Origin of the sequence: Paracoccus denitrificans (genome assembly GCF_900100045.1) — a bacterium.
Classification (GTDB): Bacteria; Pseudomonadota; Alphaproteobacteria; order Rhodobacterales; family Rhodobacteraceae; genus Paracoccus; species Paracoccus denitrificans.
This window is the reverse complement of the sequence record NZ_FNEA01000034.1, coordinates 1-42,814: the sequence shown is the minus strand read 5'-3', so window position 1 is coordinate 42,814 and position 42,814 is coordinate 1. Positions and strand designations below refer to the sequence as shown.

Annotated in this window: 42 protein-coding genes and 3 pseudogenes; 27 read left to right on the top strand and 18 right to left on the bottom strand. The window is 64.6% G+C overall.

The window, feature by feature from the left end:
* Positions 1-1,389 (top strand): ISL3 family transposase (locus BLT64_RS21990; RefSeq protein ID WP_139171650.1); only part of this gene is annotated, 1,389 nt, incomplete at its 5' end.
* Positions 1,390-1,450: 61 nt separating this feature from the next.
* Here the strand turns inward: BLT64_RS21990 and BLT64_RS21985 are convergent.
* The 3 genes from BLT64_RS21985 to BLT64_RS21975 form a co-directional block, all read right to left on the bottom strand.
* Positions 1,451-1,801, bottom strand: coding sequence for a hypothetical protein (locus BLT64_RS21985; RefSeq protein ID WP_011749545.1), 351 nt, complete (start codon positions 1,799-1,801; stop codon positions 1,451-1,453).
* Between the two features lie 279 nt (positions 1,802-2,080).
* On the bottom strand, positions 2,081-3,451 hold the full coding sequence (locus tag BLT64_RS21980; RefSeq protein ID WP_011749546.1) for an ATP-binding protein: 1,371 nt from the start codon (positions 3,449-3,451) through the stop codon (positions 2,081-2,083).
* Positions 3,448-4,107 carry a response regulator transcription factor gene (locus BLT64_RS21975; RefSeq protein ID WP_011749547.1) on the bottom strand — a complete coding sequence of 220 codons (660 nt, stop codon included), beginning with the start codon at positions 4,105-4,107 and terminating at the stop codon, positions 3,448-3,450. Before BLT64_RS21975 ends, BLT64_RS21980 begins: the two co-directional genes overlap by 4 nt.
* Positions 4,108-4,248: 141 nt before the next feature.
* Here BLT64_RS21975 and BLT64_RS21970 point away from each other — a divergent pair, with 141 nt between their 5' ends.
* The 8 genes from BLT64_RS21970 (at position 4,249) to BLT64_RS21935 (ending at position 10,475) form a co-directional block, all read left to right on the top strand.
* The gene (locus BLT64_RS21970) at positions 4,249-4,563 is read left to right on the top strand and encodes a PepSY domain-containing protein (RefSeq protein ID WP_011749548.1); all 315 of its coding nucleotides are present in this window, start codon (positions 4,249-4,251) and stop codon (positions 4,561-4,563) included.
* Positions 4,556-5,188, top strand: a complete 633-nt coding sequence (locus tag BLT64_RS21965) for a cytochrome b/b6 domain-containing protein (protein ID WP_011749549.1) — start codon at positions 4,556-4,558, stop codon at positions 5,186-5,188. The genes BLT64_RS21970 and BLT64_RS21965 overlap by 8 nt, the downstream gene beginning before the upstream one ends.
* A gap of 189 nt (positions 5,189-5,377) precedes the next feature.
* Positions 5,378-5,680, top strand: coding sequence for a PepSY domain-containing protein (locus tag BLT64_RS21960; RefSeq protein WP_011749550.1), 303 nt, complete (start codon positions 5,378-5,380; stop codon positions 5,678-5,680).
* 111 nt (positions 5,681-5,791) lie between these two features.
* Entirely contained in the window at positions 5,792-6,172 is a 381-nt protein-coding gene (locus BLT64_RS21955; RefSeq protein ID WP_011749551.1) for a PepSY domain-containing protein, read from the top strand.
* A gap of 26 nt (positions 6,173-6,198) precedes the next feature.
* Positions 6,199-6,669: a DUF2271 domain-containing protein gene (locus tag BLT64_RS21950; RefSeq protein WP_011749552.1), complete on the top strand. Its 471-nt coding sequence runs from the start codon at positions 6,199-6,201 to the stop codon at positions 6,667-6,669.
* Positions 6,670-6,678: 9 nt separating this feature from the next.
* Positions 6,679-8,886, top strand: a complete 2,208-nt coding sequence (locus BLT64_RS21945; protein ID WP_011749553.1) for a PepSY domain-containing protein — start codon at positions 6,679-6,681, stop codon at positions 8,884-8,886.
* Positions 8,867-9,859, top strand: coding sequence for an FAD:protein FMN transferase (locus BLT64_RS21940; protein ID WP_011749554.1), 993 nt, complete (start codon positions 8,867-8,869; stop codon positions 9,857-9,859). Before BLT64_RS21945 ends, BLT64_RS21940 begins: the two co-directional genes overlap by 20 nt.
* A 142-nt stretch (positions 9,860-10,001) precedes the next feature.
* Complete coding sequence (locus tag BLT64_RS21935) at positions 10,002-10,475, top strand: hypothetical protein (protein ID WP_011749555.1); 474 nt, start codon at positions 10,002-10,004, stop codon at positions 10,473-10,475.
* 33 nt (positions 10,476-10,508) lie between these two features.
* Here BLT64_RS21935 and BLT64_RS21930 read toward each other — a convergent pair whose 3' ends face one another.
* Positions 10,509-11,414 carry a LysR family transcriptional regulator gene (locus tag BLT64_RS21930; RefSeq protein WP_011749556.1) on the bottom strand — a complete coding sequence of 302 codons (906 nt, stop codon included), beginning with the start codon at positions 11,412-11,414 and terminating at the stop codon, positions 10,509-10,511.
* Between the two features lie 108 nt (positions 11,415-11,522).
* On the opposite strand from BLT64_RS21930, the gene BLT64_RS21925 reads away from it, so the two are divergent.
* The 3 genes from BLT64_RS21925 (at position 11,523) to BLT64_RS21915 (ending at position 14,441) form a co-directional block, all read left to right on the top strand.
* Positions 11,523-11,741 (top strand): heavy-metal-associated domain-containing protein, encoded by a 219-nt coding sequence (locus BLT64_RS21925; RefSeq protein WP_011749557.1) that lies wholly within the window; start codon positions 11,523-11,525, stop codon positions 11,739-11,741.
* A gap of 61 nt (positions 11,742-11,802) precedes the next feature.
* Positions 11,803-13,722, top strand: coding sequence for a heavy metal translocating P-type ATPase (locus tag BLT64_RS21920; RefSeq protein WP_011749558.1), 1,920 nt, complete (start codon positions 11,803-11,805; stop codon positions 13,720-13,722).
* A gap of 68 nt (positions 13,723-13,790) precedes the next feature.
* Positions 13,791-14,441: a DUF924 family protein gene (locus tag BLT64_RS21915; RefSeq protein WP_128493043.1), complete on the top strand. Its 651-nt coding sequence runs from the start codon at positions 13,791-13,793 to the stop codon at positions 14,439-14,441.
* A gap of 15 nt (positions 14,442-14,456) precedes the next feature.
* Here BLT64_RS21915 and BLT64_RS21910 read toward each other — a convergent pair whose 3' ends face one another.
* From BLT64_RS21910 to BLT64_RS21880, 7 genes are all read right to left on the bottom strand, one after another.
* Entirely contained in the window at positions 14,457-16,397 is a 1,941-nt protein-coding gene (locus BLT64_RS21910) for a heavy metal translocating P-type ATPase (RefSeq protein WP_011749560.1), read from the bottom strand.
* Positions 16,398-16,458: 61 nt separating this feature from the next.
* The gene (locus tag BLT64_RS21905) at positions 16,459-16,839 is read right to left on the bottom strand and encodes a hypothetical protein (protein WP_011749561.1); all 381 of its coding nucleotides are present in this window, start codon (positions 16,837-16,839) and stop codon (positions 16,459-16,461) included.
* Between the two features lie 14 nt (positions 16,840-16,853).
* Positions 16,854-17,546: an ABC transporter ATP-binding protein gene (locus tag BLT64_RS21900; protein ID WP_011749562.1), complete on the bottom strand. Its 693-nt coding sequence runs from the start codon at positions 17,544-17,546 to the stop codon at positions 16,854-16,856.
* Between the two features lie 5 nt (positions 17,547-17,551).
* Positions 17,552-18,685: an ABC transporter permease gene (locus BLT64_RS21895; RefSeq protein ID WP_011749563.1), complete on the bottom strand. Its 1,134-nt coding sequence runs from the start codon at positions 18,683-18,685 to the stop codon at positions 17,552-17,554.
* Positions 18,682-19,827 carry an efflux RND transporter periplasmic adaptor subunit gene (locus BLT64_RS21890; RefSeq protein WP_011749564.1) on the bottom strand — a complete coding sequence of 382 codons (1,146 nt, stop codon included), beginning with the start codon at positions 19,825-19,827 and terminating at the stop codon, positions 18,682-18,684. The genes BLT64_RS21895 and BLT64_RS21890 overlap by 4 nt, the downstream gene beginning before the upstream one ends.
* 3 nt (positions 19,828-19,830) lie before the next feature.
* Positions 19,831-20,391, bottom strand: a complete 561-nt coding sequence (locus BLT64_RS21885; protein ID WP_231000332.1) for a TetR/AcrR family transcriptional regulator — start codon at positions 20,389-20,391, stop codon at positions 19,831-19,833.
* A gap of 388 nt (positions 20,392-20,779) precedes the next feature.
* On the bottom strand, positions 20,780-21,532 hold the full coding sequence (locus BLT64_RS21880) for a HesA/MoeB/ThiF family protein (RefSeq protein ID WP_049792394.1): 753 nt from the start codon (positions 21,530-21,532) through the stop codon (positions 20,780-20,782).
* A 49-nt stretch (positions 21,533-21,581) separates the two neighbouring features.
* On the opposite strand from BLT64_RS21880, the pseudogene BLT64_RS26095 reads away from it, so the two are divergent.
* Both BLT64_RS26095 and BLT64_RS21870 read left to right on the top strand, forming a co-directional pair.
* Positions 21,582-22,082, top strand: a pseudogene (locus BLT64_RS26095) (transposase); the annotation flags it as partial.
* 206 nt (positions 22,083-22,288) lie between these two features.
* A complete protein-coding gene (locus BLT64_RS21870) occupies positions 22,289-23,470 on the top strand; it encodes a Fic family protein (protein WP_011749566.1) in 1,182 nt (393 codons plus the stop codon).
* Between the two features lie 145 nt (positions 23,471-23,615).
* Here the strand turns inward: BLT64_RS21870 and tnpC are convergent.
* The 3 genes and pseudogenes from tnpC to tnpA all read right to left on the bottom strand — a co-directional run bounded on the left by tnpC (position 23,616) and on the right by tnpA (position 25,977).
* Positions 23,616-25,165 (bottom strand): annotated as a pseudogene (gene tnpC, locus BLT64_RS21865) (IS66 family transposase).
* Positions 25,166-25,219: 54 nt separating this feature from the next.
* Positions 25,220-25,567 carry an IS66 family insertion sequence element accessory protein TnpB gene (gene tnpB / locus BLT64_RS21860; protein ID WP_074810654.1) on the bottom strand — a complete coding sequence of 116 codons (348 nt, stop codon included), beginning with the start codon at positions 25,565-25,567 and terminating at the stop codon, positions 25,220-25,222.
* A complete protein-coding gene (gene tnpA / locus BLT64_RS21855; protein WP_041530340.1) occupies positions 25,567-25,977 on the bottom strand; it encodes an IS66-like element accessory protein TnpA in 411 nt (136 codons plus the stop codon). The genes tnpB and tnpA overlap by 1 nt, the downstream gene beginning before the upstream one ends.
* Before the next feature lie 93 nt (positions 25,978-26,070).
* Here tnpA and BLT64_RS21850 point away from each other — a divergent pair.
* Positions 26,071-26,331, top strand: a pseudogene (locus tag BLT64_RS21850) (transposase domain-containing protein); the annotation flags it as partial.
* Positions 26,332-26,475: 144 nt separating this feature from the next.
* Here the strand turns inward: BLT64_RS21850 and BLT64_RS21845 are convergent.
* From BLT64_RS21845 to BLT64_RS21835, 3 genes are read right to left on the bottom strand one after another with little or no spacing between them, the layout of a single operon-like run.
* On the bottom strand, positions 26,476-27,441 hold the full coding sequence (locus BLT64_RS21845; RefSeq protein WP_011749572.1) for a response regulator: 966 nt from the start codon (positions 27,439-27,441) through the stop codon (positions 26,476-26,478).
* Positions 27,438-28,775 carry a sensor histidine kinase gene (locus BLT64_RS21840; RefSeq protein ID WP_011749573.1) on the bottom strand — a complete coding sequence of 446 codons (1,338 nt, stop codon included), beginning with the start codon at positions 28,773-28,775 and terminating at the stop codon, positions 27,438-27,440. The genes BLT64_RS21845 and BLT64_RS21840 overlap by 4 nt, the downstream gene beginning before the upstream one ends.
* Positions 28,772-29,254: a putative pterin-binding protein gene (locus BLT64_RS21835; protein WP_011749574.1), complete on the bottom strand. Its 483-nt coding sequence runs from the start codon at positions 29,252-29,254 to the stop codon at positions 28,772-28,774. Before BLT64_RS21835 ends, BLT64_RS21840 begins: the two co-directional genes overlap by 4 nt.
* Before the next feature lie 136 nt (positions 29,255-29,390).
* Between BLT64_RS21835 and BLT64_RS21830 the strand changes: the two genes are divergently transcribed.
* The 12 genes from BLT64_RS21830 (at position 29,391) to BLT64_RS21775 (ending at position 40,380) form a co-directional block, all read left to right on the top strand.
* The gene (locus BLT64_RS21830) at positions 29,391-29,870 is read left to right on the top strand and encodes a hypothetical protein (protein WP_011749575.1); all 480 of its coding nucleotides are present in this window, start codon (positions 29,391-29,393) and stop codon (positions 29,868-29,870) included.
* A 1-nt stretch (position 29,871) separates the two neighbouring features.
* On the top strand, positions 29,872-30,444 hold the full coding sequence (locus BLT64_RS26610) for a hypothetical protein (RefSeq protein ID WP_011749576.1): 573 nt from the start codon (positions 29,872-29,874) through the stop codon (positions 30,442-30,444).
* 8 nt (positions 30,445-30,452) lie between these two features.
* Positions 30,453-30,932: a hypothetical protein gene (locus tag BLT64_RS21820; protein WP_011749577.1), complete on the top strand. Its 480-nt coding sequence runs from the start codon at positions 30,453-30,455 to the stop codon at positions 30,930-30,932.
* Positions 30,929-31,456, top strand: a complete 528-nt coding sequence (locus tag BLT64_RS21815) for a hypothetical protein (protein ID WP_011749578.1) — start codon at positions 30,929-30,931, stop codon at positions 31,454-31,456. The genes BLT64_RS21820 and BLT64_RS21815 overlap by 4 nt, the downstream gene beginning before the upstream one ends.
* On the top strand, positions 31,453-31,977 hold the full coding sequence (locus BLT64_RS21810; protein WP_011749579.1) for a TMEM70/TMEM186/TMEM223 family protein: 525 nt from the start codon (positions 31,453-31,455) through the stop codon (positions 31,975-31,977). The genes BLT64_RS21815 and BLT64_RS21810 overlap by 4 nt, the downstream gene beginning before the upstream one ends.
* 23 nt (positions 31,978-32,000) lie before the next feature.
* Complete coding sequence (locus tag BLT64_RS21805; RefSeq protein WP_011749580.1) at positions 32,001-32,972, top strand: hypothetical protein; 972 nt, start codon at positions 32,001-32,003, stop codon at positions 32,970-32,972.
* Complete coding sequence (locus BLT64_RS21800) at positions 32,969-35,536, top strand: vWA domain-containing protein (protein ID WP_011749581.1); 2,568 nt, start codon at positions 32,969-32,971, stop codon at positions 35,534-35,536. The genes BLT64_RS21805 and BLT64_RS21800 overlap by 4 nt, the downstream gene beginning before the upstream one ends.
* Positions 35,533-36,069 (top strand): hypothetical protein, encoded by a 537-nt coding sequence (locus BLT64_RS21795; protein WP_011749582.1) that lies wholly within the window; start codon positions 35,533-35,535, stop codon positions 36,067-36,069. The genes BLT64_RS21800 and BLT64_RS21795 overlap by 4 nt, the downstream gene beginning before the upstream one ends.
* 71 nt (positions 36,070-36,140) lie before the next feature.
* Positions 36,141-36,551, top strand: coding sequence for a hypothetical protein (locus BLT64_RS21790; protein ID WP_128493044.1), 411 nt, complete (start codon positions 36,141-36,143; stop codon positions 36,549-36,551).
* Between the two features lie 27 nt (positions 36,552-36,578).
* Positions 36,579-37,169, top strand: coding sequence for a hypothetical protein (locus BLT64_RS26605; RefSeq protein ID WP_011749584.1), 591 nt, complete (start codon positions 36,579-36,581; stop codon positions 37,167-37,169).
* 8 nt (positions 37,170-37,177) lie between these two features.
* Positions 37,178-37,996: a type III restriction enzyme, res subunit gene (locus BLT64_RS21780; protein WP_011749585.1), complete on the top strand. Its 819-nt coding sequence runs from the start codon at positions 37,178-37,180 to the stop codon at positions 37,994-37,996.
* Positions 37,997-38,088: 92 nt separating this feature from the next.
* Positions 38,089-40,380, top strand: a complete 2,292-nt coding sequence (locus BLT64_RS21775; protein WP_011749586.1) for an AAA family ATPase — start codon at positions 38,089-38,091, stop codon at positions 40,378-40,380.
* A gap of 184 nt (positions 40,381-40,564) precedes the next feature.
* On the opposite strand, the gene BLT64_RS21770 is transcribed toward BLT64_RS21775, so the two are convergent.
* Positions 40,565-42,370 (bottom strand): recombinase family protein, encoded by a 1,806-nt coding sequence (locus BLT64_RS21770; RefSeq protein WP_011749587.1) that lies wholly within the window; start codon positions 42,368-42,370, stop codon positions 40,565-40,567.
* Between the last annotated feature and the right edge of the window lie 444 nt (positions 42,371-42,814).

Genomic DNA, 42,814 nt, shown 5'->3' with positions numbered 1-42,814 from the left:
CGCCCGGCCGATGTTCCTGCGCATGGGCGAGCCGTGGAAATCGTCTTGCAGGTTCGTCGCTTTCGCTGCCGCGCGCCCGGCTGTCCGGCCCGGATTTTCGCCGAACGGTTTCCGTCCGGCGTCACCCGACCGCATATGCGACGCACCTCGCGCTTGCAGGATCTTGTGCGTCACCTCGGTCTTGCCCTCGGCGGACGACCTGCTCAGGCGCTCGCCCGGCGCCTTCTCGTGCCTGCAAGCGAAGACACGTTCTTGCGTGGGGCGCGGAGCCTGATGGGCCCCGTCTCCGAACCACCGCGTGTCATCGGCATCGATGACTGGGCATGGCGCAAGGGGCAGCGTTACGGCACGATGATCTGCGACCTGGAACGGCGGCAGGTGATCGACCTGCTGCCCGATCGCGAGCCTGCCACCGTGGAAGCGTGGCTCCGCGCACATCCCGGCATCCGGATCATCGCCCGCGACCGCAACGGCGGCTATGGCGGTGCCGCCACCCGTGCCTTGCCACAGGCGGTTCAGGTCGCCGATCGTTGGCATCTGCTTGAGAACGCGAGTGCCGCATTCCTGGCGGCCGTGCAGCGCAGCATGCCCGTCATCCGCAGGGCGATCGGGGCGAAGACGCTCGATCCCGCGCTGCTGACGGCAGCGGAAAGGCTGCAATACGAAGGCTTTCGGCGTCGCCAGCAAACCAATCGGATGGTGAGGACGATGGCCGATGAGGGCCTGCCCATCAAGCGTATCGTCCGCTCGACCGGCCTCAGCCGCAAGCTCGTTCGCCAGATCCTGCGTGGCGAGCGCGAAGATGTCTTCCGCATCCGCGAAAGCAGTCTGACACCCTGGCTGCCACGGCTGGAGCGGGAATGGAACGGTGGTTGCCGGAATGGCGCCGAGCTTTGGCGCCGCCTCAGGGAGGATGGTTTCCGCGGCAGTCTTCGGGTCGTCGGAGAATGGGCGACACGCCAGCGCCGCGCCGAGCAAGCTGTGCCGAACGGGATGGGGAAATCGCCACCTGCCCGCAGGATTGCGCGGCTCCTGACCATGGGGCGGGATCACCTGTCCAGAGCCGATGCGCTTCAGGTCGCGCAGATCGAAGCGGCATCGCCAGCCCTTGCGACCGCCCGGGCGCTCGCCGACAGGTTCACGGATATGGTTCGAAACGGGCGTGAGGATGTCTTGGCCAGCTGGCTCGATGAGGCGGCAGACAGCATGATCGCTTCCTTTGCCCGTGGCCTTCGCAGCGACTGCGCCGCCGTTGCCGCCGCCTTGCGCGAACCTTGGTCGAACGGGCAGACAGAGGGGCAGATCAATCGGCTGAAGACCCTCAAACGCCAGATGTATGGCCGCGCCAACATCGATCTGCTCAGGGCACGGCTCCTCGCCCCGGCGTAAACCAGAAAATGCACCAACTTTGAGTCAGACCCCCTTTTGGACGCCGATAAGGGGGCACTCTTCAACGCCGATTGACAGCGCCATCGACGGATGCAGCAGGGGCGGGGGCTCGTCGGACGTGGCGAGGAAGTCCTGCAGCTCCGCCTTGCGGGCGCAGCTTGTCGCCGCGCTCCTTCACCGCCTCGATCGAGATGGCGTCCCGCATGTAGAGATCCATCAGCTTCTCCTCCTCGCGGGAGATCCGCTTCAGTTCGGCTTCGGCCTTGTCGATGCCGGCGCCGCTCTCCATGCGCAGCCGGCTGGTCTCCCGCGTATATGCGTCGCAGAACTCGGCGAAGAGGTCGGGGTCGACCAGGCGGGTGCGCAGGGAGTTCAGCACCCGCGCCTCCAGCGCGTCGCGGCGGATGTTCATCCGGTTTGCCCTCGGTAAAATGTAGCTGCCTGATTTTTGCGTTCGCCACTGGGCTCGAACCAGTGGCGCCTCACTGGCTCACTCTCCACGATCAGCATCCCGCGCTCGGCCTCCGATAATCCTCGGAAGCACAATGGACCCAACCCCCGGTCGGTGGGGTCCCTTTTGGGGCTTTGTCCTTTCGAGATCAACATTCTGCGCCCCTTACATAAAGATGCATCCTGTTCCGGCGGACACAGCCAGCCCAATGGTTTTCAGATCCGTTGACCGGTTATCGGCTCAACGAAAGACTGCGCTCGCCTGGCGAGGCGGTGTTGGTTGCCGTGAAGCCGTGGGCAAAATCACCGCCGCTTCAAAGCCGGACGAGCTTCCCGGTCTCGGCGACTGCAAGGTGAGCTTTGACGAAATCCGGTCCGCAATGCTGGCGACGATGGCAAGGCCAAGCCCGCTGCCTTCCGTTCCGGCTGTCCCCCTCTCAAAACGGCGGGCCAGCCGGCCAAGTGCTTCTGTCGGCACGACGGGGCCTTCATTGGCGACGCGGTACGTGCCATCCTCACCGAGGCTTACCTCGATCGGCTCGTCAGATGCGCCGTGCCGCAGGGCGTTCTCGACCAGGTTGCGGCAGATGATGCCAAACGCATCGGGGTCGAGGTCGGACATTACCGGGTGCTCCGGCAGAGCGAGTGCGATCCGGTTCGGTGCGGTCCTCTCGATATCGTCCACAACCAGGCGGGCGGTGATGCGAAGATCGGATAGGTGATCGAGCCGCAACCGCCCGCCCTCCGCCCGAGCCAGTTGCAGCAGCCGCTCGGCGATCCGGGCCAGCCGCTTCAGCGAGGCCTCGATCTCGGCGGCCCTGTGGCCGGCGCCGGTATCTTTCGTTTCCACCTGTATCCGCTGGGCCTGCGCGATTGCGCCTGCCAGCGGTGTTCGCAATTCATGTGCGGCGTTGGCGGCGAAGGTGCGTTCGGCCTCGAATGTGGACTTGAGTTGCGCCAGCAGCACATTGACCGCCAGCCCTACCGGCGCGACCTCGACGGGGAGATCGTTGCAGGCGACGGGGGCAAGGTCGCGCGGTGAACGCGCGGCCAGCCGGTCGCGGTAGTGGCGCAGCGGGGCCAGGCCCGAGCGGACGGTCAATACGATCGCCAGCAGAGCGGCAGGGATGAACACCAGCAACGGCAGTCCCAGGCCCGCCCAGACATCGCGTGCCGTCGTCGCGCGATGGGCAAGCGGCTCGGCGACCGTGAGGCGGATCGTGCCTTGCAGGGCGTCCTCGCCATACAGGCGATGGGTTGCGGTCGTGTGAAAGCCCGGCCCATCCCATTCCGGGAAGATGGCGGGGTCGGCCTCATGCGATTGCAGAAGGATCCGCCCCTCGTCGTCGCGCACGATATAGGTGAGGAATTCGTCGTGGTCGCGCAGGTCGGCAAGGTGTTGCGTCACACCTTCCTCCTCACGTCCGACGATCTCGACAGCGGCCAGCGGCAATAGGCGCTGCGCCGCCTCCTGTAGTGACGAGTCGAAGATCCTGTCCATCTCGTGCCGCAGCATGACCGCCGTGGTGGCGGCGGCGGCGATCCACAGCAGCGTCAGAAGGATGCCCAGCGACACCCCCAACCGCATCTGAAGGCTGCGTGGCATCGTCATGGCGAACCCAGCCGGTAGCCCAATCCGCGCTCGGTCTCGATCACCGCGGCGCCCAGCTTCTTGCGCAGCCGGCTGACATGAACCTCGATGGTGTTGCTTTCCACCTCGGTATCGAAGGCATAAAGCTTTTCCTCAAGTTGTGCCTTGGACAGAAGCTGGCCGGGGCGGGTGAGGAACGCCTCGAACAGCGCCCATTCGCGCGCCGTCAGTTGCACCGGCCGGCCGTCGCGGCGGATGCTGCGCAAGGCAAGGTCGACGGCAAGTGCGCCGTGGACGATGATCGGGTTGGGATTGCCGCTATAGCGCCGCGCGACCGAGCCGATGCGCGCGGAAAGCTCGGCCAGATCGAAGGGCTTGACCAGATAGTCGTCGGCACCGGCATTCAAGCCTTCGATCCGGTCCGAGATTTGGTCCAGCGCGGTCAGGATGATCACCGGCGTCACGTTGCCGCCGGCGCGCAGCGACCGAAGGAAGGTGATGCCGCGTCCGTCGGGCAGCATCAGGTCCAGCAATATCAGATCATAACCGGCACCGGCCATCGCATCGCCGGCCGCATCCAGGCGCGTGACCCAGTCCACCGACTGGCCACCCGCGGCGATCTGGTCCCGCACGGCGGCGCCCAGAACGGTGTCGTCCTCGATCAGCAGGATTCGCATGATCTTCCTACTCATTTGCCTCTGGCCATTATGGCGATCCGGGCTGACGCAAAGCTGATGGCGGGACGCCCCAGGCTTCAGCATCCCGTCAGGTTCGCGACGCAGAATGTCATCCGATGACCGTTATACGGAGTGTGGTCCATGAAGAGATCGCTGACAATTCTGACCTTTCTCGTGGTCCTTCCGTCCGGGGCTGCACTTGCCGGCGACGACTGTGCCGTGCCGCTGGCAGACTGGCAGCCAAGAAGTGCGGTGGTGCGGCTTGCGGAAGAAAACGGATGGGTGGTGCGGCGCATCAAGATCGACGACGGCTGCTACGAGATAAAAGGCACGGACCGGGAAGGACGCCGCATCGAGGCGACGGTCGATCCCGGCACGCTTCAGGTGATCGAGGTCGAATACGAGGACGGAGGTGAACGGCACTTCCGTGAGGGCAGGGGGCGCAAACATGATTGAGGCGAAAAGGGACGGCGGTATTTCGGACGTTGCCGATACCATGCGCGTGGTGCGGGTCTGGGATCCGGTGGTGCGCAGCTTTCATTGGGGCCTGGTTGCCGCCTTTGCAGTGGCATGGCTCGCGGCGGACGAGGTGCAACCGCTTCACGAGCCGGCCGGCTATGCGGTGGCGGCATTGCTTGTGCTCCGCCTGATCTGGGGTTTTGTCGGCAGTCACCATGCCCGCTTCGCGCAATTCATGCGTGGCCCTGCCGCGACGCTGGTCTATCTCGGAGACATGCTGCGCGGGCGGGAGCGGCGCCATCTCGAGCACAACCCGGCCGGCGCCGCGATGATCGTGGCACTTATGGTTACGCTTTCCGGCACCGCGCTGAGCGGCTGGTTGCTCGAACAGTCGATCGAGGAAGCCCGTGCCGTGACGTTTGTGGGCGAGCATGGCAGCCGGGAAGTCAGGGGGGACAAGACCTTGAAGGAGGTGCATGAAACGCTGGCCAACTTGGCGTTGGTCCTCGTGGCCCTGCATGTCGGAGGTGTGGCGCTCACCTCATGGCGCCATCGGGAGAACCTGCCCCGTGCCATGGTCACGGGCCGAAAGCGCCCCCCTGGCGCAAATGACGTGACCTGATCGTTACGCATTCCCGCTGTTGTTGCGGCCCCGCCTGTCTGGCGGGGCCGGTTTGTTTCGCGCGACCGTTGCGGTTCGTCGGGGCAGGCTGACGGAAAGCTGACGCAGGTTTTTCGCGGCGATCAGGATCACGTCAGCCGCGCCCTCCAGATTGGTTTCATCAGGCAACCAAGGCTGAGGAGCATAGCCATGAAAACTATCCTGACCGCCACCGCATTCGCCCTCGCGATCCCCGCCGGGGCCGCGCTCGCCGACGAGAAATGCAACGTGCCGACCGAGAACATGCAGTCCTGGGAAGCTCTTGTTCAAGTGACCGACGAGTTCGGCTGGACCATCTCGAAAATGGAACTCGACGATGGCTGTTACGAGTTGAACGTCATCGACCAGGGCGGCAACAGCCTGAAGATGACCGTCGATCCGGGAACGCTCGAGGTGATCGACGGCAAGGTCAAGCGCTGGAGCGACGGCACCAAGCCCGAAAAGCGCAACTGATCGCCGCAAGGCTCCGCCCCGTCATCGCGGTGGAGCCTTGCCCACGTGGGCGTTCGCCGCGGCCATAGCCGGGAAAATGCCCCCGAGATGATCGTAAAGGACATTCGAACCATGAAAACTCTTTTGATCGCCGTAGCCGCTCTCGCGGTATTGCCCGCGGCGGGGGCGTTGGCGGGCGACGACTGCCATGTGCCTCGCGGCGCCTGGCAGCCGCGCGAGGCGGTGATGCAGGCCGCCGCCGGCCTCGGCTGGCATGTCGAGAAGGTTGAGGCCGACGACGGCTGCTGGGAGGTCAAGGGTCGCGATGCCCAGGGCCGGCGCATCAAGGCCAAGCTGGATCCCGCGACATTGCAGGTCGTCAAGCTGCGCCACAGGGACGGCGAGCAGGACCGCAAGCGGGATCGCGGCGGTGCAACCCCTGTCGCCCCCTCGGCCCCGCCCGCCAATCCGCTGTTCCAGAACGGCACCCCGCCCGTGGTGCGGGTGAACTGACAAATCATGCAGAAGAGAGCAGAGACATGAAATCCTTCCTTGCAGCCCTTGCGCTGACTTCGGCCCTGGTGGCCCCCGGCCTTGCCATGGCCCGGCCTGTCACCCTCACCACCACGCTGAACACTTACGGCGGCGATGGCGCCTATCTGGTTCTCTACGTTACCGATGCGCAGGGGGCATATGCCGGAACCCTGTGGATGGCCGGCGGCAAGTCGAAATATTACGAACATCTCAGCGACTGGTATCGCGCCACCGGCGGCGACCTGGCGCAGATCGACGGCATCACCGGCGCCAGTGTCGGCGCGGGCCGGTCGCTGGAAATCACCCTCGACCTTGCCGATGCGCTGTTCGATGCGGGCTACACGCTGCATGTCGATGCCGCCGTCGAGGACATGCGCGACAGTCCGAACGACATCGCCGTGCCGTTGACGGCGGCAGGAGCGGGGCAGCCCGTGCCCGGCCGCCGCTATGTCGCCAGCCTCCGCTACGACATGTGAGATGCCGCCATGATCCGCATGCTGCATCGCTGGCCGGGTCTGCTGGCCCTTGCTCTCGTCATGGTCCTCGCGATCAGCGGGGCGGCGCTCTCGGTCTTTCCAGTGGCCGAGCGGTTTTCCACGCCGCAGGCCGAGGCCGGCCTGACCGTTGCCGATCTCGCAGAACGCATCCGGACTGCCTATCCGGGGGTGGAGCAGATCCGGCGTGCGCCCTCGGGCCGGATTACTGCGTTCTGGTTCGACGACGGCACGCCCGGCGCGGCGGTGATCGACCCCGCGACCGGCAAGGGCATCGCCAGCGCCGATCCGAACCCGGTCGAACGCTGGCTGACCAGCCTTCACCGCTCGCTGTTTCTTGGCGATGCCGGCCGTATCGTCATGGCCGCCGGTGCGGCGGCGATGCTGGTCCTGTCGGTCTCCGGCGCGATGCTGGTCGCGCGGCGCATGGGCGGCTGGCGGCGCTGGTTCACCCCTTTGCGCGGGCCGGCATCGAGCCGCATCCATACCGGGATCGCCCGCGTGGCGGTCGCGGGGCTGATTCTGTCCTCGGCGACCGCACTGTGGATGGCCGCCTCGACCTTCGATCTTCTGCCGGATGGCGCCGCACCGCCGGCCTTTCCGACCGAGGTCAGCGGCAGCACCGGGGTCTCCCTTGCTGCGATGGAGCCGCTCTCCGTGATTCCTGTCACGGAGTTGCGCGAACTGAGCTTTCCCTATCCGGGCGACGCCACGGACGCCTTCACCCTGAAGACGGATCGCGGCACCGGCTATCTTGATCAGGGGACGGGTGAGCTTCTGGCTTGGGCCGAGCTGACGATGTGGGAACGGATATCTGAAACCATCTACATGCTGCATACCGGACAGGGGGCCGCATCTCTCGGCCTCGTGCTGGGTGTGATGGCGCTCGGCGTGCCGGCAATGGGGGTGAGTGGTCTTGTGCTCTGGTTCGCGGGGCGGCGGTCAAGGCCGCGTCTCCGTGGCAATCATCCTGCAAAAGGCGCTGGGACCATCCTGCTGGTGGGCTCGGAGGGCGGCAGCACCTGGGGCTTCGCTGCGACGCTCCAACATGCGCTGACCACGGTGGGCCAGCATGTCCATGTCGCGCCGATGTCTGGCTTCGATCCGGCGCGCTATCCGCGGGCCGAACGGTTCATCGTCCTTTCCGCCACCTGGGGCGAGGGACAGGCTCCCGCCACGGCGAAGGGGTTCATCGAACGCCTCGCGGTGCTGGACTCCGCGCCCCGCGCCCCGCTTGCCGTGCTGGGTTTCGGTGATCGCAGCTTCCCCGCGTTCTGCGCGTTCGCCGATGAAGTCGCGCGGCTGGCTGCTGCCAAAGGCTGGGCGCAATTGATGCCCTTCGACACGGTCGATCGCCAGTCGCCGCAGGATTTCGCCCGCTGGGGCCGCGCCCTGGGGGCGGCGCTGGGGATCGAGCTTGCGCTCGAACATGTGCCAACCCCGCCGGTGACGGAGCGGCTCACCCTGATCTCGCGCCGTGATTACGGGGCCGAGGTGCAGGCGCCGACCACGATCCTGCGCTTTGCCCTACCCGAGGCGACGTTTTTGCAACGGGTGATAGCTCGGGGGTTTGGCCGGTTTCAAGCCGGTGATCTCCTCGGCGTTCTGCCCGAGGGTGCGGACCTGCCGCGCTTCTACTCGCTGGCGTCCGGACGGCGCGACGGATTCGTCGAGATCGTGGTGCGCAAGCATCCCGGCGGCCTCTGCTCGGGTCAGCTTCTGGCGCTGGAGCCGGGCCAGGCGATCCGCGCCTTCGTCCGGCACAATCCGGCTTTCCATGCCGCAGCAGGACGCTCGCCGCTGATCCTGATCGGCGCTGGCACCGGCATCGGCCCGCTTGCGGGCTTCATCCGGGGCAACAGCCGCAAGCGGCCCATCCATCTGGCCTTCGGGATGCGCCGCCCAGACAGCGATTTCCTGTATCGCGACGATCTGGCCGGCTGGCGGGTCGATGGCCGTCTGGCGCGATTGACCACCGCGAACTCGCGCGGGGCAAAGCCGCGCCATGTCCAGGACGCGCTGCGGGCCGAGAGCGCTGAGCTGATCCGGCTGGTACACGAAGGCGCGCGCATCATGGTCTGCGGCGGGCGCGACATGGCCTCGGGCGTGGCCGAGGCGCTGACCGACATCCTCGCGCCGACGGGTCTTACCCCGCTCGCGCTGAAAGCGGAGGGGCGCTATGCCGAAGATATCTACTGACCCGGGCCGCCACGCGCTGAACGGCCCGACCATGGGTACGCGCTGGTCGGCGCTTTTCCATGCCGATGCCGGGCTGGACCCCGCCCCGGTGCAGGCGGCCTTGCAGGCGGCCGTGGCGGATGTCGACGCCCTGATGTCGACATGGAAACCCGACAGCGACCTGATGCGCCTGAACCGGACGCCCGAAGGTGTCCGGGTGATCGTTCCCGCCAGGTTGGCCGAGGTGCTCGACCTCGGGCTGAGGATCGGGACCGCATCGGGCGGCGCGTTCGACATCGGCATGGGCGATGCGGCGCGCGCGTGGGGTTTCGGGTCTGAGCCGGCCAATGCCGAGGCTATGCGCGCGGCGATGGCCACCGCGCGCCGGCCCGCGCAGGAAGCGCTGGAGGTCGACCCTCTGGCCGGGCTGGCGCGAAAACACGCGCCGATCGCGCTCGATCTCAACGGCATCGCCAAGGGGCATGGCGTCGACAGGCTGGCCAAGACGTTGCAGGGCTTCGGCATCACCGCGTTCCTTGTCGGCATCGACGGCGAAATGCGTGCATCCGGGCTGCGACCCGATGGCATGCCGTGGACGGTCGCCGTCGAGATGCCCGATCCCGAACGCCGCGCGCCTCACTCCATCCTGAAGCTCGCAGATGCCGCCGTCGCCACGTCGGGCGACTACCGCCACTATGTGACCCTTCGCGGCCGACGGCTGTCGCACACGATGGACCCGACGACGGGCGGGCCGCTTCGCTCGTCGCCGGCCTCGGTCACCGTCGTCGCCCGCACCTGTGCCGAAGCCGACGCCTGGGCGACCGCGCTGATGGTGCTGGGTCCGCAAGCCGGCGGCGAACTGGCTTCGCGTCTCGGCCTCCATGCGCTGTTCCTCATCCGCGAGGCAGGCGTCATCCGGACCCATGCCGTCGGGGCGCTGTTCGACAGCCCGATGGTATCGGCGGCAGGCCGCGAGGGTCTGGTTCGTGCCTGATGTCTGTCCATTCGTGCAATAGGTCTTTGCAGGTTTCGTCAATTTTCGTGCGAAAACGGACAGTCTATGTCTATCCCAAGTCCGGCGGCGTCTGTCGATGCCCGTCGCGGCCAGAACCACTTGGCAGATACAGGAGATCACTATGCGGACTGTAAAATCTTTCACCACCGTCGCTGTCGCTCTCGCCCTCGCGCTGGGGTCGGCTGGCATTGCCGCCGCGCAATCCCATGATCATGACAGCCATGGCGCGGGGGCTATCGAGATCACGCTGAACGATGGCGCCAAATGGCAGGGCGATCAGAACATGATCACCGGCATGACCGCGATTCACGGAACCATGGCCGCGAACCTGGACGCGATCCACAACGGCACCCTGCCGGCAGATGCCGCGAATGGGGTCGCTGCCGATATCCAGAAGCAGGTCGATTTCATGGTCGAGAACTGTGTGCTGGAACCCGAGGTAGACGAGCAGTTCCATATCGTCCTTGGCGAGGTGATGACAGGCATCTCGGCATTGGAGGCCGGCGAGGTCGAGACTGGCGCGGTGACGATCGTTCAGGCGTTGAACGCCTATGGCGAGCATTTCGAGCATCCGGGCTGGCAGATGATCGACTGACGCCACGGGCGCAGGCATGGGCCGGCGCGGGCGTCACGCCTGCGCCGGCCTTGTCCTGCACGGGCAGCGCCCCTCCAGCAGGTCGGCATCGGCCGCCAGGGCCGTCGCCATGAAGTCCAGAAACAGGCGGATGCGCGCGGTTTGGCGCAGATCCTCGTGAATCAGCAACCACAGGTCCAGCATGAAATCCTCGGGCAGCGCGGCGGCGCGGATCAGGCTGGGGTCGCAATCGGCGATCACGCAAGGCAAGGCAGCAAGTCCGATCCCCACCTTCGCACCGGCATGGGCGGCGATGATCGAGTTTGTCCGGTAAATCTGTCGCGCATCCGGCCACCAGCGGGCCAGATTGCGGCTGAGCGGGCCATGCGCAGATCCGTAGCCGATCCAGTCACCCTCGGCAGGATCGCCCGGCGGCCGGTCCGCCGCGCCATAGGCGGCAAAGGCCAACCGCCCGACCCGCCGCCCGATCAGCGTCTCCTGTCCCGGATTGCCGATGCGCAGGGCCACGTCCGCCTCGCGCCGGGTCAGGTCCAGCACCGTATCCGCAACGATTACCTCGATCTCGATCTCGGGCCATTCGGCGCGGAAGGCGGCGACATGGCGGGGCAGCACACCCACCGCCAGCAGGTCGGTCGTGGTGATGCGGATCGTCCCAGTGGGCCGCTGGTCCTGTCCGGTAACCTTCAGCGCCAGCGCGGTGATTTCTTCCTCGATGCGGATGACGGAATCGCGCATCTCCTCGCCGGCCTGGGTCAGCGCGTAACCGCCGGGCAGCCGGTCGAACAGGCGCACCCCCAGCCGCGCCTCGAACGCACCGATGCGGCGAAAGACGGTGGAATGGGTAACGCCAAGGCTGCGCGCCGCCCCCGAAAGCGACCCCGCGCGCGCCACGGCCAGAAACAACCGCAGATCGTCCCAATCCTGCGCCTGTGCATTCATGCAATGATCCCTTGTCGAAATTGCCACTCCTGATCCTGAAAGGACAGCATATCTTCAGGTCACAAGCAATGACCGCCCCGCCGGGCGGCGACATGAAAGGAACCAGCCATGACCAAGACCATCCTGCGCAGCGACGAGTTTTCCTGCCCCTCCTGCGTGGTCAAGATCGAAAAGGCGCTGAAGGCGCTGCCCGGCGTCTCCGAGGCCAAGGTGCATTTCAACACCGGCCGCATCGAGGTCGCGCATGACCAGACCGCCGCACCCGTCGATACGCTGGTGCAGACGATCCGCGCCACCGGCTACGAGGCCCGCCCCGCCGCTTTCTGACCCTTTTTCTGCCCGGCCGCGCCTGCCCGCGCGGCCGGGCCTTCAAATTACGAGGCCCCGCATGTTGACCCCTATCCTGACAACCCTTCGCCAGCCGGCCAGCCGGCGCAAATGGCTGACGATCATCAGCGGCGCATTGATCGTGCTTGGCCTGATCGCCCTTTACGGGTTCGGCCTGCGCGGGCTGTGGGCCGCCTCGATGGTGACGGCGGCGTTTGTCGCCGGCTCTGACATCGCGTGGCGGGCGGTGCAGGCGCTGCGCATCCGCCATTTCTCGATTGAACTTCTGGTCACGGTCGCCGCTGTCGGTGCGCTGTTCATCGGCGAATACTGGGAATCCGCCGCCGTCACCTTTCTGTTCAGCTTCGGCGCCTGGCTTGAGGCGCGCACCCTGCGCCAGACCCGCGGCGCGCTGGCCGATCTGCTGAAGGCCGCGCCCGAGATTGCCACGGTGATCCGCGACGGCCAGCCGGTCGAAATCGCCGCCAGCGCCGTGCAACCCAATGAGACCGTGCTGGTGCGCGCCGGCAATCGCATTCCCGTCGATGGCGAGGTGATCGAGGGCGCCGCCGCCGTCTCCGAGGCCGCCATCACCGGCGAGCCGATCCCGGCCGAAAAAGCCCCCGGTTCCCACGTCCATGCCGGCACCATCGCGGAAAACGGCGTCTTGCGCATCCGCGCCACCGGCATCGGTTCCGACACCACGCTGGCCCGCATCATCCGCCGCGTCGAAGAGGCGCAAGAGGAACGCGCCCCCAGCCAGCGCATGATCGAACGCTTCGCCCAATGGTACACGCCCGGCATCATGGTGCTGGCGCTTGGCGCCTGGGCGGTGACGCAGGACATTCGCCTGGCGCTGACGCTGCTGGTGGTGGCCTGCCCCGGCGCGCTGGTGATCTCGACGCCCGTCTCCATCGTGGCCGGCATCGGGCGGGCGGCGCGGTCGGGCATCCTCATCAAGGGCGGCCAGCATCTGGAAAGCGCGGGCCGCATCGACATGCTGGCGCTGGACAAGACCGGCACACTGACCGAGGGCCGCCCGAGTCTGGTCGAGGTGCTGCCGCTGGCGGGCGTTGATCGCAAGGACCTGCTGCATTGGGCGGCGATCGCCGAATCCGGCTCGGATCACCCGCTGGGCCGAGCCATCGTCGTCGCCGGCCGGGCCGAAGGTGACATTCCCGCACCCGAGGCGGTCGAGGAAGTTGCCGGCATGGGCCTTGTGGTCAACCATGAGGGCCGGCAGGTCGCGGCCGGCAACCGGCGCCTGTTCGACAAGCTGGGCATCGGCTTTGAGCCCGAGGCCGAGGCCGCCATGGCCGGGGTTCTGGAACGCGGGCGCACGCCGATCATCGTGGCGCTGGACGGGCGGATCGCGGGCATCTTTGGCCTTTCCGACCAGCCCCGGCCCTCGGCCAAGGGCGCCATCGCCCGGCTGCGCGACATCGGCGTCAGCCGCATCGCCATGCTGACCGGCGACCAGCCGCAGGCCGCAAGCGCCATCGCCGCCGAGATCGGCATCACCGAAGTCCACGCCGGCCTGCTGCCCGAGGACAAGCTGGACCTGATCCGCGGCTTTCAGGCCGAGGGCCGCCATGTCGCCATGATCGGCGACGGCATCAACGACGCCCCGGCGCTGGCCGCTGCCGACACCAGCATCGCGATGGGCGCGGCGGGGTCCGATGTGGCGATCGAGACCGCCGACATCGCGCTGATGGGTGACGATCTGGAAAAGCTGCCCGAGGCCATGGCGATCTCTCGCGCGACGCTGCGCAACATGCGCCAGAACCTTGTCATCGCGCTGCTGACGGTGGCGGGGTTGCTGTTCGGGGTCTTCAACGGCGACGTGCATATGGCCGAAGGGATGCTGATCCACCAGCTTTCGGTGTTGGTGGTGATCGCCAACGCCATGCGCCTGCTGCGCGTCCCGCGCGGGCTCGGCGGGCGCCGACCTGTGCCGGCAGCGGTGCCCGCGACCGCCTAGGCGCTTGTGCCTCATCTACAATTCCGCTCCCGTGCCCATGGCGCGGGGGCGTTTTCATGGGGGATGACATGACCGATAGCAATGATGCCAGACAGATCGGTGAGGTTCTGGATTTCTGGTTCCCCGAGGGCCGCGCGCTGGATATCGACCCGGACCGCCATGCCGAACTGTGGCGCTGGCGGATGCATGGCGGTGCGGATGGGGCGATTGCGGCCCGCTTTGGCCCGTTGACCGAACGTGGCGCGGCGGGTGGGCTGGACCACTGGTCCGCCACGCCCGAGGGCCGGCTGGCTCTGATCGTGGTGCTGGACCAGTTTCCGCGCTCGCTGTGGCGGGGCAGCGCGCGGGCCTGGGCGCAAGACACGGAGGCGCTGGCGCAGGCCGAGGCCGGGCTGGACAATGGCGACTGGACAGCGCTTGGCCTGTCCTGGTTCCAGATTACCTTCACGCAGCCGCTGGGCCATGCCGAAGGGCCGGAGCATCTGGCCCGCATCGACCGGCTGATCGCCCTGCGCCGCGACATCGCCACCCGCGCGCCGGCGCCGTTGCGGCCGCTCTATGCCTCGCTCGTCGATCAAGCGGGGCAGGTGCGCCGCATCATCGCCAGCTTTGGCCGCCACCCGCACCGCAACGCCATCCTTGGCCGCAGATCGACGCCCGAGGAGGAGGCCTATCTGGAAAAGGGCGCGTTTCCGCATCAGCGCGTCTTTCGGGGATGAGCGCATCCCCACGGGTCAGGCCGGCCGCGCGACACCCGTCGGCGCCTGTCCGGCAACAGACGCCTTCGGCCGGCGGATCGGGTCCGACAACAACCGCAGCCCGTTCAGCACCACCAGCACGGTGCCGCCTTCATGGCCGATCACCACCAGCGGCAACGGCAGATCGAAGAACAGCCCGCCGATGACCAGAACCACCATGGCGCCGATGGCGAAGGTCAGGTTCTGCCGGATCACCCTTGACGTTCGGCGCGACAGGCGGTGCGCGTCCGCAAGCCGCTCCATATCCTCGGACAGCAGCGCCACATCGGCGGCCTGAAGCGCCACCTCGGACCCGGCCGCGCCCATGGCGATGCCGACATCGGCGCGGGCCAGCGCCGCGGCGTCGTTCACGCCGTCGCCGACAAAGGCAACGCGGCCGGTTGCGGCCAGTTCGCCAACCGCGCGAACCTTGTCCTGTGGCAGCATTTCGGCGTGAGTCTCTTCGGGCCTCAGCCCAAGCCGGGCGCCGATGCGCAGCGCCACCGGCCTGCGATCCCCGGTCATCATGACGATGCGGCGGACACCACTGTCGCGCAGGGCCGTGATCGCCCCTGCGGAACTGGCCCGTGCCTCGTCCGCTACGCTGACGGCGCCCAGCAGGGTGGCGCCGCGACCCAGATAGACGACCGTATTGGCGCCATCCGCCAGCGCCTGCAACGCGGGGTGATCCGTTGCAGCCTTCATGTCCTCGGCAAGATAGGCATTGCCCGCCCAAACCGGGCCAAGTGCATCGGCCCCTTCGATACCGATGCCTGGCCGGGCGTTCACATCGGCAACGATTGCTGGATCAAGCCCGCGCGTGGCAACTTCCCGGCGGATCGCGGCGGCGATATGATGCTCGGAATGCGCCTCCAGCCCCGCCAGCAGCGACAGGAACCCGGCCTCGTCGCCATCCAGCGCGACGATTTCCGTCACCTCGGCGCGGCCGGTGGTCAGGGTGCCGGTCTTGTCGAAGGCGAAGATATCGACCTCGGCCAGCGTCTCCAGCGCGCCGCCGCCCTTGAACAGAACACCGCCGCGCGCCGCCGCCGACAGGGCCGACAGGATCGCGGCGGGGACGGAAATGACGATGGCGCAGGGGCTGGCGGCGACCAGCAGCGTGGCGGCGCGGTAAAGCGCCAGTTCCCAGTCGCCGCCCAGCCACCAGAACGTGGCAAAGGCGATCACCGCACCCGCCAGCACCGCGACCGTGTAGCGCTGGCCGAACCATTCGCTGAACCGCTCTGAGGGTGCGCGGGCGGCCTGCGCCTCGGTCACCAGGCGGATCATGCGGGCGATGGTGCTGTCGCTGACGCTGCGCGTGACCTCGACCTCCAGCACGCCGTCCAGATTGATCGTGGCCTCGAACACCTGCGCACCGGCCTCTTTTGACACGGGCATGGATTCGCCGGTGATGTTGGCCTCGTCGATGCCGCCGCGCCCGGTGACGACCACGCCATCACTGGGCACCCGGGCGCCGGGGCGCAGCACCACCACATCGCCGACGGCCAGCACCTCGGCGGGAACTTCCTCGACAGCGCCGTTGGCGGTCTTGCGCAAGGCGGTCTCGGGGCGCAGCGCCATCAGCGCCTCGATGGCGCGGCGGGCGCGGCCAAGCGCGCGTTCCTCCAGCGTGGTCGAGATGCTGAACAGCGTCAGCAGCACCGCACCCTCGAACGGGGCGCCGACGATTGCGGCGGCGATTGCCGCGACGATCATCAACAGGTCGATGTCAAGCACGCGCGCGCGCCACAGTTCCGACAGCGCGCGCCAGCCGGTGGGCAGGCCGCCAGCCAGATAGACTAGCACCAGCCCCGGTAGCTCCAGAGCGTCGAAAGCTCCGCTGGGCAGCCATCTGCCGGCTGCCGCCATCGCCATGCCGAGCACGGTGACGAGCGAAAGGGTCAGTGACAGGTCAACGGGTGGAAAGCGCTTCATGTCGGGCTCCTGGCGGACGAGGTCGCGGCTGGCAGCCGCCATCGCTGGCTGGGTGAGTGGATCAATCGGATGGCTTATGGCACCGCAATGCAAAGGCCGCGATGGCTATCCAGATGGCGCTGCGCAGGATCATCGCGCCCATGGTGCGTGCTTCCCATGCGCCGCCGGCACCGACATGCCACAGGAAGGCAGCGAAGACGGCCACCGTGGCCGTGGCAATGGCAATCGCCAGCATCGGTGCCCAGCCCGCGCCGCGCCACAGGCCGATCCCAGCCAGAACATAGGCAAAGCCCGCGCCGAAATTGAACCACAGCACGAATGGCACCACTGCGCCCATATCGACGCCGCCGAACAGCGCCCTGCCGCCCGAGACGAGGGTGAGCAGGCCGAAGATCACTGCGACGGCGGCGGCGATAGCCAGGGCGCGGGTTCTTGCGGGCATGAGATGTCTCCGGATCAGGCGTCGGCGAGGCGGCCGTCGCGCAGGTATATCAGGCGGTCGAAACGGTCGAAGATCTTTTCGTCATGGGTGACTGTCACGATGCAGGCTTCCTGTTCGACCGCGAGCTTGCGCATGAGGTCCATCACCAGCCCGGCGCGCGCGCCGTCGAGCGCGGCGGTGGGTTCGTCGGCCAGGATGATGCGGGGACGGTTGGCCAGCGCGCGGGCAATCGCCACGCGCTGCGCTTCGCCACCCGACAGCAGCGCCGGCTTGACCATCGCGCGATGGCCGACTTCCAGGTAGTCCAGCAGTTCGCGCGCCCGCGCCCGGCCCTCCTCGGTGGGGCGGCCGGCAAGATCGAGCACGACAGCGACATTCTCCTGCGCTGTCAGAAAGGGCAGCAGGTTGTGGCTCTGGAAGATGAAGCCGATCTTGTCGAGACGAAGCCGCCTCAGGTCGCGCCGCAGCCATTTGCCGTCGAACACCGGCTCACCGTCCAGCACCACCCGTCCCCCCGAGGGGGCGAGAATGCAGCCGATGATGTTGAGCAGCGTCGTCTTGCCCGAACCGGAAGGGCCGAGCAGCGCGATCACCTCGCCGGCCCGCACGGTCAGATCGACCGCCCGCAGGGCATCGACGCGGGTTTCGCCCTCGCCGAAATGCTTGGCCACGTTCGAGACCTTGATGAGGATGTCGCCGAGCGCCATGTCGGTCAACTTCCGAGCGCGGTGGCCGGGTCGACCTTCATCGCCGCCCGCACGCCGAGCGCCGAGGATAGAAGGCAGACGGCGGCGATAATGCCGGCAAGGACCATGACGTTGAACGGCTCCAGCACCACGCGGCGGGGAAAGTAGTCCTTCACCGTCAGGATCAGCATCAGCCCGATCCCCCAGCCCGCGGCACCAAGGATCAGCGCCTGCTGCACGATCAGCGCGATGATGGTGCGGTCGGGGGCTCCGATCAGCTTCAGCGTGGCGATCTGCTTCAGCTTCTCCATGGTCATCGTGTAGATGATGAGGGCGATCACCACGGCGCTGACGGACAGCAGGATGCCGAGGAACAGCCCGATCTGGCGGCGCGCCTTGTCGACCACCGAGGCGAGCAGCAGCTCCTCCTGTTCGACCTGGGTCATCGCGGCGAGGTGCTTCCACTGGCGCACGGTGGCGGTCAGCAGATCGACATCGGCGCCCGGCGACATGCGGGCAATTATGGTGGCGACCGAGGCGGACTTGACGGAAACTGCGCCACGCGCGGTCTGCACCCGCTGGGCCGCCGGGTCGAGTTCGGTTTGCAGCGCCATCGCGTCGGCCAGCGTCACATAGACTGCCGGATCGCCGCCCGAGTTCATCGCGCCTTCCACAAGCCCGACCACGGTGAAGCGGTCGCGCCCGAGCCGGATTGTCTCGCCCGGCAGCAGGCCGGTCTTGCGGTCGGCCACCAGTTCGAAATGGCCGGCGCCGATGCCGCGCCCCTCGGCGATCGCCTGCGGCCCGCCCGGACGCCCCGGCTCGTATCCGATGACGTAGAGACGCAGCGTTTGCCCGGTGTGGGCCGCTTCGACGTTCTGGTAGTTCACCGCGCCGGCCTCGGCCACGCCGGGCATCCGCGCCACTGCATCGCGCGTGTCGGCGGGAATGCTGGAGGCTTCCGCGAACGGTCCCTTGGTGCCGGCCTCCACCACCCAGACATCCGCCGCCGGCGCCTTCACCACCGCCAGCGCGTCCGAGACGAGGCCGTTATAGATACCGATCATCGCCAGCACGACCGTCATCAACAGCCCCAGCCCGAAACAGGTCAGCACGAAGCGGAACAGGCCATGGCGAATGTCCTTGAGCGCGAGGTTCATGGCGCCTCGCCGACGCGGGCGCGCCGGCCCTCTGCGGCGCCCTTCGGCGGGCTGGTGACGATGGCGGCTCCTTCGGGCAGGCCGCCCGTGACCTCGACGCGGCCGCGATCATCGCGGGCGCCGAAGGTCAGCCCCACCCGCGCAAGGCGGCTATCCTGCACCGTCCAGACCGTGCCGCGATGGCCGTCGAAGCCGGTGATGGCGACCTCGGGCACCATCAGTGCGCTCGCGCGGGTGCCGGTCAGGATGCGTACTTCGGCCTGTTCGCCAAGAAACATCTCGGCGGGGCAGTCGGCGCAGGTCAACCAGACGCGGCGTTCCTCGTTCACCCGGTCGCTTTCGATGCCGATGCGGGCAATGGTGCCGTGAAACTCGGCCGCGGGCTGCGAGCGCAGCCGGATGGTGCCGGGTTGGCCAAGGGCAAGCTGACCGGCGCGTTCTTCGTCGACATAGGCCTGGATCCAGACGGTGGCCGGGTCGATCAGGGTGAAGATCGCATCGCCGGCCTTCACCACCGTGCCCGGCTCGGCATGGCGGGCGACGATCAGCGCGTCATAGGGCGCGACCAGCCGGTGATGGGCGAGAAGGGCTTCCTCCTGCCGCAGCGCCGCCGCCGCATCAAGACCCTGTGCCCGGATCACCGCCACATCCGCCTCGGCCACGGCCAGATCGGCGCGGGCCACATCCTCGTCGCGCTGCGCCTCCTCGGCGCGCTGGACCGAGGCGACATCGCGCAGCGCCAGTCCCTGCTGGCGGCGGTTCGCCGCCTCGCGCTGCGCCAGGACGGCGCGGGCGCGCACGACCGCGGCATCGGCCTTGGCAAGATTGGCCTCGTTGGCTGTCACCGCTGCGCCGGCGCGGGCAACGCGCGCTTCCTGTTCGGCAGAGTGAAGGATGGCCAGTTCCTGCCCCTTGGCCACACTGTCCCCGGCATCGGCGGAAAGCCGGGTCAGGGCGGCGCCCACCTCGAAGCCGACGCGGCTGAGTATTCGCGCCTCGACAGTGCCGAGCCCGTAGATGCGAAGGGCCACATCATGTTCGGGCTGAACGATCGCCACCGTCAGGGGGCGTTCGGTGAAGAACAGAAAGCCGGCAGCGACAGCCGCCGCCAGAAGAAGACCCGATAGCCAGATGCGCCGCATCGTCTATTTTCCTTCCGCGGCCAGAAGCCGGCACTGTACGTCGAACAGGCGCAGCCCCTCGGCTCGCAAATCGAAATCGCGGGCGCCGAGCGCCCAGCGGATCGCCACGCCCTGCACGAGCGAGGTCAGCAGCACCGCCGCATCGTTTGCGGGCATGTCGCCGCGCAGAACCCCTGCTTCCTGCGCGGTTCTGATCTCCGTCGCCAGAAGGCCGTGGAAGGTCGTGAGCCTACCGTGAAAGGTGGCGCGCAGCTCAGCGTTGGTGACATTCAACTCACGCGAAAACAGCAGCATCGGCAGGGCGGGGGTGGCGGCGATCTGCGCGAACTGCGCGGCGATCAGCGCACGCAGCCGGACAAGCGGCCCGTCGCCGAGGTTCAAGGCCCCATCCCAGGCCAATGCAAGCCCTTCGGCCACATGCTCGGCCACGGCCTGCCACAGCGCGTCCTTGGTCGGGAAATGCCGGAACAGCGCGGCCTGCGTGACGCCAATCTGCGACGCGACCGCCCCCGTCGTCACCCGGTCCGGCCCGATCCCGTCGGCCAGGTCGAGCACGGTGGCCACGATCTCGGCCTTGCGAAGCTCCGCTGATTTTCGCACGGGGCACCTACTAGTTAGTGAGTAGTCACAAACATATTTAGGCAACCTCATGCGATGCGTCAATCACGAGGTGTCATTTTCTGCATGCATTGATTGCCACGACACCGGGAACGAGGTGGGCAAGATAGAGGCCGGCCTATCTCTGCCCGCGACGCGGTGAATACGGAAGACAACACGTAAGTTCGTCTAATGGACGCTAAGCCGCGACTCTGAAAATTGCAAAACCGTCTGGTACAAGTTGTTTTATTAGGAGGACTACGTTTGGTACGGGGATCGGCGTACTCTCGGTGAGTAGATCGAACCGGAGGATCCCGAGGAAGCGCAGGATTCGCGCGATGCTGTTCTTCACCTGCTAGCCCACCATGTCGAGGAACGGCGTCACGTCACCAGCACCGCTAGTCCAATCGGAATTGCAGACCGGGCAGCCGTCGCGGTGCGGATGGGCGATGAATCGGTCGTCGCGGGCATGCCAACGGCGAACGCGGTTCGGGATCATGCCCTCCATTCCGTGGAAGCCGGTGAGCGCGGCGATCAGCTCGTCGACGGCCACCGAGGCCATCTCGGTGGTGAAGGTGACGACCGCCGGCGCAGGCTCGCCTCCACCGATGACGTATGCCTCGTCCTTGCGACGCTGATACTCCTCGGGACGCGTGCGCTCCAGGTCCTCCTCGTTCGCCCGCGCGGCATTCACTACGCCCGAGCAGATCAGGCACGGGCGTCCGGGCAGTACAGTGGTCACGCGGCCATTCAGATCGGCGCTGTACGTCTCGGTGGGTGCGATCATGCGGAGACCGACATCAATCACCGGGATGCCATAGAAGTAGGCGAGGCGATTGATGAAAATTCGGCCCGAATTGTCGTCGGTGCAACCGAAGATGAAGTCTGACGCCTTGAGAGCGTCGCAAACCTCCACCGACTTCACCCAAGCCTTGCTGGTGAGGACGTGGCACTCGACGCCCATGGCCGCGATCTCGCGCTTGAGGATATCGACCTTGGGAGTCCCAATATCGGACCCGCGGGAGCCATGTACGCGGTTGAGATTGCTTTCGGCCAGGGTGTCGTTGTCGATCAGATAGATGCGACCGACGCCGAGCCGAGCCAGCAACAGCGCTACCGGACTGCCGGTGCCGCCGCAACCGACGACGCAGACCCGGTTCCTCTACTTGGTGGCGATCATGGACTGGCATACCCGCAAGGTTCTGTCCTGGCGGATCTCGAACACGCTGGAGGCCGACTTCTGTGTCGAGGCGCTGACCGAGGCCATCCACAAGTTCGGATCGCCCGAGATCATGAATACCGATCAAGGATCCCAGTTCACGTCGTTTGCCTGGACGGACCGGCTCCGCCGATCTGGCGTGCGCATATCGATGGATGGGAAGGGCCGGTTCCTCGACAACATCTTCATCGAGAGGCTGTGGCGCACCCTGAAATACGAGTGCGTCTACCTGCATGCCTGGGAGACCGGATCGGAGACGAAAGCGGCCATCCGGAAATGGATGACCTTCTACATGGGCGATCAGACAAAGGAGAAACTCTTTGATCCGTGTGCTTTCCTGCGGGGGCAATGCTGGATCGAGACGGAGGCGGCAGAAGTCGGAGATCTTGCGGGCAAGCAGTTTGGTATGCGGAAGGTCAGGCATGTGGGTAGGCTATGAAGATTCTCTGCGGTGATTGATGAGGACGGCGGTCCTATCCGATTCGTCGCACCAGATGCTCCATCCGCTGTCGATCGGACGGCTTTATCCTTCTGTTGGAGTAGGCGGAGAGCGACGAGCCAATTTAAGCTCGCTTACGTTAGCATGCCCGTTATTTAAGTATCGATGGGATTGTTTAAATAGCGCCATGCTGCCAAGATGGCGCTATGACCGATTCCAACCCAGATCAGCGCCTTGGCCGATATGTCGAAACGCCTGTCGCAGGCGAGATGGTGCGCGCTTTCGTTCCGCCGCCTCTGCCGCCGAAGCCGCAGATCGACGTCCTGGCGCTTCTGGACCGGCTGAGCCTCGCAGAGCGCGCGCTCGGGCGACTGGATGGCATTACCATGCTACTGCCGCGCCAGGAACTCTTCCTCTATATGTATGTGCGCAAGGAGGCGGTGCTCTCGTCCCAGATCGAGGGGACGCAATCCACACTGACCGATCTTCTGCGCTTCGAGACCGAGGCACAGGCGGGGGAACCGATCGACGACATCCGCGAAGTGTCGAACTACGTGGATGCGATGATGTATGGGCTGGAACGGCTAGAAGAGCTGCCGCTGTCCTTGCGTCTGATCCGCGAGATGCACGCCCGACTGCTGCAAAGCGGACGCGGTGACACCAAAAGCCCGGGTGACTTCCGCCGTTCCCAGAACTGGATCGGCGGCTCACGTCCCGGAAATGCGCTCTACGTACCGCCGCCCGTCACCGAACTCGATGCCTGCCTCGATGCGCTGGAGCGTTTCATTCACGAAGACGGATCGCAATTGCCGGCATTGATCAAGGCCGGACTGCTGCATGTCCAGTTCGAGACCATCCACCCGTTCCTCGATGGCAACGGCCGCATCGGTCGCCTTTTGGTGACGCTGTATCTTTGCGTCAACGGGGTGCTCCGCAAGCCGCTGCTCTATCTCAGCCTCTATCTGAAGACGCATCGTGCCGACTATTATCGGCTGCTGCAGGAAGTGCGGGAGAACGGCAATTGGGAGGCCTGGCTCGACTTCTTCTTGGCGGGTGTAGCCGAAACGGCGAATCAGGCTTTCGAGGCGGCCACCCGGATTGTCGACCTCTTCAAGGAAGATCGCGAGCGGATCACGAACGAAAGCGACCGCGCGGGCTCGACGCTCCGCATCCACGATCTCTTCCAGCAGAACCCGTTCCTGACCTCCAACCAGCTTGTGCAGAAAACGGGCTTGTCGGCGCCGACGGTCAATGCGGCATTGGCCGATCTGGAGAAGATGGGAATCGTCGAGGAGGTCACCGGGCGCAAGCGGGGGCGGGTGTTCAGCTACCAGCGCTATCTTGCGATCCTCAGCGAGGGAACTGATCCTTTGCCTGCCGCCACCTGAAATCTTCCGTCAGCCGCCCTAACTCTCATTGAGTCTGTTCCCTACGCTGCTGTGCGAAATAATTCTCCAAGAAGCGCTGTGTCCATCTGGAGCAGCATGAGATGAAGAGGAGAGGGCGTAAGCGGCGGCGGCACCGCACCTGCTTTCAGCTTGACGGCTTGAAGTTCCAAGGCAGCAGATCGTCGATCCTCGCTTGCGGGTGACTGGCGGCCACAGCTTCCAAGGTTGTCTTGAGGTAGGCGAAGGGCTCGACGCCGTTGACCTTAGCGGTAGCGATTAGGGATGCGATGCGAGCCCATGATCGACCGCCCTCGTCATGGCCGGCGAAGAGTGCATTCTTGCGGGTCAGGGCGATCGGGCGGATCAGGTTCTCGACGCTGTTGGAGTCGATCTCGACCCGGCCATCGTGCAGGAAGGTCTGCAGCCCGTCCCAGTGACGATGGATATAGGCCAGTTTCTCCCCGAGGCGGGACTTCATCGATATGCGCCGGCACTGCAGCTGCAACCAGTCGCCAAAGGCGGCGACCAGCGGCGCACTGCGCGCCTGGCGAGCCGACAGTCGTTGGCCGGGGCCCATGCCACGGATCTCAGCCTCGATCCGGTAAAGCTCAGCGATCCGGCGCAGGCCCTCGGCCGCGATCTCGGAGCCGTCGCGCTCGAAGATCTCCTTCAGCTTGCGCCTTGCATGCGCCCAGCAATGGGCGACGATGATCGGCGCGCCGCCTGTCCGGGACGGGCGCGTAGGCGGTTGTAGCCGGTATAGCCATCCAACTGCAGGATGCCGTCAAATCCCTGCAGGATATGCTCTGCGTTCTGGCCCGCGCGGTCGGGCGCATAGGTGAAGACGACGCCAGGGGGATCCCCACCACCCCATGAGCGGTCATCGCGCGCCAGCGCCCAGAGGTAGCCCGTCTTCGTCCGCCCCCGGCCGGGATCCAGCACGGGTGCGGTAGTCTCGTCCATGAACAGCTTGCTCGACGTCTTCAGGTGTTCGGCCAATCGATCGACCACGGGGCCGAGGTGGAATGCCGCAGTGCCGACCCAATCGGCCAGCGTGCTGCGATGCAGTTCGACCCCGGCTCGAGCCATGATCTGGCTCTGACGATACAACGGCAGGTGGTCCGCGTATTTGCTGACGAGGACATGGGCGAGGGCACCCTCGGTGGGCAGTCCGCCTTCGATCAGGTGCGCGGGGGCCGGTGCCTGGGTCACGCCGTCGGCACACCGGCGGCAGGCATACTTCGGGCGCACGGTCACGATAACCCGTAGCTGCGCGGGCACGATGTCCAGCCGCTCGGTCCGATCTTCGCCGATGCAGTGCATCTCACCACAGCCACACGGACAGAGCAGGCTGTCCGGCTCGATTACCTGCTCGAAGCGCGGCAGGCTTGCCGGAAGATGTCCGCGGTTGCGGCGTGCGGCTCTACGCGAAGGCGTGCGGGGGCCAGCCTCCGCATCCTGCCGGCTCTCGGCCTCGGCCACGGCAGCTTCGAGATCCTCGAAGGCCAGCTGGCGCTCGTCGTCGTTCAGCTTTTCCGAGCGTTTGCCATGCACGGCCTGGTTCAACTCGGCGATCAGATGCTCCAGCCGCCGGTTGCTTTCCCGCAGCGCGTCCCGTTCGCGCAGCACCGCCAGCACAGCTGCACGCTGGCTTTCAGGGATGGCGGACAGGTCGATGGACGGGGCTGCGGACATGTCACAATCATAGCTCGGTCCACTTGATATTGCCCGTCTTTTCTATTGTTTAAGTCATTCTGCAACGGCCGGCTTTGGCGTTTCCAGAGGCCGGACCCGGCGCCAGTCGAGGCCGGCAAAAAGCGCCTCGAACTGCGTTCGGCTCAAGGTCATGGCACCGTCCCGAACGGCGGGCCAGGTGAAGCTGTCGGCCTCGAGGCGCTTGTAGACCATCACCAGCCCACTGCCGTCCCAGAACAGGATCTTCAATCTGTCAGCGCGTTTGGAGCGGAACACGAATATCGTGCCGGTGAAGGGATCCTCTGCCAACATCGACTGCGCCAGTGCCGCCAATCCGTCGTGCCCCTTCCTGAAGTCCACCGGCTTGGTCGCCACCAGGATCCGCATGCCCTGCGACGACATCAGCACGGCGCTGCTCCGAGGGCTCGGACGATCTCGGCCAGCCGAACGGCAGACGTGTCCGCGGCCAACTCGAGCCTCACCTCGCCGATCACGATCCGGATCTGCTCTTCAGCCGGCCGCCTGTCGCAGGAAGGTGGTGCTGGCGCCGGATCGCAGACCACCAGCGGGGCAAAGACCGGCTCGTCGGTTGGTGCAGATGGCAGCACCAGCTTGCCTTGCTTGGCCAGCCGCCGCCACGCCGATAGCTGGTTCGGCTGCACACCATACCGATCTGCAACAGCATTCACCGTGGCACCCGGCTCAAGCGTATCGGCGACAACCAAAGCCTTCACCTCAGTCGGCCACCGGCGATGCCCCGATGCATAGATCTCGACGCCCAGAGACGTGAGAAACGAATTCTTGGCACACATTGCGAAACGCACTCCCACCGGTCGATGGGAAAAGACTGCGCAGCAGCGCGTCAGCCAAGCAATGTGGGGTTCAGCCGTCGGTTACTGGCCTTCGACATGGACTCCAACCTTGTCGAGAACGCGATCCGCAGCCCGGCCATGAACCGCCGCAACGCGCTGTTCGCCGGGCACGACGACGGCGGGCGCTCGTGGGCACGCTTCGCCAGCCTGATCGGCACATGCAAGATGAACGGTGTCGAGCCCTACGCCTACCTGCGCGATCTCTTCACCAAGCTCGCCAACGGCCATCTCGACAAGGACATTGATGCGTTGATGCCCTGGGCCTACGCCGCGGCGCCCCACTCCTCACAATGAGCTCATCCGGGTGTCCCCAGTGAGCTCATTCTGAGCGCGCACAAGGGCGAAAGCGGCAGCCGGATACGCCGAGCGATCCCGACCGCAAGCGAAAACCCAATGGGGCGGAGACGGCACTTACAGATATTCAATGCGCCGCTTCACTCAGGTCACCGGCTGCGCCAGTGGTACTGACAGAATCAACGCCACCAGTTCCGCCTGCCTTTGCACGCCGGTCTTGGAGAAGATGTTTCGCAGATGGAATGCGACGGTCGTGCCCGAGATCGCCAACCGGTCTGCAATCTGGCTGCGGCGCAGCCCTTCTGCCAACAAACACGCGACCTGGGCTTCCATCGGCGTCAGGCCGAACAACTGGCCAAGCGTCGCAGTGTCCATAGGAGGTTTGCTGTCTGTGCCGCTCAGTATCAGCATGGCGACCGCCTCATCATGGTGCGAGTGCGCTGGCAGCGACATCCCGATAATCATGAGCCGACACCCATCGTCCAAGCGCAACCCCGTCGGCGCCATCCCTTTACCCGGGGCCAACCCTGCGATCAACGCGGACAGCTTCCGGCCATTTTCGCCGCTGGCGGCAAAACGCCCACTCAGCGAGATTCCGGCCGCGCCCGACAAGCTTTGGGCCAGAGGATTGGCATGGACCACGCCGCCATTGGCATCGAGCAGCACCACGCCAAGAGCCAGGCGGTCGAGGGCGGCCAGGCCAGATCGATCTCCCGGCATTGCGCGCAACCTTTGCATCCGGTTCAGGCGCGCTTCAACGGTGGCACGAAGCAGGTCGTAATCAATGGGCTTGGTCACATAATCGTCGGCCCCCGCCATGCGCCCATCGATTACCTGCTGGCGCGAGGACAGGGCAGTCAGAAAGACAAAGGGCACGTCATCAAGATCGGGTCTCGTCCGGCGCAAATGGGACATGAACCTCTTGCCGTCCATGCCGGGCATCAGGATGTCACAGAGGATCAGATCGGGGCGCTGCCTTTCCAGACAGGCCAGCGCCTCGCGCGCATCTCCGGCGGCGCTCACGATGTAACCGGCCTCGTGCAGTTCGAAGGCGATGTCGTCGCGCAGGGATGGTTCATCCTCGACACACAGGATCAGTGGCGCGGTCATGCGACGTCATCCTTCGGCAGGTAAAGCGCGGCTGTCAGGCCTCCCCCGTCACGCTGCGACAAGGTCACGTCTCCTCCCTGTATTCGCGCCAGATCGCGCGCAAGCGTCAGCCCCAATCCGGAGCCGGGCAAAGTCTCGTGCCCGCTGCCTCGGTAGAACCTGTCAAAAGCACACTCAATCTCTTCGGGCGACATACCCCTCCCTCTGTCCTCGATCCGACAGACGATGCAGTCCCGCGACTGAAAAACACTCACATCGACGCGGCAATCGGGCGGAGAATACAAGAGCGCATTGCGCAGGAGGTTGGACAGGATTTCGGCGGTCAGCATCGGATCGCACAGCGCGACAGTTGGTTCTGTTTGCACCGACTGCCGAATACGGGCCGGGTCGCGGTCCCACGCCGTCGCCATCAGGTCATCAATGACTGAAGATACAAGATCGTTTAGGTCATGGGCGCGCAGGCTAGGAAGAACCGCATCGCGTTCCAGCCGGGACATCATCAATGCGGTATCTGTCAACTTCACGAGCCGCGCGACCGCCTCACGGGACACCGCCGCCTTTTCCGAGATCAGTTCTGGTGGAACCGGGCCGCCGCTGCGCCGCGTCAGGCGGTGCATCGCGCTGTCGATTACGGCTAGCGGCGTGCGGAACTGATGGGCAATCAGGTCGGCGAACCGGCGGTGGTTCTCGGAGGTTTCGCGTTCGCGTTCCAGATCGCTGGCGAGCTTCTCAGCCCGCAGGTGGTCCAGCTGTCCGCTCATCAGCCGCCTCTCACGATCGATCAGGATTGCCACCAGCCCCAATCCCGCTACAGCAGCCCCCAGCACTGACATCAGCGCAAGCAAATGCAGGTGCCTCAGGCTGTCCAGGCGCGTGGCCTGACTCTGCCATTCATGGGACATCACCAGACTCGCCTTGGTCCTTAGTGCAGCGACCAGCGCCGTGACATGTGCCCGCAGCGCGGCCGGATCGGCACCTTGCGCGGGGTCAAGCGCCAGAAGCCCACTGCGCCAGCGTGCAAGTGTTTCGGACACTCCCGCATTCTCGAGAAAGCGACGTTGCGGCCCATCTTCCAACAGCGTCAGCCGCGAAACCAATATATCAAAACGGGTCTGGATCTGTTGCAGCGCAGCCTCATCCGAGAGCGCCAGCGCAAGGTTCAAGGCCTCGATCTGCGTCTGGCCAAAGACCCAGATCATGTTCTCGGTTGCGGCAATGCGCATCTGGCGTTCCAGCACCACAAGCTGCCACGCAGCCAGCGCCAACAGGCCCAGGCAGATCGCCACCAGCCCACCAAGCCACAGATAGCGGGCCCGCCCGCCTGTGCCGGTCATTGCACATGCAGCGCGACAAGCTGCCAGACCCATCGCATGTCATACCGTATATCGGCCAGAACGCCGTGATTGTCGCGCGGATAGACGATCCAGACTGGACCCTTGTCACGCGGGGTCAGAGGCACGTCATCCATGTAAAGCGCGGCTAGAACATCAAACCGGTGAAAATCCTCGACAGGTATATCGACGACATAGTCGTTCAACGCTGTCGCGCGCACACTACTTCCCTCGGCTCCGGCATGGGCGAGGGCGTCTCGCATCAGCACACCGCGGAACTCCGGCCTGCCATCTGTGACGCTGGTCGATGTCGAAAACTCATGCCAGTCCATCGTATCGAAATCCGCGCGCGTCATCTCCACTCTGCCGTCCGTGACCGCGCCGGTCAGGGTCAGCAGGACGTCCTCGGCAGCCGCTGGTACGGCCATGAACACAAGTGCCGTCATCAACGCGGTCTGAACGATGTGATACCGCAAGCTCATCACCACAACCCAAAATGAAAACCAGGTTCCGGACTGAACTCTATCACAGGAGACTACATGTTCCCCGTTCAAACGAACGGGGCGGCCAGTCTTGAGCAGAACTAAACTCGGAATCAAACAGCAGGAGGATCTACGCTTGACCATCTTCTCGACCATGCGAAGAGCGGGCATACCTGTTCTGGCCTGTCTTCTGGCGCTGCCGGCGCTGGCCGACGAGCCTGGAGGGCTGGTTACCGGCAGTTTTGGCGATCAGCCGCTGGAGCTGACTGTTGCCCCCGAATTGTCCGGCGCGACGATCATCGGCAACTATGCCGATGCCTCCTTGCTTGCCTCACAGATGGAGGGCGATCAGGGGCCGGTCAATCTGGAACTGACGATCAATGGCGAATTGCCCGCGCCCGGCGAAATGGCGCTGACGATCACCTTTGCGCGCGACATGGGACGGAATTGGACCGGCGATCAGGACAGCCTGACACTGACCCTGGAGGAATTCACGCCGGGCGACGGGATTGTCGCCTTGAAGGGCACGCTCACCGGGCAAGTCAGTGGCGGCCCCTCATCCGAAACCCGGCCCGTCACCTTCAGCTTCGACACCCGGCTTGAAGAGCTTGACTGAGATGGCTGGACCCGCCTTTGCCCGAACTGCGGCCCTGCTGCTGATCGCTACGGCAACCTCAGCACTGGCCGGTGAACCGTCCAACCCGGTCTGCCACGCAGACGTCCATCGCGCCGGTAATTTTGACCTGCGACAGATTGGTCCGCTGATCGCGGGAACGTGGACCGAAGCCGCCATCGGAACGAGTGTGGCAATAGGCGTTCAGGAGAGCACCTTCGAGATCATTTATGATCGGAACCGCAACCGATTGTATCTGGGTTCGGACGGCATTCAGACCGAACTGGTGCCGGTTCGAGGTGGCAACAAGCCGCTGCGCTTTGACTTTGTGCGTGGCGAGGCAATGGACCCGCAGTTTTATATGTTGACTTCAACGGGTTCCGAGCCCGGCGCGGAGCCTTGGGAATGGGCGTTGGTTCAGGATTGCCAGATTGCCTCGGCGCCGCAATTCGAATGGCAATTCGGCACCGGTGCGCGGCGCTCGGACGGGATCATCAGTTTCTTCTCGGCCAATGAGGCGATGGGAACAAAACGCAATTCGGCGCGGGGCGTCCGCGAACAGCTGATCAGCCGATAGGAATGCCAATGAAGGTGCTTGTCCCGCTTGTCCTGGCCCTCGGAATCGCAACCCCCGCTGGTGCATTGGACGCCATCGGCGAGATCGGGGCAAACTTGGACGGTGAAGAACTGAACTGGCAGGTGATGCGTCAGGATGATGGCTCGGCGATGGTGCAGATCACCGATATCGGCCCGCTGACCATGATCGAACTGCATGCACTTGGTGACGGCAGCATTTCTATCGGCCTGATCTTTCACGGCAAGCCTTCCGGAGATACGCCGCCCGCCGGTCTGACCATCGACATGCGGCCCGATCGCGGGGCGATGGCGGGCGCGGTCTGGGAAAGCGAGGAAGAGCCGCCGCAGATGTCGATCGACCTGCTGGATCTTGAGGATGAAGGCCGCATCCAGGCCAGCTTTGCGGCAACCCTATGCCGCCGGGATGCCCCGGACGACTGTCGCGACGTCGAGGGGCGGATCGACACGTCGTTGGGTGCAGGCCCATGACACTGGCCGAGTTTCTGGCTGATCCGCTGCGCGTGACGCAAATCTCCGACAGCGTGCTGGAGATCGAGAATCGTCCGGTCCGGCGGGCGGTGATTGCTGCGGCGGTGATATTGGTGGCGATCGCGGCGGGCCTGGCAGCCATCGGGGATGGTGCGACCGGAACGGGGATCATCGTGCTTGCCGTGGTGGGCCTGATCGGTTGGCTCTACATGCACGAGTTGGTGCAGCTGACTCAACTGAGCCTGGACAGGCATGCCGGTCTTGTCCGGCTGCGTGTGACCACATTGCGCGGGCGGCGTGAAGAGACATTCGCACTCTCGGACCTGCACAAGCTGGAAAGCATCGCGCACTATGGCACGGCGGCAGGAAACGATGAGACCCGGCTGGTGCTGATTTGCGGATCGGGACCAGAGCGGCGCGAGATCATAGTGCCCATGTTCCGCCCGGATCCCGAAGAGGTGGCGCATCTGACGGGCGTCGTCAATGGCTGGCTTTCCCGCCAGGGAAAGGGAAACCCGTCATGAGTATTGAGACGAATACGCCCGAACGACTGGAACTGGAACTGGCGATACCGCGCTTTATCCTGTGGTTCGTCATGCTGCCTGTCCTGCCGATCACCCTGATCGGGCTGGCCAATCTGATCGGGGGAGAAATCCTGACCGCGCTGGTGCTGCTGGTCGGGCTGAACGGGGCCTTTCTCGCGGGATATATCGCCCTGTCCGAGCGCACACGGCTCAGGTTGGACGCAGGGTCGGGGCTGGTCAGCATCATCCGGACATCGCGCCTCGGCACGCGTCAGCGGGACTATCCGCTCGAGGCGCTCGACAGTGCCGAACTTGACCGCAGCCATACCTCGCGAGAGGACCGCAGCACCTCGAAGGTGGTTCTGGTTTTTCGCAACACCCGCCCGGCAACACGGGTTCCGTTGTCACGTTGGGGCGTATCGGGCGATGGACCTGGGCAGGTCGCCAATGACATCAATGCCTGGCTGCGACGCCATTTCGGGGGCGAACAGACTGCCCCCGCATCTCAACCTTCAAGCTGATTGCCCCAAAAGGAACCGGAGCCATGTGGGATTTCAATATCGGACAAGCTCTCGGACTGTTGGGCCGAACATTGCCTTTCGTGCTCCTGCGTGCCGCCGTCTATTTCGGAATCACACTGGCCTATATTCTGGCCACCGGCGCCGGTATCGGGGTCGGCTGGGGCGTTGGCGCCTTCGGGGATGACGAGTTCCGCGCGACCGCGATGGCTTGGGGCGGCATTGCCGGCTTTGGCCTGACCGGCGCTGTAATGTACTGGCTTCGGGAATACATTCTCTACATCGTCAAGGCAGGCCATGTCGCGGTTCTTGTCGAACTGATTGACGGCAAGCCCCTGCCGGAAGGACGCGGCCAGATCGCCCATGCAACGGCCGTGGTGAAGGGGCGCTTCGGCCAGGCCTCACTGCTCTTCGCGCTGGACCAACTGGTCAAGGGAGTCATTCGCGCCGTCATCGGCCTTGTGCGCGGTGTATTGTCCATCCTGCCGATCCCCTATGTCCGGCAGTTGATGGGCATTGTGCAGGCCTTCCTGCGCGTGGCGGTGGGCTTCATCGATGAGGTGATCCTCGCCCATGCCATCCGCACCCGCTCGACCGATCCCTGGGGATCCGCACGCGAGGCGCTGGTGCTATATGGCCAGAACTGGAAGGCGATGCTCCGGAACGCCGCCTGGCTGACGCTCTTCACCTATGGTCTCGCCTTCCTGATCTTCCTCGTGATGCTCGCCCCGGCAGCGGCACTGGTCTACGTCATGCCCGGCGCCTGGTCGGCGGGCGGCTTCGTTTTCGCGTTGCTGTTCGCCTGGAGCGTCAAGGCTGCCTTTCTCGAGCCCTTCGCCGTCACCTGCCTGATGCAGGTCTATTTCAGGATCACCGATGGCCAGGAGCCCGACCCTGAGTGGGATGCGCGGCTGGAGCAGATGTCCTCACATTTCCGCAAGCTGAAAGAGCGCGCCGATGCCCGCTTCGGGACAGCGCGCGATGGAGAAGCCGCATGAGATCTCTTGTGACCGCCGGGCTTATCGCCCTGACATCCGCCCTTGCGCCGGCGGCGCTTGCCCAGGAGCGCCCCAGCACGATCCTTGTTTTGGACGCCTCGGGGTCGATGTGGGGGCAGATCGATGGGATAAACAAAATCACCATCGCGCGCGATGTCGTCGGGGACATTGTGTCGGATTTCCCCGCCGATCAGAATCTCGGTTTCGTCACCTATGGCCATCGCGAGCGCGGGCAATGCGCGGATATCGAAACCTTGGTCGAACCCGCGCCCGGCACTGCGGCAGAGATCGCCGGCATCGTTGAAGGGTTGAACCCGCGGGGCATGACCCCGATGACCGATGCCGTCGTCACCGCGGCTCAGGCGTTGCGCCACACCGAACAGGCGGCGACGGTGATCCTGGTTTCCGATGGGATCGAGACCTGCAATCCTGATCCCTGCGCCGCCGCCCGCGCATTGGAAGAAGCGGGCGTAGATTTTACCGCCCATGTCATTGGCTTCGATGTGCGGGGCGAAGCCGACGCCCTGTTGCAGATGCAATGCATCGCCGAGGAAACCGGCGGCCGCTTCCTGACTGCCGACAATGCCCAGGAACTCAACGAGGCCTTGCGCGAGGTCACTGCCGCGCCTGCCTCAGGGAGTTTCACCTTCACCGCAAATCTCGGAGGCGAGGAGATCGGCGACGAGACCGTCTGGGAGCGGCCAGCAGCGCCACCGGAGCTTCCGCTTCTGTCCGGCGAGGTGATCTGGGAGATATCGGATACTTCGTTCAACATGGTGCAGACCGGCACCGCGAACCCCTTCACCACGGACCTTCCGTTCGGCGACTATATCGTGACGGTCCATTCGACGGCGCAGGACGACTTCTCGCAGACCGAGGCCAGTTTGGCGTTGGACAGCGCGCGCAATGTCCACGCCATTTTCCCGCCCATCACGTCGCAACAGCCCGCCGCCCAGGTATTCGGCCCGGCACAAACCTTGGTTGGCTCCGCGTTTACGGTGAGCTGGGAAGGTGAGGGTCTGGCTCCGCGTGATTATGTGACAATTGTCCCCGCCGACGCCGAAGACGGAGCCTATGCGGACTATGACCGGCTGGAGAACCGTACCGAAGGCGAGCTTCGTGCACCTGCCGAGCCCGGTCTCTACGAAGTGCGTCTGCAATTGGACGCGGGGAACCGCGTGCTCGCCCGCACCCCGGTCGAGGTGGTTGATGCCGACGTCACGGTCTCCGCACCCGCCCAGGTCGTTGTCGGGTCGGCATTCCCGGTCACCTGGCAGGGCGAGGGCCTGCACCCGCGCGACTACGTGACAATCGTTCCCGCCGGTTCGGCGGACGGCACCTATGCCGACTACGATCGCACGCAAGGTCGGAGCGAGGGCGAGCTGCGGGCGCCTGCCGAGCCTGGCCTCTACGAAGTGCGCCTGCAATTGGACGTGGGGGACCGCGTGCTCGCCCGCACCCCGGTCGAGGTGGTCGATGCCGAGGTTGCTGTCTCCGCGCCGGCTCAGGTCGTTGTCGGGTCGGCTTTCCCGGTCACCTGGCAGGGTGAGGGCCTGCACCCGCGCGACTACGTGACGATCGTTCCCGCCGGCTCGGCGGACGGCACCTATGCCGATTACGATCGCATGCAAGGTCGGAGCGAGGGCGAGCTTCGCGCGCCTGCCGAGCCCGGCCTCTACGAGGTGCGCCTGCAATTGGACGCGGGGGACCGCGTGCTCGCCCGCACCCCGGTCGAGGTGGTCGATGCAGAGGTCACGGTTTCCGCGTCGGCCCAGGTCGTTGTCGGTTCGGCGTTCCCGGTCACCTGGCAGGGTGAGGGCCTGCACCCGCGCGACTACGTCACGATCGTTCCCGCCGGCTCGGCGGACGGCACCTATGCCGACTACGATCGCATGCAAGATCGGAGCGAAGGCGAGCTTCGCGCGCCTGCCGAGCCTGGCCTCTATGAGGTGCGCCTGCAATTGGACGCGGGGGATCGCGTGCTCGCCCGCACCCCGGTCGAGGTGATGGATGGTAATGTTTCGCTTGACGGACCGGACAGGGCGCGGGCCGGCGCCGAGATCACGCTATCCTGGACCGGTGCCATACATCCGCGCGACTACATAGCCATCGTTCCCGGCGGCACACCGGACGGCGAGCAAAGTGGCTATCGCCGTATTCAGGACGAAGATCAGGCCACGTTCACTGCACCCGCGGAGCCTGGTGCCTATGAAATCCGCTACCATTTGGACCGCGGCGATCGGGTCATGGCCCGGCGACCGCTCGAGGTGCTGGCGGCGGATGCGCCGATAGACGAGGGTGCCGGGCTTATGGTTCCTGGTACAGCAAGGCCGGGCGATATCGTTACAGTTTCGTGGACAATCGAAGCTGGCGATGCCGACCGGCGCGTGGCGCTGGCACGAGCTGATGCGCCCGACTTTACCTGGATTACAGTCGATCACGTGGGCGACGAAACCGAAACGGTAATCAAGCTCCCGGACGAGCCGGGACAATACGAAGTGCGGTTTCTCGACCTTCAAAGCCAGAGCGTTCTCGGACGCGCGATGATCACGCTCGGCGAATGAACTACGACAATTTCAAAGAATCGGGAGCACTCACGACCATGCTCAGATCAGCCATCGCTGCATTTGGCTTTCTCGCCCTTGTCGTACCCGTCATCGCTGCAGAACCGGGGGGAGCGGCGTCAGGGACGATCGCAGGCGAAGAGATAGAACTGTCGGTCTGGACAGAGCAGTCCGACTTCACGTCTTCAAGTTTTTCGATCTATTTTCAAGCACCGGCACTGAGAGAGCGCGGCCTGGGCAGCTTGTCCCTCGGCGCAGAGTGGATTGGCGATCTCGATGGTGACTTCTTTTCCGCAGAAATCGATATCCCAATTCTCGATACCGATCCGTATCGCATTTACCGTGCGGACCTGGACGATGAACTCTCCCTGACAATTACGAGCGCCTCGCACCAAGGCGGTGTGCTGGCTATCGCGGGCCAGGTGGAAGGTGTTCTAACCAGTGTGGACCGGATTGCCCTTCGAAATCCTGATCCCGACGATACTCTCAGCGTTAGCCTGACGTTTGAAGCCGTATTGGGTGAGTTGCAGTGAGGACCGCGGCGCTTTCCCTAATTGCGATCTGCCTGTCCGCGCCTGTGTTGGCCGATCAGCCGGGTGGGGATATGACTGGGTTTCTGGAAGAGACGCCTGTTTCATGGCGGATCGACGCCGAGCGGTCAGAATACCATTTCGAGAGCGAAGGCATTGGCTCTCTGCGGATTCTTGCCGAACCGCAGGAGGTGCCATCGGGCATCGGTTCCGTTCGGTTGATGGTGATGGTGGCCGATGGGACCACAAGTCTTCTCGAACTGCGGCTCGAGGACGAAGACGGAAATCCCGCTCTTGGACTGTCAAGCGAGGCCGGGGGCCAGGCAATGCTCGACATCGACCACGACAATGACGGTTCACTTCACTTCACCGGCGTGATCGAGGCAGGTCTGATGGCCTACCCGATGTCAGGCCGAACTGCCGGCGAACGACAAATGCTGGTTCTGGATGTGGATGGAGGCCGGATCACTGCTACCGGGCACTAGCGTTCTGCGGCAGGGAGGACAAATCCAATGAGACCGGTCATCGTTTTGACAGCCATTTTGTCCTGCGCCGCCGTTCCCGCGCTGGCGCAGCGCGCGAGCGACATTTCGGGCCTTTGCGGAACGTCCTCGCCGGCAACGTGGCAGGGGCTGCGGGAACACTTCGTGGGTGACTGGCGCGTTGACCACCTGTCCGGCTACGTCCATGCCGGCAGGATGGTCATCCCTATGGAGCCTTCCCCCGAAACAGAGACCATGTCGATCTGGGTATTGGGCGAGGATCTGCTGCTCGACCATGCGGAGATGACCGAGCCGATGGCTATCACCCTTGCCGACGAAGGCCGTTGGGTGATCGAGGCCAACCATCCCGAGATCCCCGAGCCGGCACTGACGCCGGACGAAGCCGTGCTGGCGTGGGCCGGAGACTGCGATCAGGAGGATCTGCCCCGTCTCATCGGTCAGAGCCATGTGGCCATGGCGGGGGCGGTCATGGACATGACGCTGCGCATGCTGCCCGTCGATATGGACACGATCTACGCCATCCTTGAGATCGAGGGTGCCGCCCAGGGCCAGTATGTCGTCGCGCGGCGTGTGGTCTGGCTGAACCGGGCCGGCGAATAGGAGGCATTGTGAAACGATATCTCGCCACTCTGTTGGCTGCGTTGATTTTCCCCGCGGCAGCGGCGGCCCAATCTGAGATCGCATTGGCGGGCCACCTGATCGCGTTCGACACTATCGACTACGATAGTCATGCGGACCTGCTGTACAAGCTCGCCGGTCAGGTGGTTGGGCATCTGCGCAGCTACCTGAGTACGGAAGATGACGTTGAGAACGTGGCGTTGAATCACGGCAAGGAATGGGCTGATTTCATCTTCCAGCAGATGAAGGACCACTACTGGGAGATGCCTACGGACTATCGGGCGAAGGTGACCAGAGGCTTCCGCGTCCTCAATGCGCAGAACTTCAATGTTTCGGGGGTGGACCGAATTCGCGACCTGAAAAACGGTGTGACGCCCCGGTCCGACACAAGGAAATATGTATTCAACGGTTTGCAGAAATGCGGATACCCATACCAGAAATTCGATTCCGATGACGAACGCCGGTTCGCCGTTCTGATCGACGGAGACTTTGAGAAGTCTGTCCGCCGTTGGATCAAGCCGGGCGCCCGGCAGTTCCAGATCGAGTATGCGTCCGGTCAAGCCTACGAGCCGGATTTCGTGGTTGAGACGGATACGGAAAAGCTGATCGTCGAGATCAAGGCGCGGAACGAAATGACCGACGAGATTGTCCTGGCAAAGGCCCGCGCCGCTGCCGAATGGGTGAAATACGCCAATGAACATGCCGAGGCCAACGGTGGAAAGTCGTGGGGTTATCTTCTGGTTCCCGGTGACTCGATCACCGAAAGCGCCACGTTGGCGGGCCTGGTCGCGTCACACCGGCGGGAATAGGAGGCGGCTGTGAAGAAGATCGAGAACGGAACAACCGGCGACTTTATTGATAGCCCCAACAAGGCCGCGCTGAAAGAGGTCAAGTGATCCACATGCTGACTCATATCAATCTCGTCAGAAATGTGGGCCGATTTGACTCCGTATCTGCAGGCGCCAACCTTCCGTTTCAGAAATTTACCGTGCTTTACGGCGAGAACGGGCGTGGCAAGACAACCCTTTCCGCCATTCTCAAATCCCTGGCAACGAATGACCCGCTTCTTATCGAACAGCGGCACAGGCTGGGCGCGCAGCACCCGCCTCACGTCGTTGTGGCGAGATCTGCCAACCAGCATGTCTTTCAGAACGGTGGCTGGTCGGCATCAGATGACCGGATCGTTGTTTTCGACGATGACTTCGTTGCCCAGAATGTTTGCTCCGGGATCGAGATTGCCAGCGAACACTGCAAGAATCTTCACGAACTGATTATCGGTGCGCGGGGAGTCGCCCTGAATGAAACGCTCCAGCAGCACATCAGGGAAATCGAAGAGCACAATGCCGAGATACGCAAGCTCGGCGGTAACATTCCGGCCAGCGTGCGCGGCGCGATGAATGTCGATCAATTCTGCGCGCTCGAAAAGCGCGACGACATTGATGCCGCGATCGCCGAAACGGAACGCAAGATCAATGCTGCCAAGGCTTCTGACGAGGTTCAGAAGCGTGAGTCGTTCAAGAACTTTGCGCTGCCCGAGTTCGATATCGACGGACTCAACGGGCTTTTGTCCCGCGGCTTGCCGGAGCTGGAAGCGGAAGCCGCTCAAAGAGTCCGTGATCATCTGTCCCATGCCGGTCGCAACGCAGAAACCTGGGTAGCCGAAGGGCTGCCGCGTGTCGCCGCGATGGCCGAGGCAACAGACCGGAACGATTGCCCGTTTTGCGCCCAGAGCCTGGACGCGTCCCCTGTCATCCGCCACTATCAGGCGTATTTCAGCGACGCTTATGCCAAGCTCCGCGAGGACGTGACCGAGGCGGGTAAAGCACTCACCCGTGATTTTGGCGGTGATATCGCCGCTGCCTACGAACGAGCCATTGCGGCTATCTCTGAATCCCGTAACTTCTGGGGCCGGTTCGCCGATATCCCTGAGCAAGAATTCGACACGGCGGCCACCGTCCGCGCCTTAAACGCGGCGCGCGAAGCCGTGCGCCAACAGCTTTTGGCAAAGCATGCGGCGCCGTTTGAAATCGCGCCCCTCAGCGAGGAAACCCTGAATGCGATCGGGGCTTATGATGCGCTTCGCCAGCAACATATCGAGGCGATGCGCGTGTATGAGGAGGCGAACGCCAAAATCGCGCTGATAAAGGAGCAGGCAGCTTCTTCAAATCTTTCGGCCCTGCAAACCGATCTGGATAATCTAAAGCGCATCAAGGTGCGCCACAGCGATCCCTACGATGAGATCTGTCGCAAATACCTCGAAGCAGCGGCGAAAAAACAGAAAACCGAACGGGCACGGGATGCTGCGCGCGAGGCCCTTAACCAGTATCAGCAGCAGGTGTTCCCCCGATACGAAGCGGCGATCAACACTTATCTCGGCAAATTTCATGCGGGATACCGGCTAGGCAGCGTTTCCTCCCGAAACACCCGATCCGGTGCGACATGTGATTACAAGGTTCTGATCAACAATGTTCCCGTTTCCTTATCAGCCAATGCAGGCCCCTCATTCAGGAACACATTGAGCGCCGGAGACAGGAATACACTGGCGCTCGCATTCTTCTTCGCATCGTTGGAACAGGATTCCGATCTGGCGTCGAAGATCGTTGTGATCGACGATCCGATGACGAGCCTTGATGAGCACCGTTCACTGACTACGCGGCAGGAAATCATCGCGCTGACAGGCCGGGTTACTCAGGTGATCGTCATGTCCCATGAAAAGCCGTTTCTGTGTGGGCTGTGGGAAGCGGCAAGCCGCATTAATCGCGCGGCTATAATGGTCATGCGGAATGGAGACGGCTCGACACTCGCCGAATGGAATGTCAATGACGACTGCATCACCGAGCATGACCGGCGACACAGGCTTGTTGCCGAGTTCCTGAACAGCTACTCAGCCACGCAGGAGAGGAACGTTGCCGTGGCGCTCCGGCATATTCTCGAAGCCTTTGTCAGGGTCGCCTATCCTGAGCACTTCCCTCCCGGCTCCATGCTTGGCCCGTTCGTCGATAAGTCCCGACAGCGGATCGGTGAACAGAACGAGATTCTCTCAAAGGCCGATACGGTTGAACTGCGCGCGATACTGGACTACGCGAACAAGTTTCATCACGACACCAATCCGGCCTACGAGACTGAACAGATCAACGATACCGAGCTGGAAAGTTTCGCCCGCCGGACTCTGGCTTTCACCAAGCGCACTTGATCTGCTGCGCGCGAATTCCCGCAAGCTGCAGATGCTCATCCACCATCCAATTCGGTGGGGGACAAGCAATAGGCGGCGAACGGAAACGAAATCCATGGCCATGTCCCATTCATGGTCAGTCAGGAGCGGGCCGATACCGGCGACAGAGGTCTTGTCGCCGAGCCATGCCTAAACCGGCAGGTAGCTATGCCGCAGTACGAAACACTTCGCCAAGGGTCGCTTCATCCACTCGGAGCAGCACGGAGTTAAGGGCAGGGGGCGGTCGCAAGTAAAGATGGTTGCGTGCCCCCGCAACCAACGATAATTGCGAAACCTCCGTAGCATTAAGCGCGGAGGTTTTTGCTTTTGTACGCCCCGGCTTCCGCGATACCGCCATCTGACCCAGAAGATTGTCCAGCGCCTCGGCCTCCGACAGGAAATCCGGATCCTTCTTTCCCGCCGCGAAGCGCAGGATGGCGCCGAGGTCGCCGCGCAGCACGATGGCCAACTCGCCCTCCTCCGGCAACAGCGTCACCTGATCGACCAGCGAGCGCAGGATCTCCGCCGCTTGCGCGCGGCTGTCCTCGTGCTGCAGGTTCTCGGAAAGCTCGGTGATGCGTTGGGCATAGAGCGCCGCCATGTTCGGGTGCAGCAGGGGCGGCGGCTCGTCGGCATTGGCCAGCTTCTCCGTCGCCTCGGCCTTGCGGGCCTCCAACTTGGTCATCTTCTCCTTCATCGAGGGGTGATACATGCCGTCGGTGATCGCCTCGATGATCTGGGAAATCTGCCTGCCGATCTTGTCCAGTTCCCGGCGTGCGACCTCCAGATCGGCGCCACGCTCCATCCGCAGCCGGTTCACCTCCCGGGTGAACTCGGCACAGAACTCACGGAACAGCTCCGGCTCCATCAGGTGTTTTTTGAGCCCGTTGAGGACCGAGGCCTCGAGCGCGTCGCGGCGGATGTTGACGCGATTGTCGCAGGTGCCCTTGTTGCGCGCCGTCGAGCAGCCCAGGAGATCCTTCGAGATCATCGAATAGCCACCGCCGCAGCAGCCGCATTTGACCAGGCCGGCGAAGAGGTGCTTCGGGCGCCGTCGGTCGTTCAGCGGATTGCCCTCCAGCCGGCTGCGGGTCGAGAAGGCCAGTTCGCCCTGCCGGGCCTTCACCGCGTCCCAGAGCGCCTGGTCGACGATGCGCAGGTCTGGCACGTCCTGGACCACCCATTCGCTTTCCGGGTTCAGCCGCGACACCCGCCTGCCGGTGTCGGGATCCTTGACGTAGCGCAGCCGGTTCCAGACCAGCCGGCCGACATAAAGCTCGTTGTGCAGGATGCCGGTGCCGCGCTCGCGGTTGCCGTGGATGGTCGACGGCCCCCATTCCCGGCCCATCGGTCCGGGCACGCCCTCGCGGTTCAGCGCCATGGCGATGGTGCGCGACGAGAGCCCGCTGTCGTAATCGGCGAAGATGCGGCGGATGACGGCGGCCTGCACCGCGTTGATCATCCGGTCGCCGCGGATCGGCTCGCCGCTGGCGTCGAACTTCTTGACCACGTTGTAGCCGTAGGAATTGCCGCCGCCGGACTTGCCGTCCTCGACCCGGCCGCGCAACCCGCGGCGGGTCTTGTCGGCCAGGTCCTTGATGAACAGCGCGTTCATCGTGCCCTTCAGCCCGACATGCAACTCGCTGATCTCGCCCTCCGACAGCGTGAACATCTTCACATCGGCATAGCGCATGCGCTTGTAGATGCCGGCGATGTCCTCCTGGTCGCGGCTGACCCGGTCCAGTGCTTCGGCCAGCACCATGTCGAAGCGGCCGCGCGCGGAATCCATGATCAGCGCCTGGAGGCCGGGACGCTGGATCATGCTGGAGCCCGAAATCGCATGGTCGGAATATTCCTCGACCACCTGCCAGCCTTCCTTCTCCGCCCGCAGCCGGCACATGCGGAACTGGTCGGCAATGGACGCATCGCGCTGCTGATCGGAGGAATAGCGGGCGTAGATGGCGACTCTCATGTGCAGGCCTCCTGTTCAGTCGGGGCGGTGTTTGAGATTCTCGCGCTCCTCGGCTTCGACGAACTCCCGTGCCGCGTGTCGGGCCAGCAGGCGGACCAGGTCCGCAAGGCGCCGGTCCGGGGAGGGCAGGGGCGCGGCAGAATCCCGGGCCGGTTCTGCGACCACCCGGAGCCGTTCCGCAACTGTCTGCCTCCGCCGTGCCATCGCCCCGTTCCGCTTCCCGCGCGGCAGGATCCGCGCCAACACGAGCGTGGCGCAGGGAAGGGCGAAATCACAGGCGGGTTCGGGCGCATCGCATCAAGCCTCGGCGCAGCACAGCGTAAACCGGCGCTGCCGCGCCTGCTGCAGGGAGCACTGCGCGGCGGCATCCACGTAGGGTGGCGTAAAAATACTGGAAAAGCGCGGGATATCTCGCGACAAGGGGCGAGATCGGCGGGGTTCCGC

Bases quoted from the DNA above. Each gene is read 5' to 3' on its own strand.
- BLT64_RS21985 (WP_011749545.1), bottom strand. From the start codon at position 1,801: ATGAACATCCGCCGCGACGCGCTGGAGGCGCGGGTGCTGAACTCCCTG.
- BLT64_RS21980 (WP_011749546.1), bottom strand. From the start codon at position 3,451: ATGACGATGCCACGCAGCCTTCAGATGCGGTTGGGGGTGTCGCTGGGC.
- BLT64_RS21975 (WP_011749547.1), bottom strand. From the start codon at position 4,107: ATGCGAATCCTGCTGATCGAGGACGACACCGTTCTGGGCGCCGCCGTG.
- BLT64_RS21970 (WP_011749548.1), top strand. From the start codon at position 4,249: ATGAAGAGATCGCTGACAATTCTGACCTTTCTCGTGGTCCTTCCGTCC.
- BLT64_RS21965 (WP_011749549.1), top strand. From the start codon at position 4,556: ATGATTGAGGCGAAAAGGGACGGCGGTATTTCGGACGTTGCCGATACC.
- BLT64_RS21960 (WP_011749550.1), top strand. From the start codon at position 5,378: ATGAAAACTATCCTGACCGCCACCGCATTCGCCCTCGCGATCCCCGCC.
- BLT64_RS21955 (WP_011749551.1), top strand. From the start codon at position 5,792: ATGAAAACTCTTTTGATCGCCGTAGCCGCTCTCGCGGTATTGCCCGCG.
- BLT64_RS21950 (WP_011749552.1), top strand. From the start codon at position 6,199: ATGAAATCCTTCCTTGCAGCCCTTGCGCTGACTTCGGCCCTGGTGGCC.
- BLT64_RS21945 (WP_011749553.1), top strand. From the start codon at position 6,679: ATGATCCGCATGCTGCATCGCTGGCCGGGTCTGCTGGCCCTTGCTCTC.
- BLT64_RS21940 (WP_011749554.1), top strand. From the start codon at position 8,867: ATGCCGAAGATATCTACTGACCCGGGCCGCCACGCGCTGAACGGCCCG.
- BLT64_RS21935 (WP_011749555.1), top strand. From the start codon at position 10,002: ATGCGGACTGTAAAATCTTTCACCACCGTCGCTGTCGCTCTCGCCCTC.
- BLT64_RS21930 (WP_011749556.1), bottom strand. From the start codon at position 11,414: ATGAATGCACAGGCGCAGGATTGGGACGATCTGCGGTTGTTTCTGGCC.
- BLT64_RS21925 (WP_011749557.1), top strand. From the start codon at position 11,523: ATGACCAAGACCATCCTGCGCAGCGACGAGTTTTCCTGCCCCTCCTGC.
- BLT64_RS21920 (WP_011749558.1), top strand. From the start codon at position 11,803: ATGTTGACCCCTATCCTGACAACCCTTCGCCAGCCGGCCAGCCGGCGC.
- BLT64_RS21915 (WP_128493043.1), top strand. From the start codon at position 13,791: ATGACCGATAGCAATGATGCCAGACAGATCGGTGAGGTTCTGGATTTC.
- BLT64_RS21910 (WP_011749560.1), bottom strand. From the start codon at position 16,397: ATGAAGCGCTTTCCACCCGTTGACCTGTCACTGACCCTTTCGCTCGTC.
- BLT64_RS21905 (WP_011749561.1), bottom strand. From the start codon at position 16,839: ATGCCCGCAAGAACCCGCGCCCTGGCTATCGCCGCCGCCGTCGCAGTG.
- BLT64_RS21900 (WP_011749562.1), bottom strand. From the start codon at position 17,546: ATGGCGCTCGGCGACATCCTCATCAAGGTCTCGAACGTGGCCAAGCAT.
- BLT64_RS21895 (WP_011749563.1), bottom strand. From the start codon at position 18,685: ATGAACCTCGCGCTCAAGGACATTCGCCATGGCCTGTTCCGCTTCGTG.
- BLT64_RS21890 (WP_011749564.1), bottom strand. From the start codon at position 19,827: ATGCGGCGCATCTGGCTATCGGGTCTTCTTCTGGCGGCGGCTGTCGCT.
- BLT64_RS21870 (WP_011749566.1), top strand. From the start codon at position 22,289: ATGACCGATTCCAACCCAGATCAGCGCCTTGGCCGATATGTCGAAACG.
- tnpB (WP_074810654.1), bottom strand. From the start codon at position 25,567: ATGTCGTCGCAGGGCATGCGGATCCTGGTGGCGACCAAGCCGGTGGAC.
- tnpA (WP_041530340.1), bottom strand. From the start codon at position 25,977: ATGTGTGCCAAGAATTCGTTTCTCACGTCTCTGGGCGTCGAGATCTAT.
- BLT64_RS21845 (WP_011749572.1), bottom strand. From the start codon at position 27,441: ATGACCGCGCCACTGATCCTGTGTGTCGAGGATGAACCATCCCTGCGC.
- BLT64_RS21840 (WP_011749573.1), bottom strand. From the start codon at position 28,775: ATGACCGGCACAGGCGGGCGGGCCCGCTATCTGTGGCTTGGTGGGCTG.
- BLT64_RS21835 (WP_011749574.1), bottom strand. From the start codon at position 29,254: ATGAGCTTGCGGTATCACATCGTTCAGACCGCGTTGATGACGGCACTT.
- BLT64_RS26610 (WP_011749576.1), top strand. From the start codon at position 29,872: ATGGCTGGACCCGCCTTTGCCCGAACTGCGGCCCTGCTGCTGATCGCT.
- BLT64_RS21820 (WP_011749577.1), top strand. From the start codon at position 30,453: ATGAAGGTGCTTGTCCCGCTTGTCCTGGCCCTCGGAATCGCAACCCCC.
- BLT64_RS21815 (WP_011749578.1), top strand. From the start codon at position 30,929: ATGACACTGGCCGAGTTTCTGGCTGATCCGCTGCGCGTGACGCAAATC.
- BLT64_RS21810 (WP_011749579.1), top strand. From the start codon at position 31,453: ATGAGTATTGAGACGAATACGCCCGAACGACTGGAACTGGAACTGGCG.
- BLT64_RS21805 (WP_011749580.1), top strand. From the start codon at position 32,001: ATGTGGGATTTCAATATCGGACAAGCTCTCGGACTGTTGGGCCGAACA.
- BLT64_RS21800 (WP_011749581.1), top strand. From the start codon at position 32,969: ATGAGATCTCTTGTGACCGCCGGGCTTATCGCCCTGACATCCGCCCTT.
- BLT64_RS21795 (WP_011749582.1), top strand. From the start codon at position 35,533: ATGAACTACGACAATTTCAAAGAATCGGGAGCACTCACGACCATGCTC.
- BLT64_RS21790 (WP_128493044.1), top strand. From the start codon at position 36,141: ATGACTGGGTTTCTGGAAGAGACGCCTGTTTCATGGCGGATCGACGCC.
- BLT64_RS26605 (WP_011749584.1), top strand. From the start codon at position 36,579: ATGAGACCGGTCATCGTTTTGACAGCCATTTTGTCCTGCGCCGCCGTT.
- BLT64_RS21775 (WP_011749586.1), top strand. From the start codon at position 38,089: ATGCTGACTCATATCAATCTCGTCAGAAATGTGGGCCGATTTGACTCC.
- BLT64_RS21770 (WP_011749587.1), bottom strand. From the start codon at position 42,370: ATGAGAGTCGCCATCTACGCCCGCTATTCCTCCGATCAGCAGCGCGAT.